Source organism: Ensifer sp. ENS11 (assembly GCF_014851895.1).
Taxonomy (GTDB): domain Bacteria; phylum Pseudomonadota; class Alphaproteobacteria; order Rhizobiales; family Rhizobiaceae; genus Ensifer; species Ensifer canadensis.
Genome location: NZ_JACVAN010000014.1, coordinates 1 through 56,626 on the forward strand (window position 1 = coordinate 1; position 56,626 = coordinate 56,626).

Sequence of the window (56,626 nt, forward strand, 5' to 3'; positions counted from 1 at the left end):
CCGACCGCCGGCGTCGATTTCCACGTGCCCTTCGGTGGCCGCAAGGGCTCCTCCCATGGCTCGCGCGAGCAGGGTCGCTACGCCGCCGAATTCTACACAACCGTCAAGACCGCATACACCCTGGCTTAATGGGCGCCGCCGCAGGCCCGCGTTACGGCGCGGGCCGCTCAAGGAAGGATAAGATGAAGAAGAAAGCTGAGTGGCCGCGCAAGCTGCGTTCGCAGGAATGGTTCGGTGGCACGGGGAAGAATGCCATCATGCATCGCTCCTGGATGAAGAACCAGGGTCTGCCCGCCGATACGTTCGACGGCCGGCCGATCATTGGCATCTGCAACACCTGGTCGGAACTGACGCCGTGCAACGCGCATCTGCGCGATCTCGCCGAGCGAGTGAAGCGCGGGGTCTACGAGGCGGGTGGTTTCCCGGTCGAATTCCCGGTGTTTTCCGTGGGCGAGAGCACGCTACGGCCGACGGCGATGATGTTCCGTAACCTCGCGGCCATGGATGTCGAAGAGGCGATCCGCGGCAATCCGGTCGATGGCGTCGTGCTGCTCGGCGGCTGTGACAAGACCACGCCGAGCCTGCTCATGGGGGCGGCGAGCGTCGACATCCCGGTCATTCTGGTCTCCGGCGGCCCGATGCTGAACGGCAAGTGGCGCGGCAAGGACGTCGGGTCCGGTACCGCCATCTGGCAGTTTTCCGAAATGGTGAAGTCCGGCGAGATGTCTCTGGCCGAATTCATGGATGCGGAGCAGGGCATGGCCCGTTCGGCCGGCAGTTGCATGACCATGGGCACGGCCTCGACCATGGCGTCGATGGCCGAAGCGCTCGGCATGACGCTGCCCGGCAATGCGGCAATTCCCGCTGTCGACGCCCGCCGGCGGGTGATCTCCCAGCTTTCCGGCCGCCGCATCGTCGACATGGTCAAGGAAGATCTGAAGCCGTCCGATGTCCTGACCAGGCAAGCCTTCGAAAACGCCATCCGCGTCAACGGTGCCGTCGGGGGCTCGACCAATGCCGTGCTGCATCTTCTGGCGCTCGCCGGTCGTATCGGCGTTGACCTGACGCTGGACGACTGGGACCGGCTTGGCCGCGACGTGCCGACGATCGTCAACCTGCAGCCGTCGGGCAAGCACCTGATGGAAGAGTTCTACTATGCAGGCGGTCTGCCGGTGGTCATTAAGGCGGTCGGCGAGATGGGCCTCCTCCACAAGGACGCCTTGACGGTTACCGGCGATACGATCTGGAACGGCGTCAAGGATGTCACCAACTACAATGACGATGTCATCGTGCCGCGCGAAAAGGCGTTGACGCAGTCGGGCGGCATCGCCGTGTTGCGCGGCAATCTGGCGCCCAAGGGCTGCGTACTGAAACCTTCGGCTGCGTCGCCGCACCTGATGCAGCACACGGGCCGCGCCGTCGTCTTCGAAAGCATCGAGGACTACCACGCCCGCATCAACCGCGACGATCTCGACATCGACGAGACCTGCGTCATGGTGCTGAAATACTGCGGCCCGAAGGGCTATCCCGGGATGGCCGAGGTCGGCAATATGGGGCTGCCGCCGAAGGTGCTGAAGAAGGGCATTACCGACATGATCCGCATTTCCGATGCGCGCATGTCGGGCACCGCCTATGGCACCGTCATCCTACACACCGCACCGGAAGCGGCGGACGGCGGCCCGCTGGCGCTGGTCGAGAACGGCGACATGATTGCGGTGGATGTTCCCGCCCGCACCATCCGGCTCGATGTTTCCGATGACGAACTGGCTCGGCGTCGGGCGGCGTGGGTTTCTCCGGTGAAGCCGCAAAAGGGCGGTTATGGCGGCCTTTACGTCAACACGGTGATGCAGGCCGACACCGGCGCCGACCTCGACTTCCTTGTCGGCACGCGCGGTTCTGTCGTCGAACGCGACAGCCACTAGCAGTTTGAGCCGCCACGGCCCGCCGATGCCGATTTATCCCGGCTTCGGCGGGCCGTGGTGGCTTTATTTTAGCGCATTCTTAAGATTGTCGAGTTCGCGAGTTTCACGCCGCCGGTATCCGGTGTAATGATGCAAGCGGAGTAGAATTTTGGGGACCGTGACGCTTTGCTCTCTTCCTGTCCGCAGGAGGCAGACGAGCGTCGCAGCATTGCATCTCAGACTATTGATTTAAGCTTCGTCTGTATTCGCGGGAGGTGTGTGTTGCTCTGCCGTGGTGCCGGTCGTTCACTTGCAGCAAAGCGGGTGATGCATGATCCTACGTGAACGGATCGATATTCCTGCCGACAAAACGTTCGACATTTGCATCGTCGGGGCCGGTGCGAGTGGATTGACGATCGCGTCGGATTTCGCCGGTGGACGCGTTTCCGTCTGCGTGCTCGAAAGCGGAGGGGCCGATGCGATCCCGACGGCCAGTGATCTCTCGGCGGGCGAAAGCACCGGGCTCACCTATGCCGAACTCGATACATGCAGGCTGCGCGGCTTGGGCGGCAGCACCCAGGCCCTGGGCTGGGGTGGTCTCTGCAAGCCGCTCGACGAGCAGGATTTCGCGGTACGCCCCTGGGTCCGGCACAGCGGCTGGCCCTTCGGCCGCGAGCATCTCCTTCCCTATTACCGACGCGCGCAGAAAACGCTAGGGATTGCGGATGTCGAGGCGCTTGGCCAGCGGCAGCCGCTGTTTCCGGGGAGGTCCGACATCATCTCCGTCGATCATCTCGAGCTCTGTCGGCACAATCGGCCCGGCAAACGCCTGCGTCATGCCCTCGAAAACGCTGACAATATCAGCATCCTTCTGCATTCCACGCTGCTCTATCTTTCGTTTGATGAAGAAAAGCGCACGGTCGGATCGGCTGTCGTCAAAAACGGGGCTGACGAAACCATTCACATCCGAGCGCGGACGTTCGTGCTTGCCGCCGGTGGCATCGAGAACGCGCGTCTCTTGTTGCTGAGCGGCGGACCGGGGAGCGACGACAGAACCACTGGGCGGTTTTTCATGGATCATCCGCGATTTTCCATCGGCACGCTGGTGCCGGCCAATGGCAGTGTTCTGAGAACTCTCAACGCTCTTGATCGAATCCGGATCGCGCGCGGCCAGCGGATCCGCGATGCGTTGAGTTACACGCGACAGCGCCCGTATCTCGTCAACGGGCTGACGCTGCCGGCGGAATTGCAGCAGCGCGAGGAGCTTCTCAATTATCGAGCATGGCTCGAGCCATGCTTCATCGGCCAGGACACAGCCAAGCTGCAGGCGATGAAAGAGAAACTGCTCGCTTACAGGGAGCAGCGGCTGCATGGCGTGGAGGCGAAGTCGGCGGTCCGCGCGGCGGGCAAGGAGGGTCTGGTCAGTTGGACCTGGCTCATGCATCTCGTGCGGCCCTCAAGCCTTCTGCGTTCCTTTCGCCTGCTTCACATCGTGGAGCCGGAACCGGAACCGGAAAGCCGCGTCATGCTGTCGAACAAGAAGGACCGTTTCGGATTGCCGATGGTCAATCTGCGCTGGCAGCTTTCGGCCAAAACGGTCGATTCCGTCATGCGTACGATCACAATTTTAGGCAGCGAGTTGACGAAGACCGGCCTGGGCAAGCTGATCGTGAAACCAGAGGAATTGACCGGGCTCGAAAAGCCGATGTGGACCTGGCACCACATGGGCACGACACGGATGCACGTGGACCCCGGTCAAGGGGTCGTGGATACGCAATGCAAGGTCCACGGAACGGATAACCTTTTCATCGCTGGCAGTTCAGTTTTTCCGACGGCTGGAAATGATACGCCAACCCTTACCGTCGTGGCGCTCGCCCACCGCCTCGCCGACCATCTGCTGCAGGTGGTTGGCGGATAGCTTGTCGGTGACTGGGGCGGTCGACGCACCAGCCAGCGCAATCCTTCTCAAAGTTTCATCCGACCCCAGGAAAAACAGCTGCGCCGCGATCGTACGGCTTCATTTTTCCGTCGGCGCGCTGGCGCCGGCCAAATCCGGAAAGCCGCGTCATGCGGACGACCCTAAGCTGAATTTACGGCGTTTCAGGAGATGGTTCTGGGGGACCTTTAGGCACAGGCACGAGATGGAATTGCTCAGCCCAATGGCATAACCCCACCGCTCCAGCGTTGAGCGCTGTCCCGCTTTCCGTCAGTGAATAGACGACCTTGGTCGGGGAACCCGGATAGACTTTTCGGTTCACAAGCCCGTCGGCCTCCAGTTCACGCAATTGCTGCGTCAGCATCTTTTCACTGACCGCAGGGATAGACTGCCGCAGCCGGCCAAATCGACGGGGCGCTGTGCCGAGCTCGCAAAGGATAGTTATCTTCCACTTGCCGGCGACCATCTTCATCGCTGTCGAAAAACCATTGTCCATAGGCCAGTCCGTCCCATTCGCCTTACCTGCGGGTAACCACTTACGCTTCTGTGCGTATTGGCACAGTACTCTTCACATCGTAGCTCTCTCAACGGCAAGCGTACCGAGCGTTGTGCCGACCAATATGGGGTGTCGGAATGAGGCCTGCAATCAGTGTTTTGGGGACCGGACGCATGGGATCGAGGGACCGAACAGCATCTTGCGGCCAGCCAGCCGACCCCATGACGGCCAGCTGGTTCCGGCAAAAGAAGGAGGACGCGCTCGGGTCTTGTTGCCTGCGCAGCAATTCAAAGTGCTACAGCGACCTTTGGGCGTCAAATAAGACGCGCGGCGCTGTAGTCAGACCAATGATCCATAGGAGTAGAATAAAATGCCTTTAGCGCATCTCATCGATTCGTACTGCGCTGCATGGTCGAACGAGGACGGCGAGCAGCGGCGGGCGTTGCTGCTGCCGATCTGGGCCGACGGCGCAACGTATACGGATCCAACAGTTCATGCTGCTGGCGCAGAAGAACTGCTCGCGCACATCGCAGGAATACAGGCCAAGCATCCTGGTGCACGCATTGCACGGACAAGCGACGTGGATGTTCATCATGGGATCGCACGCTTCGCGTGGAGGTTTGTGATGCCGGACGGATCATCCTTCCCTGAGGGGCTGGACATCATCTTCCTCCACCCTGGGCAGGAGCGGATAACACGGGTCGTGGGCTTTTTCGGGCCGTTGGTAAGGTCTTCAGGGGCATAGGCCCCCAATGGCGTGCTGTGGAAGCCGATCTGCAAAGAGGGTGTCGGCCCGATGCACCGGCGTTTTCGGCATTCGATATCGTCGAACGAGATCGAGAATTGATGCCGGACGGAGTTCGATGGGGCGCACTGCGGTGCGCCCCATCGCCAACCTTATTGGCTTTGCGTCTGGCTCTGGCTTTGCGCCTGCTGCTCGACGGTCACCGATACCTTCAGCGTCTCGTTGGCCTCACCATGGATCAGACCCGATATCGGGGCCGCATCGCGGTAGCAGAGGCCGGAGGCGATGCGCACATAGCGGTCATCCGGGCAGATCTTGTTGGCGGCATCGAAGCCGACCCAGCCGAGGCCCGGCAGATGGATCTCGGCCCAGGCGTGGCTTGCTGTCTGCTCCGTTTGCCCTTCCATCATCAGGTAGCCTGAGATGTAGCGCGCCGGCATGTCGAGCGAACGTGCCGCCGAGATCAGGATATGGGCATGGTCCTGGCAGACGCCGTGGCCGGCCTCGAGCGCATCCTCGGCCGCCGTCTCGGCGTGGGTTTCGCCGGCCTTGTACTCCACCGCCTCATGGATCATCGCCATCAATGCATGCATGCGGGCAAGATCGGTGTCGCCCTCGGCCGATTTCGCCAGGTCGCGGATCAGCTTGCCCCCCTTGGTCAAAGGCGTTTCGCGGGCATAAAGCCAAAGCGGGACGTAGGACTGATGCGGGCCCAAGACGCCGTGGCGGTCCTCGGTGTGGACTTCGCCGCTGGCGGTAATGCGGATCGCCTCGCGGTCGCCATCGACGCTGACGAGATGGACGCGATTGCCGAAGTGATCGTCGTAGCTCACCTCCATCACAGCACCGTCGACGAGCGTCTGCCAGCCGAGCACGGTCTGGCCGACCCCGGTGATCGGCGTCAGGCGCAGCCGCTGCAGCGCATACTGCACCGGCTCGTCGTAGTGGTATTCGGTCGTATGGCTGATTTTCAGGTGCATGCTGTCCTCCCGAAATTCAGTTGAAACGATAGCCGTCGGAGATTTCCTGTCCCAGAAGATTGTTCTGGCTGATGAAATCCTCGAGATATTCGTGCAGGCCCTGGTCCATGATGTCGGTGATCGAGCGGCTGCGCAGCGCGGCCAGCGTACGTTCCGCCGTTTCGTGCGCCTCGTGGCGCTCGCCATATTCGCGCTCGAGATAGCCGAGGTTGCTGGCGATCTTTTCATAGCAATAGGCAAGCGAACGCGGCATGCGACCGTTGGAGATCAGGAAATGGGCGATATTCGCCGGCTTCAGTTCGGCATCATAGACCCAGCCGTAGGCGCGGTGGGCCGAGACCGAGCGCAGGATCGATTCCCACTGCACATTGTCCATCGACGAGCCGACGGCGGCGACCGCCGGCAGCAGTACGTAGTATTTGACGTCGAGGATGCGCGCGGTGTTGTCGGCCCGCTCGATGAAAGTGCCGATGCGTGAGAAATTGAAGATCTCGTTCCTGAGCATCGTGCCGTGGAAGGCGCCGCGGATGAGGCCGGCGCGACGCTTGATCGTGTCGATGATCTCCGGCATGTCGGTCGGACGCGCTTTCCTGGAGAGCATCGCCTTCATCTCGAGGTAGCATTCGTTGGTCGCTTCCCACGTCTCGCGCGTCAGCGCCGTGCGCACCATGCGGGCGTTGTGGCGGCCCGCCTCGATGCAGGACATCACGCTCGATGGATTGCTGCGGTCGCGCAGCAGGAAGTCGATGGCATCGATGCTCGTCAGCGCCTCGTGCACTTCGTCGTAGAGTTCGCGCACACCAGCGCTTTGCAGCACGCCGTCCCAATCGCCTTCCGTTGCGCCGCTGCGCGTCAGCGCCATGCGCAGGCCGGCATCGATTAGCCGGGCGCTGTTTTCGGCGCGTTCGATGTAGCGGAACATCCAGTAGAGACCGTTTGCAGTTCTTCCCAACATGGTCTCAGTCCTCCAGCACCCAGGTGTCCTTGGTCCCGCCGCCCTGGCTGGAATTCACGACAAGCGAACCAGCCTTGAGGGCGACGCGCGTCAGGCCGCCGGGAATGATCTGCACCTTGTCGGAGACAAGGACATAGGGACGAAGATCCACATGCCGGGGCGCGATGCCCTTGTTGACGAGGATCGGAACGGTCGACAGCGACAGTGTCGGCTGGGCGATGTAGTTGGTCGGGCGTGCCTTCAGCTTTTCGGCGAAGAGCGCGCGCTCCTTCTTGCTGGCTGTCGGGCCGACCAGCATGCCGTAGCCGCCGGAGCCGTGCACCTCCTTGACGACAAGTTCTTCCAGGTGTTCGAGCACGTATTTCAGGCTTTGCGGCTCGGAACAGCGCCAGGTCGGCACGTTTTCTAAGAGCGGCTTGCGGCCGGTATAGAACTCGACGATCTCGGGCATGTAGGAATAGATCGCCTTGTCGTCGGAGATGCCGGTGCCGGGCGCGTTGGCAATGGTGATGTTGCCGGCGCGGTAGACATCCATGATGCCGGGAACGCCGAGCGCGGACTCCGGGCGAAATGTAAGAGGATCGAGGAAGTCGTCGTCGACGCGGCGATAGAGGACGTCGATCGCCTCGTAACCGCGGGTCGTGCGCATCTTCACCTTGCCGTCGATCACGCGCAGGTCCGATCCCTCGACCAGCTCGACGCCCATCATGTCCGCTAGGAAGGCATGTTCGTAATAGGCGGAATTGTAGATGCCGGGGGTGAGAACGGCGACGCGCGGCTTGCCGCTGCAGCCGGGGGGCGCCAGCGACGCCAGGCTCTGGCGCAGCAGGTTGGGATAGTTCTCGACCGGGCGCACGCGGTTCTGATGGAAGAGTTCGGGGAACATCTGCATCATCGTTTCGCGGTTTTCCAGCATGTAGCTGACACCGGACGGCGTGCGGGCATTGTCCTCCAGCACGTAGAACTGATCCTCGCCGGTGCGCACGATGTCGGTGCCGACGATATGGGTGTAGACGCCGCCCGGCGGCCGGAAGCCGATCATCTGCGGCAGGAACGCCACGTTCTTCTCGATCAACTCGCGCGGCACCCGTCCGGCGCGGATGATCTCCTGCTTGTGGTAGATGTCGTCGAGGAAGGCGTTGAGGGCGATGACCCGCTGTTCGATGCCCTGGGCGAGCTTGCGCCATTCTCGACCTGAAATGATGCGGGGGATGAGGTCGAAGGGGATGAGCTTTTCGGAGCTGTCTGCGTGTCCGTAGACCGCGAAGGTGATGCCGGTTTTCCGGAAGATGTTCTCGGCGTCCTTTGATTTCGCTATGAGCCGATTTCTGTCCTGGCTGGCATACCATTCATGATAGGTCGAATATGGCTGGCGCGGACTGCTGTCCGCATTCATCATTTCGTCAAATGCCAAAGGCGTGATCCCCTTATTTTTGACCATTTGAGTACAACGCTGGATGCAATGCAAGAAGCGTGCACAGTCGCGGGACAAGAAAGTTTTGGCGCGTTATCCCGCCGCTTCCGGGCAAGGCGATGCTCAACAATGGGGCGGGGACGGCCAGTCACCCGATCGGCCCCGACTTTGGCGTCTTAGAAAATAAGCAAATGCTTGAAATTTGGGCGTGTCTGGGAAGCTAGCCCAGGCCGAACACGGTGATTGCGGCGGCTGCCAGACCGGCCAGAACCAGCAGCGACAGCATGGCGGCGGCGCTGGCGCGCGGCCCGGCATCGGCGAGCTTGCGGATGTCGACCTCCAGCCCGAGTGCCGCCATGGCGATGACGGTGAGCCATGTGGCGAGGTGAGCAGCACCGGCGGCGGCCGCGTCGGGGATCATCCCGCTGTTGCGGGCGACCGCCACGGCGAGGAAGCCGAGAATGAACCAGGGCACGAAATACGCAAACGTGGCAAGGCGCACGCGGCGATTGCCGGCAGGCAGGTTAGGCGCCAGGGGATGCGCCTCGCTCTCGCGGTTGATGATCGAGAAGCACAAGACGACCGGGCCGAGCATCAGCACGCGCACGAGCTTGACCAGCGTGCCGACCTGGACGGACAGGGCGCTGAACGGAGCGGCAGCGGCCAGTACCTGCGGTACGGCGTAGACGGTCATGCCGGCCAGAACGCCGAAACCATAGGGCGACATGTCGAACCAGCCGCCGATCAGCGGCAGGGATAGAACGACGGCAATGCCGAGAATTGCGGTGAACGAGATGGCGGCGGCGACGTCATCGCCCTCAGCACCGATGGCCGGCGCGACGGCGGCGATCGCCGAATTGCCGCAGATGGCATTGCCGCAGGCGATCAGGGTCGCCATCCGCTTTGGCAAGCCGAGCAGCCGCGCTATCAGATAACCGGAGACGATCGACAGAAAGACGATGCCGACGATGGTTGCGAGCAGCACCGGGCCGCTTGCCAGGATCGCCTTGAAGCTGAGGGTCGCGCCGATGAGGACGATCGCCGCCTCCAGCAGCAGCCTGGAGGAAAAGCGGATGCCGGCCATCCAGCGATCGCCCGGTGTCCAGAAGGTGCGCAGCAGGGCACCGAGAAGGATGGCGATAACAAGCGCTTCCAGCCATGGCCGGCCGGTCCAGCTTGCCTCGAGGCGCTCAAGGCCGAAGGCGGCGAGTGCTACGAGACAACAGAGGATCAAACCCGGCGCGATGCGCGCTATGCGGGAAGAGAGCGTGGGTGCGGGGGCGGCCGATGGGGAATGCGATCTGGACATGGCCGCAACCTAGTCCGATTGATGAATCAGTCTAACGGATTGTTCTTGTCAATTCGATCGCTTTTTGCGATTGATTTTCCATGACCCTTGATCAACTTCGCATTTTCGTGGCTGTCGCCGAGCGTCTGCATATGACACGCGCGGCCGAGGCAATGAACGTCACGCAGTCTGCCGCCAGCGCGGCGATCGCGGCGCTTGAAACGCAACACAACGTCAGGGTGTTCGATCGCATCGGCCGCGGGCTGGCGCTGACGGAGGCGGGGAAGGCGTTTCTGCCGGAGGCGAAAGCCGTGCTTGCGCGCGCGACGGCTGCGACCGCTTGCCTCAACGACCTCTCGCATCTGCGCCGCGGCACGCTCGCGATCGCCGCAAGCCAGACGGTGGCAAGCTACTGGCTGCCGGCACGTCTCGCCCGCTTCACCCATGATTATCCGCATATCGACGTGAAGCTGACCGTGCGCAACACGGCGGTGGTCGCCGAGGCGGTCGAGGAGGGAACGGCGCAGCTCGGCTTCGTCGAGGGCAGGGTCGATGCGGAAAAGCTGGACCATCGCAGCGTGGCGGTCGACCGCATCGCGATCTATGCGCCACCCCGCCACCCGCTTGCCGGAAGGCCGGTCGATCTCGAAGCGCTGCTTGCCGCACGGTGGGTGTTGCGCGAGGAAGGATCGGGGACGCGGGCAATGTTCCTGCAATCGATGCGGGCACATGGTGCGGATATCGATCAGCTGAAGGTCGAACTCGAATTGCCGTCGAACGAGGCGGTACTGACGGCCGTCGAGAGCGGTCCCTTCATCACCGCCGTTTCCAGGCTCGCCGCCCAGCCTTTCGCCGATAGCGGCCGGTTGGTGGAATTGCCGTTCGAACTTGCCGAGCGCAGCTTCGAATTGTTGACGCATCGCGACCGCCAGTTCAGCCGCGCGGCCCGCGCTTTCGTCGATCTGCTCTAGGCGAACGCGAAGGCGATTGCCATCCGGTTCGGCTGCCCTAACAATAGTCGCGCCGGTCCCGGGCGGGCCGGTTCTGGTCTTGCCAGGAGGTGCACCGTGTTCGAAATCGTCGAAAGGCCGGCGCAGCGGATTGCCGGCTCCTTCTGGGAGGGGACCTTCGTCGAGGCGGCCGACGGGGCCGTTCGCCGGCTGATCGCTGAGATGCAGGAGCATCACCTGCGTGTCCATCCGAAGGACCATCCGACGCTCGTCGGTCTGTCGTGGAACGACCGTCCTGATGGCTTCCGCTATCTCGTCGGCTTTGTTTCCCAGACGGCGGAAACGACGCGTCACCCTGGCCATGTGGACCTACCGGCCATGCGTTTCGTCAGCGCCATGCACCACCCTGATGATGGCGACGTCTTCGCGCATTATCAGCACATGTTTGACTGGATCGGGTCTGAAGGGCTCGTGGTCGATACCGGCAGGCTGCACTATCGCGAAGAGTACGAGCCGGGCTTCGTCTCTCTCTCGCTGTCGTCGCTCAGGTTGATGGTTCCGATTACAGCGCCGCGCGTCAAACATGACGCGCAAAGGACGCTGTAACACTTTGAACTTGCTGCATAAGTTTGCCATTAAATCGATTCCGATTTAAGGAACTATGCAGTAGCTGATCGTCAGTATCAGAAAAATTGCTTTGACCATCAACGCCCCCGCGTCTATCGCGGCTGACCTCCCTTTGCCCATTCGGATAGGTCAATGACACTCGCCCGCCTGGCTCCGGCCATCTTCGTACTGCTCTGGTCGACCGGTTGGGTCGTCGCCAAATATGCGGCCGTCTATGCCGATCCGCTGACGTTTCTGGTGCTGCGCTACACCCTGGCGATCCTGCTGTTCATCGGCTTCTGCCTGGTGACCGGGGCGAAATGGCCGAAGTCGTGGTCGGCCGCGGCCCATGCGGTCGTCTCCGGCATGTTTCTGCACGGGCTTTATCTCGGCGCCGTCTGGTGGGCGATCGGGCAGGGCGTGCCGGCTGCGATCTCGGGCATCATCGCCGGGTTGCAGCCGTTGATGACGGCCGTCGCCGCCTCCGTCGTCATCGACGAGAAGCTCAGCGTTCAGCAGAAACTCGGACTGGTGCTCGGCTTCTTCGGCATCGCGCTTGCCGTGCTGCCCAAGGTGTTTTCGATCGACACCGGCGCAACGCCGATCCACCTTTTCCCTGTCATCATCAACGTGCTCGGCATGGCCGCCGTGACCTACGGCACGCTCTACCAGAAGCGGCACCTCCAGAGCGGCGACATCCGTACGATCGCAGCGCTTCAATATCTCGGCGCCCTGATCGTCACGGTCCCGCTGGCCCTGGTGCTGGAGGATCTGCACGTCACCTGGAACCTGCAGATCTTTGCGGCACTCGCCTGGTCGGTGCTGGGGCTTTCCATGGGCGCGATCGCGCTGCTGCTTTATCTGATCCGCCGCGGCCAGGTATCGCGCGCAGCCTCGCTCATCTATCTCGTGCCGCCGCTTGCGGCCGTGCAGGCATGGCTGTTCTTCGGCGAGGCGCTGACGCTGCCGATGATCATCGGCACGGTCATTGCCGTTGCCGGCGTCTATCTCACCAACCGCAAACAGCAGGCATAAAAAACGGCGGGCCGAAGCGACCCGCCGTTCTTATCACTTTGTTTTTACGCATTTCCTGATGGAAAACCTGCTTCGCAGGCTTTCTGAAAATGCGCTAGGCAATGTCTTGCCGATCAGCCCTGCTGGCCGCGGTTGCCGCCACCGGCGCCACGACGCATGCCGCCCTGGCCGCCTTCGCGGCGGTCGCCGGCCTGGCCTTCAGGGCGCGGGCCCTTGTTGCGCCATTCGCCCGGCTTCTGGCCGGGACGACCGTGGTGCTTCTTGGGTTCGTGGTTGCGGTTGCCTTCCGAACGGCCGTCGGCGTGGGGCTGGCCAGCCGGACGCTGATCGCGGCGGTCCTGCTTCGGGCGGTCGTCGCGCAGAAGATCGTCACCGGCAAAGCTGCTTGGAGCCAGTGCCGACTGGCGAGCCGGGCGTTCGCGGCGCGGGCGGGCGTCCTGACGCTGGCCGCCGCCGCCATTGCCGCGGTGCTGGCCGTTGCCATTGCCGTTGCCGCGACCGCCGCGTCCCTTGGACGGACGGGCCTGGTCGGCAGGCGCTTCGCCGCTGGCAACCGCGATGTTGATGCCCATCAGCTTCTCGATGTCGCGAAGCAGGCGGATTTCGTCCGGTGCGCAGAAAGCGATCGCGATGCCGTCGCGGCCGGCGCGGGCAGTACGGCCGATGCGGTGAACGTAGGCATCGGGAACTTCCGGCAGGTCGTAGTTGTAGACGTGGGTGACGCCGGGGATGTCGATGCCGCGGGCAGCGACGTCGGTTGCCACGAGCACGCGGATCTCACCGTCACGGAAGGACTTGAGCGCACGCTCACGCTGGCCCTGGCTCTTGTTGCCATGGATCGAGGCGGCCTTGAAGCCGACGTGGTCGAGATGCTTCATCAGCTTCTCGGCGCCATGCTTGGTACGGCTGAAGATCAGCGACAGGCCATCCGGATTGTCGGTCAGGGTCTTCTTGAGGATGGTCGTCTTCAGGTCCTTGCCGGGGACGAAATGAACATACTGTTCGACCTTGTCGGCGGCCTTGCCCGGAGGCGTCACCTGAACCTTGACCGGGTCGGTCAGATATTCGCCGGCGAGTTCAGCGATCAGCTTCGGCATCGTCGCCGAGAACAGCAGCGTCTGGCGGTTCTTCGGCACGAGCTTCGAAATCTTGCGCAGGTCATGGATGAAGCCGAGATCGAGCATCTGGTCGGCTTCGTCGAGCACGAGGTAGCGACCCTGGGTCAGCGTCACGGCCTTGCGGTTGATGAGGTCGAGCAGGCGGCCCGGCGTTGCGACCAGGATGTCGACGCCGCGGGCGAGCTGTTCGGTCTGCTTGTTGATCGAGACGCCGCCGACGACAACGCCGATCTTCAGCGGGGACTTCTTGACGAACAGCTTGAGGTTGGCTGCGATCTGGTTGACCAGTTCGCGGGTCGGCGCCAGCACCAGGGCGCGGATGTTGCGCGGGTCGGGGCGCTTGCCGTCGGCAACGAGCTTTTCGATCATCGGCAGGCCGAAGGCGGCCGTCTTGCCGGTTCCGGTCTGGGCGAGACCGATGAGGTCGTGGCCCTTCAACACCAGCGGAATGGCCTGCGCCTGGATCGGCGTCGGCTTTTCGAAGCCGTTGGCGGACAGGGTCTCCAGAATGTGTTCGGAAAGACCAAGATCTTTGAAGGTGGACAAATGTATATACCTTTTGGGGGCGCCAAACGCATTCGCCGGAACCGCTATCTGCTGTTCCGGTGTCGTTTGGCGTCAAGAACCCCGCGTGAATTGGGAACTTGTGGGTTAAGAAAAAAGTCGTCAAGCGCCTGTGCTGTCGCCGGTTACGGCGTATGGTTGCGCTTTTCCTTCTTCACGGCTTTCTGTGTTGCCGAGGGCGCGCTCACGCGGCGGCCTGAAGGTGACGCTGCGTCCATGTCGTCGTTTTGGCCCCAAAAGTCAAGGTCCATCTTTTCGCAGGTGCGAAATGAGGTGGGGGCTATTCGGCGACCGACAGCTCGAAATCGGCGTCGGCAGCCTCCTGGCCGTTGACGAGGATCACCACGCGATGGGTGCCGGAATAGTAACGACGGGTTGTGATTGGCCGAATCGCGTGACGCTTTTCGATCCTGATCGTCGCGCCCGGCTCCAGCGTCGCCGATGTCCACTTGAACACCTTGGGCGAGGTCGTGCCATTCGCTTTGCGGTGGTGTACGGCGTAGTCGATCATGATCTTCTGGGTGGTCTTCGCGGTGTGCCTGACCGAAAGCTTGAAGACGAGGCTTTCGCCGAGCGCGATGTCCGACCGGTCGAGCGAGAAGGCTGCGTCTATGCCGGCGGGTGCGGCAAAGCCGAAGTTCGAAAGAGCTGCCTCATGTCCCTGTTTCAGAAGCGTTCGCGAGGCATGGCGCAGCAATTGCTGCCGCTCCGGCGAGGCACCCACCATGTGTTCGGCCACGAAACCGGCCACCAGATCCGGGTGATCCTTGGCAATGTCGTTGAGGCTGTTGGCAACCGAGCGGCGCACATAGTCCTCGGGGTCGTCGAGGAGGGCCGTCAGGATCGGCAGGATCGGCAGGATCGGCTGGGGATCGCGGATGAGCTTCGGCAGCCGCATTGCCCAGGGCAGGCGCGGGCGGGTGCCTTCGCTCGCCAGACGCCTGACATGGTGATTGGCGTCCGTTACCCATGAGCCGATGATCGTGAGCGCCCGCTCCTGGTCCGTGTCGATGAACACGCGGATACCGAACTCGGAGGTGAAGTGCGGCGTCAAAGCGCGCAGCAGCCACAGCGATAGCTCGAAATCGCCAAGCCCGCGTGCGGCGACATATTGGCTGACGGGCAACAGGGTCCAGCCGCTGAGGCCGGGCCTCTCGTCGGTGTGCAGACAATCGCCAAGCTTTGCCGCGGCTTGCGGGAAGGACTGCGGTAGGGTTTCGATGAGCGCATCGCGGATCTGCAGCGATCGTTGCATCAGTTCCAGTGCCTCGAGATTGTCGCTGGCAAGCGCCTCGAACCTTTTGCGGTCGAATGTCGGGCAGCCGCGCTCAGGCGGTCTGCGATGGCGGTGACGACGCCCGGATGCAACAGGTTTTTCAGTGGCTCCGCCATCTCTCGGTACTCTCCCGGCTCAGATCTGCTGTTCGACAGCAAAATGCTGCATCAGCATTACCGCGCTGATTGCCGCCATGTAAGGGGCGAAATCCGGGTCGCGACGCACGCGTTCGCCTGCCGATCTGGCATCATCGAGCGTTTCCCACTCGACCAGATCCGCGAGCATGTCGGGCTTTTCGCACGAGCCGACGGCGCGCCAGGAAATGAAGCCCGGATAGTTTGAAACGGCCTGCATCGCCCGATGGCGCGCGGCTGCGGCCGCGGGCTTGTCCACAACGATGCAGACGGCGAGTTCGAGGATGCTCTTGGTGGTCATGTCATGCTCCATGTTGATTGCCGCTTGACTAAAGCACAGTGCAACTGACAGCCTTATGGCCATAGCCTTACATCGACATGCGATGGGAATACGCGAATGAGACCTGCCGACCGGCTGTTTCGAATCATCCAGCTCATGCGGGCGACCGGCCGGGCGATGACGGCGCAGGAAATCGCCGACAAGATGGAGGTGGCGCGGCGGACCATCTACCGCGACATGGAACACCTGATGGCTTCGGGTGCGCCGATCGACGGCGAGCGCGGTGTCGGATACCTCCTGCGCGAGAGCTTTGACGCGCCGCCGCTCGCTTTCACCTTCGAGCAGCTCGAAGCGCTGGCCTTCGGCGCGCGGGCCGTGCAGATGCTTGGCGACCACCGGCTGGCGCAGGCCGCGCGCGAGGCCATGGAAAAGATCGAACACGGACTTCCGCCCGAGCACGTGGCGCGGCTGCGCAGCGCCCCGATCCGCGCCTTCCGTTCGGCGCTGCAGCCGAAGCCGCCGCCGATGCTGGGTGACCTGCGCCGGGCGATCGCCGAGGAGCGCAAGGTGCGCATGGCCTATGAAAGCCTCGCCGATCAGAGCTCGGAGCGCACCGTCTGGCCGCTCGGCCTCAGCGTCTTCGGCCATCACTGGCTGCTGACCACCTGGTGCGAGCTGCGCCAGGACTTTCGCGACTTCCGGGTGGATCGCATCCGGGAGATGAAACTCGAGCGCGATCATTTCCAGTCGTCACCAGAGCGCAGCTTCGACGCCTATCTCTCGCGCATGTAGGATGACACCGTAAAAGTGCGCGCGATCGAGGAAAAGATGGAACCGGATCGGGCTTCATCCGTTTCTATTAAGGGCTTATTCTGGCCTGCCCACGAGCAACATCATTGCATGGGAGACAATCGTGCAGAACCGGACTTGGATACTGGCCGCGGATGGCAATACGGCGCGCTTCGTCAAGGGCGTCAACCTGCGGAAGGACGAACGTCAGCACCCGGAAGAAGAGGTTATTCACACCGACCCGAAACGCGCCCAGGATATCATGGCCGACAAGCCGGGACGCAGCCATTCGTCCGTCGGTCATGGCCGGTCGGCGATGGAATACAGCAGTGATCCGGTACGCGAGGAAAAGCATCGCTTTGCCGTCGATGTGGCCAGCAGGCTCGAAGGCTATCTGAACGACAACGCCTTCGACAGCCTGGTGATCTGCGCGGCGCCAAGGACGCTCGGAGATTTGCGCAAGCTGCTTTCTGCCAATGTAAGGCAGAAGACGGTGGCCGAAATCGACCGCAACTGCGTCACTGTGCCGATCGAGCAACTGATCGCCACCGCCCGCTCGGCCGTTTATCCCTGAAGCTTTTGCAGGGAAAGTGCTTAGCGGTTTCCCGTCTGGGCATGCGTAAGGCAGAGGGCGGAAATGCTCTCATACGCATGCCGCATCTTGATGTAACAAGGCGTCCCGTCAGAAATCCGTCGGGACGCCGCCTTCCTCCTTGCGTTTTGCAACGAAGGCGTCGAGTTCGTCTTCGATCACCGGGTCCAGCGGCGGCCGTTCGTATTCGTTGAGCTTCTGCTTGAAGACACGGTTGGCGTGGTCATAGGTCGTCGGCCGGCCCGCCTCCGTCCAGGTTTCGAAGTTGCGCCAGTCGGAAAGGATCGGCGAATAGAACGCTGTCTCATAGCGTTGCAACGTGTGCAGCGTGCCGAAGTAGTGCCCGCCGGGGCCGACGTCGCGCACCGCGTCGAGCCCGAGTGCATCCTCGCTGACATCGAGCGGCGTCAGGAATTCCGCCACCATCTGCAGCATGTCGACGTCGAGGATGAATTTTTCGAACGAGGCGGTCAGTCCGCCCTCGGTCCAGCCGGCCGCATGCATGACGAAGTTGCCGCCGCCTTGCGTCAGTGCCCAGAGCGATAGCGCGGACTCGTAGGCTGCCTGCGCATCGAGCGTATTGGCGGCGTTGGTGTTGGACGTGCGGTAGGGAATGTTGTAGCGGCGGGCGAGCTGGCCGCCGGCAATGACCGCCTTCATGTATTCCGGCGTGCCGAAGGCGGGTGCGCCCGTCTTCATGTCGACATTCGAGGTAAAGCCGCCATACATGACCGGCGCGCCGCGCCGGACCATCTGGGTGAAGGCGATGCCGCACAGCGCCTCGGCATTCTGCTGCACCAGGGCACCGGCGATCGTGACCGGCGCCATGGCGCCTGCGAGCGTAAATGGCGTGACCACCACCACCTGATTGCGCGACGACATTTCGATGATGCCCTGCAGCATCGGCCCGTCGAGGCGCAGCGGCGAGGAGGTGTTGATGATGGTGAACAGCGACGGTTCGCGCTCCATCTGCTCCATGGATATGCCGCGACCGATGCGGGCGATCTCGATGCCGTCGGTGTTCCGCTCGCGGCCGAGCGAATAGACGTGGAAGACCTTGTCGGTGAGCTTCACCATGTCGGAGAGGCAGTCGAGATGACGCACGGATGCGTGCAGGTCGACCGGCTCGACGGGATAGCCGCCGGTGGTGTGGATGATGTCGTAGGACTGGGCGAGCTTCACCAGCTTGCGGAAATCCTCCTGATTGCCGGTGCGCCTGCCGCCTTCGCGGTCGGCCACGAAGGGGGCGCTGGCGATCTGGGCGAAGACCAGATTGTTGCCGCCGATCGCGACGTTGCGGGCCGGATTGCGCGCATGCATGGTGAAGGAGGAGGGAACCGAAGCGATCATCTCCATGATCAGCCCGCGATCGAAGCGCACGCGGTCGGTGCCGGGGGTGATATCGGCGCCCGCTGCCTTCATGCGCTGGCGCGCCTCGGGCAGGATGACATCCATGCCGATCTCTTCCAGGATCGTCAGCGACGCCTGATGGATCGCCTCGAGCGCGTCTTCTGACAGTACCGAGGATTTGCTCTGGGTGTTGACGAGATTGAGATATTTACCGCCTGAGGATTTTCGTGTGCGCTCGCCACTGCGGCCGCCGGGCCGGCGTCGCCGCTCGAGCGGGGCTGAGGAAGTTTCACCTGTGGCAGCATCCGGAAACTGATCGTCGTTCATGAAAAACCCACCGCGTTGCCGATGGATTTCTGTCGCAGATTTTTCGCGGTCATGCCCCTGCCATTTGCGACAGTTCAGTTCTCTGGTGGAGTAAAGGCCGTCAAAATGCCCGCGGACGCCGACTGCTCGCCTCGCTCAGCGCTTGTCTCCGCGCAGCATCTCGCGCTTCCCGGCGAAGCCCTTGCGCTTCTCGACGGCAAAGCCGGCCGCCTGCAGATTGCGGCGAACGAAGCCGGCGGCGGCATAGGTGGAGAAGCTGCCGCCGGCCGCGGTCTTGTCGAACACCAGCCGCATCAGCTCCTCCGACCACATGTCGGGATTGCGGGACGGTGCAAAACCATCGAGGAACCAGGCATCGAAGCGCTCCTTCGCTTGGGCGAGCCCCTCCAGTGCTGTGCCGCAAACGACGGTCAGGCGAACGCCATCGCCAAGATCGATCTCGATCCTGCCGTCGTTGGTTGCCGGCCAGCGATCGGTGAGGGCCAGCCGTTCGGCGTCGATCTCCGGCCAATGGGACAAGGCGCGGGAGATTTCCTCCGCCTGCATGGGAAAGCGCTCGAAACTGACGAAATGCAGCGTGCCGTCCGTGGTCGCCGTAGCTTTCCATTGCCGCCAGGTTTCACAGAAATTGAGGCCGGTGCCGAAGCCCAGTTCGCCGATGGTGAATGCCCCGCCGGAGGCCCAGCGTTCGGGCAGGCCGTTGCCGGCGAGGAACACATGTCCGCATTCGAGCCGACCGTCGGTGCGGCAATAAAAATGATCGCCAAACTCCCTGGAATAGGGCATATCGCCCTCGTGCCAATCGAGGCTTTGATGGGCCGGGGGCTGGTTCGGTTCTGCGGCGGATCCTGTCATGCGATGGCGATAATCCCGCCACCGGAGAAGGTCAATCGATGAGCGAACTTTTGATCGTCGGCGGCGGCATCATGGGGCTCTGGGCAGCCCTTACGGCAGCACGGACCGGCATGGACGTGCAACTGGTCGACGAGCATCGCATCGGGGCCGGCGCCAGTGGCGGCATACTCGGCGCGCTGATGCCGCACATGCCGGACAAATGGAACGCCAAGAAACAATTCCAGTTCGACGCCCTGGTGTCGCTCGAAAGCGAGATCGAAACGCTCGAGGCCGAAACCGGACTTTCGGCAGGTTACCGCCGCAGCGGGCGGATCATGCCGCTTGCGAAGCCGCATCTGCGCGAGATCGCTCTTCGCCACGAGCAGGATGCGACGCGCAACTGGCGGGCAGGCGACCGCCAGTTCTTCTGGCACGTGCGCGACGAGCTGCCGTCCGGATGGCTCAGTGCCGAGGCGGCGGCTTGCGGATTGGTGTTCGATACGCTTGGCGGTCGGCTTTCTCCACGCCAGATGCTGGCGGTTCTGCGTGCGGCACTGGCGCAATCGCCGAACGTGCGGATCGTCGAGGGGACGGGCGTTCGAGCAATCCATCCGGGCCAGGGCCGCGCCGAACTCGATGACGCCACGGAAATCGCCTTCGGCCATTGCATAGTTGCTGCCGGCGTCGACAGCTTTCCGCTCGTCGATGCGCTGTCGGGACCTCTCCGTGGACCGAGCGGCACGGGGGTCAAGGGCCAGGCGGCGCTGCTTCTGGCCGATGTCGATCCGCAATTGCCCGTCATCTTCACCGACGGCGTCTATATCGTCGCCCATGACGACGGGCATATCGCGGTCGGCAGCACCAGCGAGAACAAATATGCCGATCCGCAGTCGACGGATGAACTGCTGAATGAGCTGCTGGTGCGCGCCGAGGCGCTGGTCCCGTCCTTGCGCGGGGCGGAGGTGGTCGAGCGCTGGGCCGGCATCCGGCCGAAATCGACCGGCCGGGAGCCGATCGCCGGGCGCCATCCGGATCACGAAAACCTGTCGGTCCTGACAGGCGGCTTCAAGGTGAGCTTCGGCATCGCCCACCGCCTCGCGCGCTTCGTCGTCGACGAGATCACCGGCCAGCCGTTGATCGACATTCCGGGATCCTTCTTGTGCCAGAATCACATAGCGGCACTTCGCGAGAAACATCTTTAAGCTGGCGGCATAAGAACGGCCCCGCCATCGGCGGAGCCATGTCGGGACGATCGTAAACCCGATCCTTACATCCAGTAAGGCGGCACGCCGTAATAGTCATAGACCCGGCGTCCGTTCTCGCTGTTCCAGTCGTATTCCTCGTTGCCGTGATATTTCGGCGCCCGCTCGACCTGTTCGCGAGTCACATCAGTCCGATAGCCGCCGAGGTTCTCATCATAGGTCAGCTTGGCCCAAGGCAGTGGATAGTGATCTTCCCCGATGCCGAGAAAACCGCCGAACCCGAGCACGGCATAGGCCACGCGACCGCTGCGCTTTTCCAGGATAACGCGCTCGATCGAGCCGATGTGCTTGTTGTCGGCGCCATAAACCTTCGTGCCTTCAACCTTGTCGCTGGCGATCAGGTCATGGGTTTCCTTGATCCCGGCGTCCTGAAGGTTCGCATTGTGATAGGTCACGCTTCTTCTCCATCGTTGTTTGCTACCTCAGGGGAACGGCTGGTCGGTGGGATGGTTCCGAAAAAGCTGCGGGCGCGATCCGGACGGTAATCGCGTGGTATTGCCCCTTCCACTTCGTCAAGCTGTCACGCAAATCACCTAAGACGCGGGCAATAGAGCGTCGCGTCTTCCCGGGGAGGGTATTGTTGAAGCTCTAAGATTTTGAACCTGCGCACCCTGGCGACGATCGAGATCGATTGTCGCGGGTCTGTGCCAGAACGGATTTCCGGAGCATGCGCATGCGTTACGCCATTTGTTTCACGCCGCCGATGGCCGACCCGCTTTCAACGGTTGCCGCCAGTTGGCTCGGCCGCAATGTCTATTCCGGCGAGCCCACCGAGTTACCATCGATCTCCGGATTGACCGCATCCGAGATCGCCTTCCATACGGCTGTCCCGCGTCGCTTCGGCTTTCAGGCGGTGGTGATGTCGCCCTTCCGGCTTCACCCCGATATGGACGAGGCGCAGCTACTCAAGGCGCTGATGCATTTTGCCGGCGCCCAGACGCCGTTCGAGATCGAGCGCCTGGAAGTGGCCCGGCTCGGCCACTGCTGGGGACTGATGCCGCAGATCCCGAGCACGGCGATGCATCTGCTGGCCGCCAGCATCATCCAGGAATTCGACGCGTTCCGCGCGCCGCTCAGCGAAGACGACATCGAGCGCTCCGACCCCGACAGGCTGACGGCGCCGCAATTTTCCAACCTGCATCGCTGGGGCGATCCTCATGTGATGGATGAATATCGCTTTCACATGATGCTGACCGGGCCGCTCAATCTGGACGCGATGCGCAGCATCGAGGCACCGCTTCGCGACCTGTTCGAACCATGCCTGGCGCCGCCGCTGACGATCGGCAGCCTGGCGCTGTTCGTGGAGCAGGAATCGGGCGCGCCGATGCGCGTCCACTCGCAACACCCGCTCGGCAAGATTTCGGCGGCCAAGCGGGCCGAACGGATCAAGCGGCCGGCAGCCGAGGCGACGCTTGCGCCAGGCCCTATCCCGCCACTGTCGCGGATGGTCGCCTCGCTGATGGCCGGCCGCTAACCGTCTGCACCGACGTCATTTTGTCTCGACAATCCGGTCGGCGGTGATACCGTTCCGGAAAATTCGAAGGGTGATTTGATGTCTGAGACTTCCTATCCGCGTGACCTCGTCGGCTATGGCCGCAACCCGCCCAAGGCAAACTGGCCGGGCGATGCGCGTATCGCCGTGCAGTTCGTGCTCAACTATGAAGAGGGCGGCGAAAGCTGCATCCTCGATGGCGACCTGGCCTCCGAGAGCCTGCTCTCGGAGATCGTTGGTGCACAGCCTTGGCAGGGCCAGCGCAACCTCAACATGGAATCGATTTATGAGTACGGTTCGCGCTCCGGTTTCTGGCGGCTCTGGCGCATGTTCACCAGCCGCGACGTGCCGTTGACGGTCTACGGCGTGACGTTGGCGATGGCTCGCAATCCCGAAGCGGTCGCCGCCATGAAGGAAGCGGGCTGGGAGATCGCCAGCCACGGCCTGCGCTGGCTCGAATACAAGGATTTCCCCGAAGAGGTGGAGCGCGAGCATATCCGCGAAGTCGTTCGGCTGCATACCGAACTGACCGGCGAGCGCCCGCTTGGCCTTTACCAGGGCAAGCCTTCAAGCAACACGCTGAAGCTCGTTCTCGAAGAGGGCGGGTTCCTCTATTCCTCCGATTCCTATGCGGATGAGTTGCCCTATTGGGTGGCGGGGCTGACGGCCGACAAGCCGCATCTGATCATCCCCTACACACTCGACGCCAACGACATGCGCTTTGCGACGAACCAGGGTTTCAACTCCGGCGACCAGTTCTTCACCTATCTCAAAGACACGTTCGACGTGCTCTATGAGGAGGGCAAGGAAGGCAACGCCAAGATGATGAACATCGGCCTGCACTGCCGCCTCGTTGGGCGTCCAGGCCGCGCCGCGGCGCTGGCGCGGTTCATCGACTATGTCATGTCGCACGACAAGGTCTGGGTGCCGCGGCGCATCGACATCGCCCGTCACTGGTATGAACACCACAAGCCGGAAGGGGCTCTCTGATGTCCGATCGCGACGCCTTCGTCAGCCGCTTCGGCGGCGTGTTCGAGCATTCTCCATGGGTTGCCGAACGGGCCTACGACCGGGCGGCCGCAACGGGACTTTCGGCCGGCAACGTGCACTCGGCACTTTGCCAGGCCTTTCGCGCCGGTCTGCCGCGCGAAAGGCTGGCGGTGCTGCGCGCCCACCCGGATCTTGCCGGCAAGCTGGCGATCGCCGGCAAGCTGACGGCGGACTCGACGGCGGAGCAGGCGTCGGCCGGCCTCGACCGCCTTTCGGCCGACGAGCATGCCCGGTTCACGGCGCTGAACGAGGCCTATACGCAGAAATTCGGCTTTCCCTTCATCATCGCGGTCAAGGGCCTGACGAAGAACGACATTCTCGCCTCGTTCGAAAGGCGCATTGACAATTCGACCGAAGAGGAATTTGAAACCGCCTGTGCGCAGGTGGAGAAGATCGCCCGCCTGCGGCTGCAATCCATGCTTCCAGGAGACGAAAATGCCTGACATACCCGTTCGCTATCTGCGCTCATCTTTACCGAGGGCAGTCGAACCGGACCATGCCGACGCCGCCGGCAATGAGCACCGCGGGGCGATGGCCTGATGTCGCGTATTCTTTCGATCGAACCCCTGACGCAGGATGCTTTCGCGCCGTTCGGCACGGTCATCGAGGCTGATCCGGCTTCGATGCGGTACATCAATGGCGGGACCACCGAACGCTTCCATGGCCTGGCGCGTGCCGATGTTGTCGGCGAGGGTGCCGATGTCATCATCAATATCTTTCGCGGCCAGCCGCGCGCCTTTCCTTACGCGGTGGCGATGATGGAGCGACACCCCTTCGGCAGCCAGAGCTTTTCGCCGCTCGAGGACCGGCCCTGGCTCGTCGTCGTTGCCGAAGACGAGGGGGGCCGACCGGGAATGCCGCGGGTGTTCCGGGCGAACGGGCGGCAGGGCGTCAACTACGGGCGCAATGTCTGGCACCATCCGCTGATGTCGGTGGGCGCGGTCAGCGACTTCATCGTCGTCGATCGGGATGGGCCGGGAAACAATCTCGAAGAATATGTCTACGACGAGCCCTTCGTCATCGAGAGCGCAATATGAAGGAAGAGCAGCGATGAGCAGCACCGGCCGCCTGACCACCCATGTCCTCGACACTGCGCTCGGCACGCCGGCCGAAGGCTTGCGCATCGACCTCTTTTGGCTCGAAGGCGACGAGCGGCAACTGATCCGCACCGTTCATACCAACAGCGACGGACGCGTCGATGGGCCCATGGTCGAAGGCATCGGCTTCATGGCGGGCAGCTACGAGTTGGTCTTCCACGCCGGCGACTATCTTCGTCGTGTCGGTGCGGACCTGCCGGAGCCTGCCTTCCTCGACCTGATCCCGCTGCGCTTCGGCATTGCCGATCCGGCCAGCCATTATCACGTGCCGCTGCTTCTTTCGCCCTACGGCTACTCGACCTATCGCGGCAGCTGAGCGTGGGTGGATGAGTGTTCGCGGCGTAAAATTCAGTCGAAAACCGTCGCCTTGATCGGGATTGTGTGAGACGATTTTGAGACTCACGAGGGGAATTCGATGCGTTTCATCAATCCGATCCCTTTCGTCCGCGACATCGATCGATCCAGGGACTTTTACCGGGAGACACTCGGTCTGACGGTGTTGAAGGACTTCGGAAACTTCGTTCTCTTCGAGACCGGTTTTGCGATCCACGAGGGTCGTTCGCTGGAACAAACAGTCTGGCGGGAAGTCGGTCCCGCGGAAGAACCCTATGGGCGAGGGAACCTGCTGCTCTACTTCGAGCATGAGAATATCGAAGCGGCCTTCGAAAGCATTGCGCCGCAGGTGGAGCTGATCCACCCGATTGAGCGGCAAGCCTGGGGACAGCGGGTGTTCCGTTTTTATGATCCCGACGGGCACGCAATAGAGATCGGAGAGCCGCAAACTCTTGGATCTACTGCATAATTCCTCAAATCTGATCCGATTTGAGGATAGAATTATGCAACAAGTTTGAAGCGATACAGCGTCCTTTGCGCGTCATATTTGACGCGCGGCGCTGTAAAGGCGACCTGCATCAATCCTGAAGCTTACGACTGAACCGCCCGTCTCAAAGGACGGTTCGCCGCAAGAAACGATCGCATACGTTTAGTTTATGCGACCAATTTGGAACTGCAGGCATTCCACACACGTGTTGGAGGCCGGCCGCGAAGCCGCCCTTTTCAGGCAATCCGGCTTCGCCGGTTGGCGCGCTCGATCAATCCGCGAGAATGTCGCGGTTGACGTCGTTGATATCGCGCTTGCCGCAGAGCGCCATGGTGATGTCCATCTCCTTGCGGATGATTTCCAGCGCCTTGGTCACGCCTTCCTTCCCCATGGCGCCGAGGCCGTAGAGGAAGGGGCGGCCGATATAGGTGCCCTTGGCGCCCATGGCGACGGCCTTCAGCACGTCCTGGCCGGAGCGGATGCCGCCATCGAGATGCACCTCGATCTGGTGGCCGACCGCATCGACGATGCGCGGCAGCATGCTGATCGAGGAATGGGCGCCATCGAGCTGGCGGCCGCCGTGGTTGGAGACGATGATCGCGTCGGCGCCGGTCGCCGCCGCCATCTTGGCGTCTTCCGGATCGAGAATGCCCTTCAGGATCAGCGGACCGCCCCAGCGCTCCTTGATCCATTCGACGTCCTTCCACGAGAGTTGCGGGTCGAACTGTTCTGCCGTCCAGGCGCCGAGCGAGGACAGGTCGGTGACGCTCTTGGCGTGGCCGACGATATTGCGGAAGGTGCGGCGGTTGGTGCCGAGCATCTTCATGCACCAGCCGGGACGTGTCGCCATCTGCCAGAGATGCTTGGGGGTCAGCTTCGGCGGGGCCGACAGGCTGTTGCGCAGGTCCTTGTGGCGCTGGCCGAGGATCTGCAGGTCGAGCGTCAGCACCAGTGCCGAGCACTTGGCGGCCTTGGCCCGGTCGATGAGGTTCAGCACGAACTCGCGCTCGCGCATGACGTAGAGCTGGAACCAGAAGGGCTTGGTTGTGACCGACGCGACATCCTCGATTGAGCAGATGCTCATGGTCGACAACGTGAAGGGAACGCCAAAGGCTTCGGCCGCCTGGGCTGCCAGCATCTCGCCATCGGCGTGCTGCATGCCGGTCAGCCCCGTCGGCGCCAGCGCCACCGGCATCGACACTTTCTGGCCGATCATGGTCGTTTCCAGCGAGCGGTTGGTCATGTCGACCAGCACCCGCTGGCGCAGCTTCACCTTGGCGAAGTCTTCCTCGTTGGCGCGATAGGTGCCCTCGGTCCAGGCGCCGCTGTCGGCGTAATCGAAGAAGAGCTTCGGTACGCGGCGCTTGGCAAGGGCCTTGAGGTCGCTGATTTCGAGGATTTGCGTCATGGAAACGGCCTTCATCTGAAACACAGGTTAGAGCGGGATGCGGGCGGAAAGCCGCGGACACTTTTCCGCACCCAACTCTTGGGATGACTACCGAGGCCTTACCATGTTTGCCGGAGGCTTGTTAATAGCGCGGACGCAAAGAGGTCAATTTTTTTGACCTCTTTGCCAATGACGGTGAAGTCAGGCAGCAGCGAGTGCCGCCTTGGCCGGTTTTCCCGCCACATAGGTCTCGACGATCGCGCGGTCGTCGCCCATGGTCTGGAGCAGGAAAAGTTCATCGGCGAGTGAGTTGACCACTTCGGCGCGCAGCGCCATCGCCGGTGTTGCCGCCATGTTGAGCACGATGAAGTCGGCGTCGGTGCCGGCCTCGAGCGTGCCGATGCGATCGACCAGCGACAGCGCCTCGGCGTTGCCGCGGGTCATCATGAAGAAGCTGTCGAACGGGTTCAGCCGCTCGCCCTGCAGTTGCAGGATCTTGTAGGCCTCGTCGAGCGTCTTCAGCATCGAATAGCTGGTGCCGCCGCCGATATCCGAGGCGACCGAGGTGCGTACCGGCTTTTCGCGCCGGTTGAGCGCCCGCAACGGGAAAAGGCCCGAGCCGAGGAAGAGGTTGGATGTCGGGCAGAAGACCGCGACCGATCCCGTCTCGCACATCACGTCCGCCTCGCGGTCTGAGAGGTGGATGCAGTGGCCGAACAGGCTCTTCGGCCCAAGCAGCCCATAACGGGCGTAGACGTCGGTATAATCGGTGGCTTCCGGATAGAGTTCGCAGGTAAAGGCGATCTCGTCGCGGTTTTCCGACAGATGTGTCTGGACATGCAGGTCGGGAAACTCATGCACCAGCGATTTTGCGACGTCCATCTGCTCCGGCGTCGAGGTGATGGCAAAGCGCGGAGTGATGGCGACATGGTTGCGGCCCTTGCCGTGCCAGTCGCGGATTACCGCGCGGGTCTCGTCGTAGCCCATCTGCGGCGTATCGAGCAACCCCTGCGGGGCATTGCGGTCCATCATCACCTTGCCGGCGATCATGCGCATGTCGCGGCGTAGCGCCTCGGCGAAGAAGGCGTCGGCGGATGCCTTATGCACGGTGCAATAGGCGGCCGCCGTCGTCGTGCCGTGGCGGACCATTTCGTCGAAGAAACGGCTGGCGATGCGCTCGGCATGGGCGGTCTCGACGAAGCGGCACTCTTCCGGGAAGGTATAGGTGTTGAGCCATTCCAGCAGGTTGGCGGCGTAGGAGGCCATCACCTGCATCTGCGGGAAATGCAGATGCGTGTCGATGAAGCCCGGCACGATCAGGTGCGGGCGGTGATCGATCTCGACGATATCATCCGCTGCCTCGGCCTTCACAGTCGCGTAGGTGCCAGACGTTTTGATCCGGCCGTCTGCGACCAGCAGCGCGCCATCGCTTTCATAGGTGTAGGCGGCGCTGTCCTCGATTGCCATTGGCGCGCGGTGAAAGCTCAAGAGGCGGCCGCGGATGAGCGTCGTTGTCATTGTGTCTTGCCTTCCTCGACGGCGCTTTCGAACCAGGCTGCCAGCAACTGGCGCTCGTCCGTCGTCATGTCGGTTATGTTGCCGGGCGGCATGGCATGGCTGCGCCCCGCCTGGATATAGATTTCGCGGGCGTGGGCGGCAATCTCCTGATCGCTCTCTAACACCACACCCTTCGGCGGCCGGGCGATGCCCTCATAGACCGGTTCGGCTGCGTGGCACATGGAACAGCGGGTCGAGATCGCGTCCTTGACGGCGGGGAAATGCGCATTCTCCGCAAACCGGGCAAAGACCGGCGCGACCTCGGCTTTTTCTTCGCCGGTCAGCACCTTCGGCACGGTCGACAGCCACATGATCAGGATGAAGAGGAGGACGGTGACGAGCCACGTCCAGGTAGGCCTACCCTTGCGGGCATGGGTCGTATTGAACCAGTGCCGGATGGTGACACCCATCAGGAACACCAGCGCCGCGATGATCCAGTTGAAGGCGGTGGCAAAAGCCAGCGGATAGTGGTTCGACAGCATGAAGAAGATGACCGGCAGGGTCAGGTAGTTGTTGTGCAGCGAGCGCTGCTTGGCCTGGGCGCCGAGCTTCGGGTCGGGCGTGCGCCCGGCGATCAGGTCGGCAACGACGATCTTCTGGTTGGGAATGATGAGGAAGAAGACGTTGGCCGACATGATGGTGGCGGTGAAAGCGCCCAGATGCAGGAAGGCGGCGCGGCCTGTAAACACCTGGGTATAGCCCCAGGCCATGATCACCAGCGCCACATAAAGAAGCGCCATCAGGCCCCAGGTGTTGTTGCCGAGCGGCGACTTGCAGAGCAGGTCATAGAAGACCCATCCGATGCCGAGCGAGGCGAGCGAGATCAGGATCGCGGACGTTGCCGAGATATCGAGCACGTGGCGATCGATCAGGAAAAGATCGGCACCGCCGTAATAGACCAGACAGAGCATGGCGAAGCCCGAAAGCCACGTCACGTAAGATTCCCATTTGAACCAGGTCAGGTGCTCGGGCATCGAGGCGGGGGCGACCAGATATTTCTGGATGTGGTAGAAGCCACCGCCATGCACCTGCCATTCCTCGCCGTAGGCTCCAACAGGCAGGTGGTCGCGCTTCACGAGACCGAGGTCGAGCGCGATGAAATAGAAGGATGAGCCGATCCAGGCGATGGCGGTAATGACATGCAGCCAGCGCACAGCAAAGGCCAGCCATTCCCAGGCGATGGCGAACTCGTACATTCAGGTCCCCTTTATTCTCTCCGTCAGCGCACCTTGCGCAAAAACCGGGAGTTGGGGAAGGGGGCGAATGCGCCTCCAAGCGTAAATTGCCGCGATCGGGACGATTTCGGGGTGAATTCACCCGGAATGATAAACCTGATGGATTCTAATGGGTTACCCTAGCTCGCGGAAGCCGCCTTGCGCTCTTCTACCCAATCGGCCCCGAACTGAACCGACGGGCAGAGTTCGCTGAGGATCCAGTCGCGGAAGATGCGGATCTTCGGGGTGTTGCGGCGCGCATGCGGGTAGGCCAGCCAGTAGTCGCAGCCGTCGCTGCAGCGCAGGTCGAAAGGCTGGTAGAGCCGGCCAAGCGCTACGTCGTCACCGTAGAATTCCGGTGTCAGGATCGCCACGCCCTGGCCGGCAACGGCGGCGCGCGCCTCGAAGGATTGCGCGCCGAGCCGGCTTGTCGGGCGGCCCTCGAGATCCGGATCGTCGACGCCGGCGGCCGAAAACCAGATCCGCCACCAGGGGTCGCCGGCATCGATGATCCTGAGCTTCAGGAGATCACGCGGCTCGCGGATGCCGCCAACGGTTTCGGCGAGTGCCGGGCTCAGCATCGGGCTGAACTCGACGCGCATCAGCGGATGTGTGTCGAGGCCCGGCCAGACGCCGGCGCCGGAGCGGATGGCGAGATCCGTGGGTTCCTTGGCAAAATCGACGAGGTTGTCGTTGGTGTCCAGGCGCACGGCGATGGTGGGGTGGGCGAACTGAAACGAGCCGATGTTGCGGGCGAGCCATTGCGAGGCGAAGGTCGGGGTCGAGCTGATCAACAGTGTGCTGTCGATATCGCCGCGCGCTGAGGAGACGGCCTCCTGCAGCATCTCGAAGGCTTCGGTGACCCGTGGCGCCAGCCGCTGGCCGACATCGGTCAACGCGATCTGGCGTGGGCGGCGCAGGAACAAGGGCTCGCCGACGCTCTCCTCGATCAGCTTGACCTGGTAGCTGACGGCGGTCTGGGTCATGCCCAGCTCCTCGCCGGCCTTGGTAAAACTGCCGAGCCGGGCGACGGCTTCGAAGACCCTCAACGCATTCAGCGGAAACTGCTTGGACATCTTCATGGATAAGTTCTCTTGATGCATGCAGACGGATGTTCGATTGGAACTCAATCCTCTTCCACGGCATCCTGCAAGTCAACTTCCCAAGACGAACAGGTGCTCAAAATGACTTGCGACGTTATCGAACATACTGAAAGAAAACCGCTTCTTTCGCTGGATGCGGTCGTGCGGCTCACGTCCACCCTGTTTGGCCGTGCCGTTGTCGCCAAGCCGGTGCTCGACGTCAATGCGCTGTCCGACCATATCAAAAGAGACATGGGTTTCATGGATGGCCGTGGCCCCTATGGGGACGATGTCGAGGCGCAGGCCGACGCGCACCGCCTCGTCAACATCGACGAGCTGCCCCGGATCTGACCGGAGCTCTCACACGCCGCGCGTCGAACGGGATGCGCGGCGATGTCATCAATCAAGACGATTGTCGAAGGCGTTCGACGGCCATCAGCACGCGCTCCGGCGTCGCCGGCGCATCAAGGCGCGGGCATTCGCGATAATCGGCAACGCTCGCCACCGCCATCGACAGCGCCTCGAGCACGGAGATCGGCAGCATGAAGGGCGGTTCGCCCACGGCCTTTGACCGCCCGATGGTCTTTTCCGCATTTTCCGACCACTCGGCCAGTTTGACGTTGAAGATCTTCGGCCGGTCCGAGGCGAGCGGGATCTTGTAGGTCGAGGGTGCGTGCGTGCGCAGTCGGCCCTTGTCGTCCCACCACAGCTCCTCCGTTGTCAGCCATCCCATGCCCTGGACGAAACCGCCTTCGATCTGGCCAAGGTCGATCGCCGGATTGAGCGAGCGGCCGACATCGTGCAGCACGTCGACGCGATCGACCATGTATTCGCCGGTCAGCGTATCAACAGATACTTCCGACACCGAGGCGCCATAGGCGAAGTAGTAGAAGGGCGTTCCCCGTCCGGTCGCGCGGTCCCAATGGATTTTCGGCGTCTTGTAGAAGCCGGCGGCCGAAAGCTGCACGCGCGCCGTATAGGCAAGCTTGATGAATTCCGGGAAGGGTACCAGTTCTTCGCCGATCTTCACGTGATCGGGAACGAAAGTGACGTTTTCCGCCGTCGTCTGCCAGCGCTCGGCTGCAAAGGCGACGAGCCGTTCCTTGATCTGGCGCGCCGCATCGAAGGCGGCCATGCCATTGAGGTCGGAGCCGGACGATGCAGCGGTCGCCGAGGTGTTGGGGACCTTGCCGGTCGTGGTCGCGGTGACGCGCACGCGGTCGAGATCGACCTGGAAGCTGTCGGCGATGACCTGCGCGACCTTCACATAAAGGCCCTGGCCCATTTCCGTGCCGCCGTGGTTCAGGTGGATCGAGCCATCCTGATAGATGTGCACGAGGGCGCCGGCCTGGTTAAATGCGGTCATGGTGAAGGAGATGCCGAACTTCACCGGCGTCAGCGCGATGCCCTTGCGAATGACACGGCTCGCACGGTTGAACTCGATAATGGCCATGCGGCGCGCCTGGTAATCGGCGTCGACTTCAAGCTCGGCGACGATCCGGGCGATGATGTTGTCTTCGACCTGCTGGTGGTAAGGGGTGATATCCCGGCCGGAACCCTTCTCGCCGTAGAAATTGAGCTTGCGGATCTCGAGCGGATCCTTGCCGAGAGCGTAGGCGATCTCTTCGATCATGCGCTCGCCGCCGACCATGCCTTGCGGGCCACCGAAGCCGCGATAGGCGGTGTTGGAGACGGTGTTCGTCTTCAGCGGCTGCGACGTCAGTTTTACATGCGGGTAGAAGTAGGAGCTGTCTGCGTGGAACAGCGCGCGGTCGGTCACCGGTCCGGAGAGATCGGAGGAGTAGCCGCAGCGCGCAGCGTAATTGGCGTGAACGGCGTGGATGCGGCCTTCCTCGTCGAAGCCGACATCGTAGTCGACGAGGAAGTCGTGACGCTTGCCGGTGGCGGTCATGTCCTCGTCGCGGTCGGGGCGAAACTTGACCGCACGGCCGAGCTTTTTCGCCGCCACGGCTGCAAGGGCTGCGAACTGGTTGCCCTGCGTTTCCTTGCCGCCGAAGCCGCCGCCCATGCGGCGCACATTGACCGTGACCGCATTGGAGGGAACGCCGAGCACGTGCGAGACCATGTGCTGGATTTCGCTTGGGTGCTGGGTCGACGACCAGACGGTGACCTCGTCGTCCTCGCCGGGAATGGCAAGGGCGATATGGCCTTCGAGGTAGAAGTGCTCCTGGCCGCCGATGCGCATCCGGCCCTTCAGCCGGCGCGGCGCCTTTTCCAGTTCAGCGTCGGCATCGCCCCGCTGCAAGGTCAGGGGCTGGGTGACGAGCTCGCCGCCATGGGCTACCGCATCGGTGATATCGGTGAAATGCGCCAGGTCGCGATAGCTGATCTTCGCCAGCCGGGCAGCACGACGGGCGATGTCGCGCGTCTCGGCGATGACGGCAAAGGCCGGCTGGCCGTGGAACTGCACGATGCCGTCGGCAAGCACCGGCTCGTCATGCAGGTGGCTGGGGCTGATATCGTTGGAATGCGGCATGTCGCTCGCCGTCAGCACGCAGACGACGCCGGCCGCCGCGGCGACGGCCGAGAGGTCCATGGCGGTGATTTCGGCGTGGGCGCGGTCGGTCATCCCCAGCGCACCGTGCAGCGTGCCCGCCGGTTCCGGCATGTCGTCGATGTAATCGGCGGTGCCGGTCACGTGCTTGTGGGCGCTGTCATGGCGCTGGTGCGAATGCATCTGCCCCTTGATCGCCTTGCGTTCTTCGAAGGTCGACTTGTCCATGATTACCTCTCTCCCGCCGCGTAGCGCACGAGCTCCGCCGGCTGGCCGCCACTTTCCAGGAAAAAGCGCATCAGCAGGTTCTTCGCCGCCAGCATGCGATAGGTGCTGGTGGCGCGCCAATCGCTCAAGGGCTGATAGTCGGCCTCGAAGGCTGCCTGAGCGGCGCGCACCATTTCCTCGGTCCAGGGCTTGCCGATGAGCGCGGCCTCGACGGTTGCAGCGCGTTTCGGCGTGCCGGCCATGCCGCCAAAGGCGATGCGGGCGGTCTCTACCCGGTTGCCGTCAAGCGAAATGCGGAAGGCGCCGAGTAATGCGGAAATGTCCTCGTCGCGGCGCTTGGAGAGCTTGTAGGCCGCAAACAGCTCACCCGCCGGCAGCGCGGGCACGAAGACGCTCTCGACGAATTCGCCGGCTTTGCGGTCCTGCTTGCCGTAGGCGATGAAGAAATCTTCAAGCGGCAGCGTGCGCGTCCCTTCCGTCGAGCGCAGCGTGACAGTTGCCCCCAGCACGATCAGGGGCGGTGGACTGTCGCCGATCGGCGAACCGTTGGCGATGTTCCCGCCGATCGTGCCCATGTTGCGCACCTGTTCGCCGCCGATACGGTCGATCAACCGGCCGAAGGCTGGATAGGCTTTGCTGAGCGCTGCAAAGGCGGCTGAATAGCTGACGCCGGCACCAATGGTCAGGCCGCCGTCGCTTTCCTCGATGCGCTGCAGTTCGGCGATGCCGTTGATGAAGACGACGGGATCGATCGGACGCATCTGCTTGGTGACCCAGAGGCCGACATCGGTGGCGCCGGCAACCACCGTCGCGCCTTTGTGCTCGGCAAGAGCGGTCGCGAGGCCGGTGGCATCCGCCGGCACGATCAGACAGCTTTCACCGTGGCGGACGGTGATCGTTTTCTCGGGTTGAAGCGCCTTGAGGCGGGCGATGGTGGCCTCGCGCGCAGCCGTGATCGGATCGAAGATAGCAGAAGGCCGCGCGCTTGCGGCGGCCTCGGCCGCCTTGACGATCGGCTCGTAGCCGGTGCAGCGACAAAGGTTGCCTTGCAGCGCCTTTTCGATGTCGGCCCGGCTGGGATTGTCGTTCGAAAGCCAGAGGCCATAAAGCGACATGACGAAGCCGGGCGTGCAGAAGCCGCATTGTGAGCCATGGAAATCGACCATCGCCTGCTGCACGGGATGAAGCGTTCCATCCCTGGCGGCGAGATGCTCAACGGTGACCACATGGGTCGCATGCAACGATCCGACGAAGCGGATGCAGGCATTGACGCTTTCATAGACCAGCGTTTCGCCGGCGAGCCGGCCGACGAGCACGGTGCAGGCACCGCAATCGCCCTCCGCGCAGCCTTCCTTGGTTCCTGTCAGCCGGCGCTCAAGCCTGAGATAGTCGAGCAGGGTCGCGGTCGGCGCGACGTCGGAAAGCGCCACCTCGCTATCATTGAGGATGAAGCGAATGCTGTCGTCGTCCTTGCGTTCCCTAACCTTAGGCATGCCATTCATTCCTGCTGATGCATGGCCGCAAAAACCGGAAGCGTTCCCGGCGACGGACCATGCGCATTTTCATAGAGTTAGGGCGTCGTCCGCCTCGTCTCAATGGACGGGCGGCTCTCTATTGCGCCGTCCAGCCGCCGTCCATGGAAACATGCGTGCCGGTGATCTGCGCCGCATCATCGCTTGCGAGATAGACGGCGAGCGACGCTACCTGCTCGACGGTGATGAATTTCTTGGTCGGCTGGCCCTTGAGCATTACGTCGTTGATGACCTGCTCTTCGGTGATGCCGCGGGTGCGGGCCTGATCCGGGATCTGCTTTTCGACCAGCGGGGTCAGCACATAACCCGGGCAGATCGAATTGGCGGTGATGCCATTTTCCGCAACTTCGAGCGCGACGGTCTTTGTCAGCCCCATGATGCCGTGCTTGGCGGCGACATAGGCCGATTTGAACGGCGAGGCGACGAGCCCGTGGGCAGAGGCGATGTTGACGATGCGGCCCCAGCCCTTTGCCTTCATGCCGGGCAGGGCGGCGCGAATGGTATGGAAAGAGGAGGAGAGGTTGATGGCGATGATCCGGTCCCATTGCTCGACCGGGAAATCCTCGACCTTCTCGACATATTGAACGCCGGCATTGTTGACCAGAATGTCGACGCTGCCGAAGCGTTTTGCCGCCGTTGCCATCAGGTCGGCGATCTCGTCCGGCTTCGTCATGTCGGCCGGGTGATAGATGACCGTTCCCGTGGTGAGCGCCCCGACTTCGTCCGTCGCAGCCTTGATTTCGTCCGGCGTGCCGAAGCCGTTCAAGACGATGTTGGCGCCGCCCTTGGCAAAAGCCTTGGCAATGGCAAGGCCGATGCCGCTCGTCGAACCGGTGATGACCGCAGTTCTCGTCATTCCTGATCTCTCCCTTTGCAGCGCCGCTGATCTTGCCCGTTTTTTGCGGCGCAACAGCGTCAACCTACGCGTAAAACCGCTGAGGTGACAATTGTGTTTTTCAGGCCGCCGACGCAGAGTTGCGGCGGGAGGCCTTGTCACGATTTCTTGCGTTTTGTTTTCGTTTGACATTCGTTTTGCCATCGTATTGAAGTTTTTCGAAATGGACGCCACGCCCAAGAGGAAGGGCGTCGAGACACGTGATGTGAGGCCGGGGAGGGGCATATGGGCGGATATATTCTCGCGATCGATCAGGGCACGACATCGAGCCGGGCGATCGTCTTCGACGGCAAGCAGCAGGTAGCAGGCCTCGACCAGAAGGAATTCAGGCAGCACTTTCCGAAATCCGGCTGGGTCGAGCACGATCCGGAGGAAATCTGGGATAGCGTCGTCGTCACCGTCAACGAGGCGATCAGGAAGGCGGGGATCTCCCCAAGCGATATCGCCGGCATCGGCATCACCAACCAGCGCGAAACGGTGGTGGTCTGGGATCGCGAAACCGGCAAGCCGATCCACAACGCCATCGTCTGGCAGGACCGCCGCACATCAGCCTATTGCGACAAGCTGAAGAAACAGGGTCTCGAAAAGACCTTCACCAAGAAGACCGGTTTGCTGCTCGATCCCTATTTCTCCGGCACCAAACTCAACTGGCTGCTGTCGAATGTGAAGGGCGCCCAGGCCAGAGCTGCCAAGGGCGAGCTTTGCTTCGGCACGATCGATACTTTCCTGATCTGGCGGCTGACAGGCGGAAAGTCCTTCGTCACCGATGCGACCAACGCCTCGCGCACGCTGCTCTACAACATCGCCGACAATGCCTGGGACGACGAGTTGCTCGACATCCTGCGCGTTCCCCGCGCCATGTTGCCGGAGGTGAAGGACTGCGCCGCCGATTTCGGCGTCACCGACAAGGAGCGCTTCGGCACGGCGATCCCGATCCTCGGTGTTGCCGGCGACCAGCAGGCCGCCACCATCGGCCAGGCCTGCTTCAAGCCGGGCATGCTGAAATCGACCTACGGCACGGGCTGCTTCGCATTGCTCAACACCGGCAAGGACATGGTGCGCTCGAAGAACCGGCTGCTCACCACCATTGCCTACCGGCTGGATGGCGAAACCACCTATGCGCTCGAAGGCTCGATCTTCGTTGCCGGCGCGGCGGTGCAGTGGCTGCGCGACGGCCTGAAGGTCATCAAGGCGGCTCCGGACACCGGCACGCTTGCCGAAGGCGCCGACCCGTCGCAGGAGGTTTACCTCGTCCCGGCCTTCACCGGTCTCGGTGCGCCGCATTGGGATCCCGACGCTCGCGGCGCGATCTTCGGCATGACCCGCAACACCGGGCCCGCCGAGTTTGCGCGTGCCGCGCTCGAAGCGGTCTGCTACCAGACGCGCGATCTGCTCGAAGCCATGCACAAGGACTGGCGCAGCAACGGCAAGGAAACCGTGTTGCGCGTCGACGGCGGCATGGTCGTCTCGGACTGGACGATGCAGCGGCTTTCCGACCTCCTCGATGCGCCGGTCGACCGGCCGACCATCCTCGAGACGACGGCGCTCGGCGTTGCCTGGCTCGCCGGCAGCCGCGCCGGCGTCTGGCCGAAGCAGGAGGAGTTCGCCAAGTCCTGGGCGCGCGATCGCCGTTTCGAGCCGGCGATGGACGAAGCGACGCGCAAGACGAAGCTCAAGGGCTGGCGCAATGCGGTCAAGCGCACGCTGACCTAGAGCATTTCCAGGAAAAGTGCGAAGCGGTTTTCCGTCAGGAAATGCGTAAAAACAAGGAGATAGAGCGTTTCTGCGACTCCGCTTAAACCGGAAACGCTCTCGCCCCGGACCCTTGGCTTGATCCAAGCGCCGTTTGGCATCATCCGGGAAACACAGTGTTTCCCGGACGCGCATTTGCTGCTTTCGCCGGGGCCAACTATCTGTCGGTAGAACAACGATAGGATGGGCATCATGGAACTCGGGCTTTACACATTTGCGGATGTCGATCCGAACGCTGCCGACAAGGGCCGGGAAGGCCAGCGTCGGCTTGCCAATTTGCTGGAAGAGATCGAACTGGCAGATCAGGTCGGCCTCGATGTCTTTGGCCTTGGCGAACATCACCGCCCTGATTATGCAGCCTCGGCACCAGCCGTCATCCTTGCGGCAGCCGCCGCGAGGACGAAGACCATAAGGCTGACGAGTGCCGTGACGGTGCTGAGCTCGGACGACCCGGTGCGCGTGTTCCAGCAGTTTTCCACGCTCGACCTTCTCTCCAACGGCCGGGCCGAAATCATGGCCGGGCGCGGCTCGTTCATCGAGTCCTTCCCGCTCTTCGGTCAGTCGCTCGACGATTACGACCAGCTCTTTGCCGAAAAGCTCGACCTGTTGATGGCGCTGCGCGAAGCGGAAAAGGTCTCCTGGGCGGGCGAGATGCGCCCTGCGATCAGCGATCGCGGCGTCTATCCGCGTCCGCTGCAGGAGGTGCTGCCGCTGTGGATCGCCGTCGGCGGCACGCCGCAGTCGGTTGCCCGTGCCGGTGCCCTCGGGCTGCCGGTGGCACTTGCGATCATCGGCGGAGAGCCGCGCCGGTTCGCTCCGCTGTTCGATCTTTATCGCGAGGCCGCCCGTCGTGCCGGCCAGGATCCGGCAAAGCTGAAGACCAGCATCAATGTCCATGGCTTCATCGCCGATACGACCGATCTTGCCGCTGACCAGTTTTATCGCCCGCAGGCCGAGGTGATGAACCGCATCGGCCGGGAGCGCGGCTGGGGGCCGACGAACCGGGCGCATTTCGACCAGGCGCGCAGCCCTGCCGGCAATCTCTTCCTCGGCGACCCCGAAACCGTGGCGGAGAAGATCGTCGAGAACTGGAAGCTCTTCCGCAACGACCGCTTCCTGCTGCAGATGGCGATCGGCCCGATGCCGCATGCCCAGATCATGCGCGGCATCGAACTCTACGGCACCAAGGTCGCGCCGCTGGTGCGCAAGGCGCTTGCCGAGCAGGGGGCCGGACAGACCGTTTCGGCCTGAGCCGCCACAGGCCGTTCATGTCTCGCTTGTCGGCGCTGGAAAATCCGGCACCGACCGGTTACATGTGGGCACGAAAGCGAGACACGGATGACCCTCAACAACGAAGAAGATCTGCTGCGGCTGAAGGAAATCGGCCGCATCTGCGCCAATGCGCTGCAGGCTATGGGCGAAGCGCTCGAGCCGGGCATCACCACGGCGGAACTGGATGCCATCGGCCGCAAGGTGCTGGAAGAGGCAGGTGCGCGCTCTGCGCCGGAACTCTGCTACCAGTTTCCGGGCGCCACCTGCATCAGCGTCAACGAGGAAATCGCCCACGGCATCCCCGGCAGCCGCATCATCCGCGCCGGCGATCTCGTCAATATCGACGTTTCGGCTGAGAAAGACGGCATCTTCGCCGACACCGGCGCTTCCTTTCCGGTGCCGCCGGTCTCGGCAGCCATCGACCGCCTCTGCCGTGACGGCAAGCGGGCGATGTGGGTCGGCCTCAAGCAAGTGCGTCCGGACCAGTCGCTTGCAGCGATCGGCAATGCGATCGGCGATTTCGCCCGCAAGAACCGCTATTCGCTGGTCACCAACCTTGCCAGCCACGGCATCGGCCGCTCGCTGCACGAGGAGCCGAAGGAGATCGCGACCTGGCCGGATCCGAGCGAGCGGCGGCGCATGACCGACGGTATGGTCTTTACCGTCGAGCCGTTCCTCTCGATGGGCGCGGACTGGGCCGAGAGCGGCGACAAGGACGACTGGACGCTCTACAGCGAACCGCGGGCACCGACCGTGCAATATGAGCACACGGTCGTCGTCACGCGCGGCGGTCCGTTGGTGGTGACGCTGCCCGGCTGACGGGCCATCGTTCGATTCCTTCAATAGGACATTCAATTATAGTGATTTGTGGTGTTCGTTTTGCAGTGCAATAAAACTGCTTATGACCACGATCGACAGACCACATCACGCAAGCCTCGCCTCCACCGCTACCGCCGGCGCCATTGCCATGGCGGTCGCCATGGGCTTCGGCCGCTTCTCCTACACGCCGATCCTGCCGGCGATGATGACGGACCTCGGCCTATCGCCGGCGGATGCCGGCCTCATCGCCTCGGCCAATTTCGTCGGCTATCTCGCCGGCGCCGTGCTTGGCGCTTACGGCTGGGCGCATGGGCAGGAGCGAAGGATCGGGCTTGCTTCGCTCGCGGCAACCACACTGCTGCTGGCGGCGATGGGCCTGACGTCCTCGGTCTTGGTGCTCAGTCTCATCCGCTTTCTCGCCGGCCTTGCCAGCGCGTTTTCGATGATCTTCATCTCCGGCATCGTCCTTGGTCACGGGCTGTTGGCGCGGTCTGAACATGTGCCGGCCATGCATTTCGGCGGCGTCGGGCTCGGCATCGCCTTCTCCTCGCTCTGCGTCTGGTTGGCACCTCTCGCTGGCGCCGCCGGGCTTTCAGCGTCGCAAGCCGACTGGTTCACCGGCGCTCTTGTCGCGCTTGTCGGCACGGTCGTCGTCGCTCTGATGCTGCCGGCCGGTCCCGTCTCCGGCAACGGCGCCGCACGTGAAAAGCCGCTGACCTGGACCCGCCCCCTGACGGTGGTGACGCTGACCTATGGGTTGTTCGGCTTCGGTTACGTGATCACGGCCACGTTCCTGGTGGCCATGGCCCGCGACGCGAGCGGCGGCCACAGCATCGAGTTCCTTGCCTGGCTGTTGACGGGCCTAAGTGCAGCGCTGTCGGTCTATCTCTGGCGCTTCGCCGTGCCGCGCTTCGGGCTTGCCGGTGTTTACGCGATCGGTCTTCTGGCCGAGGCTGTCGGCCTTGTGCTCACCGTCAGCCTGCCGCTGCCCTATGCGCCGCTTGCCGGTGGCCTGATGCTGGGCGCCACCTTCATGATGATCACCGCCTACGGCCTGCAGATCGGCCGGCATCTGGCGCCGGAAAGTCCGCGCAAGGCACTGGCGCTGATGACGGCGGCCTTCGGTATCGGCCAGATCATCGGTCCGGTGGTTGCCGGCTGGTTGGCCCAGCGCACCGGCAGCTTTGCAGCGCCGACCTTGATCGCGGCCGCGGTGCTGTTCGTCTGCGGCGGGGTGATCGTTGCCGAACTCAGGCGGATCGCAGCGGCGCTGCCGCGCTGAGCGGCGGCGGGAAGGTTGCGCCGCTTGCCGTAACACATGATGAAATAACGGTAACGTTCATATTACCTGATTGTTGAAAAAGGTGCTTTGCCCTAGTTTCGGCGCTTCGAGAGGCGAGTTGTTCTCCTCCCCCGAAACGAGAGTGCCGTACTTTGTTCCTATCTTTCTTCCCGAAGCCGAAGCTCTTTTTCATTTCCTTTGTCGTCTGGTCGCTTGTCGCCATCGCCTTTTGGTATGGTGAAGGCGAGCAGTTGGGTGCAGTCTTCGGAATGCCGCCCTTGCCCTCGGATGCGCCGCCGATCACCGGGATTTCTGCCTTCTGGTCGCCCGCCTTCCTCTGGTTCTATCTCTACTTCGGGCTGGTCGTCGGGCTGTTCGCAGCATTCTGGTATGTCTATTCGCCACATCCCTGGCAGAACTGGTCGATCCTCGGCTCAGCCCTCATTCTTTTCGTCACCTATTTCCAGGTGCAGGTGAGCGTCGCGATCAACAATTGGTACGGGCCGTTCTGGGATCTGATTCAGGCGATCGTCTCGAAGACGAAGGTGGTGACCGCGGCAGAGTTCTACGGAGAAATCGCCGTCTTCCTCGGTATCGCCTTGGTCGCTGTCGCTGTCGCGGTCATGACCCGCTTCTTCGTCAGCCACTATATCTTCCGCTGGCGCACGGCGATGAACGAGTACTACATGGCCCACTGGGGCAAGCTGCGTCGTATCGAAGGTGCTTCGCAGCGTGTCCAGGAAGACACAATGCGCTTCTCCACGACGGTGGAGGGCCTCGGCGTCAGCCTGATCGACAGCGTGATGACGCTGATTGCGTTTACGCCGGTATTGATCCGGCTTTCGGCCAATGTCACCGAACTGCCGATCGTCGGTGACATTCCCTATCCGCTGGTTACGGCCGCTGTGCTTTGGTCGCTGTTCGGCACGGTGTTCCTGGCGCTCGTCGGCATTAAGCTGCCGGGCCTCGAGTTCCGCAACCAGCGTGTGGAAGCGGCCTACCGCAAGGAACTGGTCTATGGTGAGGACCACGCCGATCGCGCTCAGCCGCCGACGGTCGCCGATCTCTTCGAAAACGTTCGCCGGAACTATTTCCGGCTCTATTTCCACTATCTCTACTTCAACATCGCCCGCATTTTCTATTTGCAGATCAACGGCATCTTCTCGTTGCTGATCCTGGCGCCGTCGATCATCGCCGGCAAGATCACACTCGGCGCGTTGAACCAGATCTCGGGTGCCTTCGGGCAGGTGACGTCGTCGTTTCAGTACCTGGTTTCATCCTGGCCGACGATTGTCGAACTGCTTTCGATCTACAAGCGTCTGCGCGCCTTCGAAGCGGCAATCGACGATGAGCCCCTGCCGGAAATCGAGCAGAAGTTCATCGCGGTTGGTGGCGAGGAAGAACTGGCCTAAGCTGGGCCAGGAGAGGACCAATCAGAAGGCGGAGCGATCCGCCTTCTTTTTTGCCTGCTCGATCATCGGCAGCGCCTGGGCGTAGCTGACGCAGGCGACATCAGGCTTGCTGCAGACCTCGGTCAGCAGCCGGTCGAGCGCGCGCCAGTAGGCGCCGCCATTCATCTCGACGAAATGGAAGCCGAGCTGCAGCGGGATGCGGTTGCCGGCATATTCCTTGTCGAAGGCTTGTCTGTAGGCCTCGTAGGTGCGCGCTTCGAAGGTGGCGCTGTCCTTCTTGTTTTCGATACCCATGGAATGGCGCACGAACAGATTGTAGTCCATGCCGATCACCGGCCGCTTGGACGGCCCTTCCGGGATCAGCGGCAGGCCGAAGCGCGGCAGACCGTCCTTCTCCATCGGCCAGCCCGGCCCCTTGGTCACCAGGCTCGCGTCATAGGTAAAGACCGATGCCTTCAGGGCTGGCAGCAGGCCGTCGCTCAGCGACAGGTAGGGCGCACGGAAACCCTTGATGCCGGTGCGGGCAAATTCCGCCCAGCCTTGCGGCTCGGCATCCGGCCTGTCGGCCTTCTTCCAGGCATCGCGCAGGGCGATGTCGAATGTCGAGAATTCGCTTTGCCAATCGGCCTTCGTCCAGCCCTTGCCGTCGAAATGGCCGCAGGCGTGGCTGGCAATGTCGTGACCGTCGAGATGGGCCTGCCAGATGTGACCGGCGCGGGCCGCGATTTCCTCTCGGCTCTGGGCAAAGCCGACATTGGAACGACCCGGTTTCAGCCCCGGCGGTCTGTAGCTCTGCTTGCCGTCGGCGCGCGTCATCAGGAACGTGCAGGAGAGGAAATAGGTGAAATGCGCATTGGTGCGCTTGGCCATCGCCAGGCTTTTCTCCCACAGCGCGTTGTCATGCGCCCCATCGAAAGACACGATGACGAGCTGCTTGTCCTTGGCAGGAACGGTCGGTGCGGCCATATCGGGCGTGGGTTCGGCAGCCGCGACGAGGGCAGGGCAAAGGGCGAGGGAAAGGGCAATAAATGTTCGGATCATGATATCTGCGACGATTTGCGTATGCCGTCCCTTTATCCAGGAATGCGGCAATCCTTTGATCTGTCTGGAAATTTCTGTGCACTCCGGCTATGTCGATAGCCGACAGAACAATAATGAAGGACGGGTGACGACATGGCGCTACTGATATTGGGTATCGTGATCTTCTTGGGCATCCATCTCGTTCGCAGCTTTGCACCCGGCCTGCGCGCATCGGTGATATCGAGCAGCGGCACCGGCGCCTGGCATGCGATCCACGGTATCTGTGCGCTTGTTGGCCTCGGTCTGATTGCCTATGGCTTCGATCAGGCGCGCGCCACCACCGGCATGCTCTATACGCCCCCGGTCTTTCTTGCACACATCGCGCTGACCCTGATGCTGATCGCCAGCATCTGTCTTGTGGCCGCCTATCTGCCCCCGGGCAAGATCCGCGCGGCCACAAAACATCCGGCGATCCTCGCAATCAAGATCTGGGCACTTGCCCACCTGCTTGCCAATGGCGAGGCGTCGTCGGTGCTGCTCTTCGGCACCTTCCTCGTCTGGGCGGTGATCCTGCGCATTTCGATGAAAAAGCGCTGGCGCGCCGGCGAAATCACCTATCCGGCGTTCGTTTCCTATCGCTACGACCTCATCGCCATCGTGCTTGGTGCGGCCCTTTATGGCGTGATTGTGTGGAAGTTGCACGAACTGGTGATCGGTGTTTCGCCTATGGTTGTCGGCTAAATAACGCGCGCCCCCTTACAACAGCCGCAAAATCGGGTAGAAGGCGCAAAATCCTAATAGCGTGCAGGGAAGGCCGAGAGGCCGGGGCAATCGATGGCGAACCAAGACGACAGCTTTATCCGCGAGGTGAATGAAGAACTGCGTTCGGACCAGATGAAGAACATCTGGGCCCGTTTCGGCAGCGTCATCGTGGCGATTGCCGTGCTCATCGTTCTCGGAACCATCGGCAAGGTCGGCTACGACTACTGGCGTGACAACGCGTCGTCGAAGTCCGGCGACGAGTTCCTCCAGGCGCTGAACCTCGCCAAGGAAAACAAGGCCGACGAGGCGCTGGCCGCCCTCAACAACTTGCAGAAGGACGGCTATGGCGCCTATCCGGTGCTGGCTCGCCTTCGTGCGGCGACGCTGCAGGCCGAGAAGGGCGAGACCGATGCCGCCATCAAGGCGTTCTCGGAGATCGGCAAAGACACCGGCCTGCCTGAGGCGCTTCGCGACGCCGCCCGCCTGCGCGCCGCCTATCTGCTGGTCGATACCGGCACCTATGACCAGGTTTCGGCCGAAGTCGAACAACTGGCCGTGCCGCAGAACAATATGCGCCACTCGGCCCGTGAGGCGCTTGGCCTTGCTGCCTACAAGGCCGGCGATACCGCCAAGGCGAAGAGCTGGTTCCAACAGATCGTCGATGATCCCCAGAGCCCGCGCAATGTTGCAGGCCGGGCGCAGATGCTGCTCGACGTGATTGCCGCGAGCGGCAAAGCCTAAGCGCATATCCCTGAAGGCCGGCACCGGCCTTTGGAAAGGATATGTTGATTTTCAAAGTGTTGGAGCGCTGTATGTCTTGACGACGTGCAGCGCTTCAGGACGGAAACGGATACGTTCATGAGTTTCACCGTCGCCATCATCGGGCGCCCCAATGTCGGCAAGTCCACCTTGTTCAATCGTCTGGTTGGCAAGAAGCTGGCGCTCGTCGACGATACGCCGGGTGTCACCCGTGACCGCCGTCCGGGCGATGCCAAGCTCATCGACTTGCGCTTCCGCATCATCGATACCGCCGGCCTGGAACAGTCCGCACCCGACAGCCTTCAGGGCCGCATGTGGGCGCAGACCGAAGCCGCGATCGACGAGGCCGACCTGTCGCTGTTCGTGGTCGACGCCAAAGGGGGCCTGACGCCGGCCGACAACACACTTGCCGAGATGCTGCGTCGGCGCGGCAAGCCGGTCGTGCTCGTCGCCAACAAGTCCGAGGCCCGCGGTTCCGACGGCGGCTTCTATGACGCCTTCACGCTCGGTCTTGGCGATCCTTGCCCGATCTCGGCCGAACATGGCCAGGGCATGCTCGATCTGCGCGACGCGATCGTCGCTGCGATCGGCGAAGACCGTGCCTATCCTCAGGAAGACGACGTTGCCGAGACCGATATCGACCTGCGCCCGACCACCGGCGAAGCGGCGGAAGAGGACGACGAGGCCGAGCCTGCCTATGACGAGACCAAGCCGCTGCGCGTGGCGATCGTCGGCCGGCCGAATGCCGGCAAGTCGACACTGATCAACCGCTTCCTCGGTGAAGACCGGCTTTTGACCGGGCCGGAAGCCGGCATCACCCGTGATTCGATTTCGGTCGAATGGGACTGGCGCGGCCGCACCATCAAGATGTTCGACACCGCGGGCATGCGTCGCAAGGCCAGGGTGCAGGAGAAGCTGGAGAAGCTTTCGGTCGCCGATGCGCTGCGCGCCATCCGCTTTGCCGAAACGGTGGTCATCGTCTTCGACGCGACCATTCCGTTCGAAAAGCAGGACCTGCAGATCGTCGATCTCATCATTCGCGAAGGCCGGGCCGCCGTGCTTGCCTTCAACAAATGGGATCTGGTCGAGGACTGGCAGGCCGTGCTTGCCGATCTTCGCGAAAAGACCGAGCGGCTGTTGCCGCAGGCGCGCGGCATTCGCGCCATACCGATCTCCGGCCATACCGGCTACGGCCTCGACCGCCTGATGCAGGCGATCATCGACACCGACAAGACCTGGAACCGCCGTATCTCGACGGCGCGTCTCAACCGCTGGCTCGATTCCCAGCAGGTGCAGCATCCGCCACCGGCTGTCTCCGGCCGCCGCCTGAAGCTGAAATACATGACGCAGGTGAAGGCCCGCCCGCCGGGCTTCATGATCTCGTGCACGCGGCCCGACGCGCTGCCGGAATCCTATACCCGCTACTTGATCAATGGCTTGCGCAACGATTTCGACCTGCCGGGCGTGCCGATCCGCATCCACTATCGCGCGTCGGAAAATCCCTTCGAGAATAAGCGCAAGAAGCGCTGAGCCATCGGCGGCAGCGTCTGTGTCTTTGCAGCCCCTCGCGTCGATTTTGACGCGCAAGGGATGCTATCATGCCCAAAATCCGCAAGCGGCGGTCGGCTGCGGCGATGCCTCAGTCGACGAGCTTGTTCTTGTCGACCAGCGCGCCGTGATGGCCGATGACGCCGGCAGCGATGCGGGCGGCAAAGGCTGCAGATTCACTCGGCGTGTCGCCCGTGACGAGACGCGAGAGGAAGGCACCGTTGAAGCTGTCGCCGGCGCTGGTGGTGTCGACCACGCGCTCGACCGGCGTTGCCGGGACGTGGCTTGCTTCTGATCCCTCGAACGCCAGCGTCACACCCTTTTCCCCGTCCTTGACGACCACGTCGGCGACACCCAGCGCCTTGTAGCGCTCGATCGTCGCCTTGATCGAGCCGTCACCGAAATGCGTGACCTCGTCGTCGAAGCTCGGCATCACCAGGCTGGCGGCACGGGCGCCATCCGTCAGTGTCTGGCGCATGCGCTCGGCGTCGTCCCAAAGGCGAGGACGGATATTGGGGTCGAAGACGACGCGTTTACCCGCGGCCTTGGCGCGGCGCAGTTCGGCAAGCAGCGTTTCCACCGCCTCGGGCGCCAGGATCGCAAGGGTAATGCCGGAAAACAGGATGAGATCGGCGCCCTCGATGGCGCGGCGCAGATGCTCTGGGTCATCGGCGAGAAGTCTCGCTGCTGAAGCCGAGCGCCAATAGGAGAAGCTACGCTCGCCGTCCTTCAGATGGATCATGTAGAGGCCCGGCGTGCGACCCTTGATTTTGCGGACGGCCGCCGTGTCGATGCCCTTCTCGGCCATGAAGGCGAGCATTTCGTCGGAAACCGTGTCGGTGCCGACGGCAGAGCAATAGGCGACGGACCAGTCGATCGGCAGGAACAGGTGTGCATAATAGGCGGCGTTGAAGGTGTCGCCGGCATAGCTTTTGCGCAACAGGCCGCCCTCGGCCTGCATCAGTTCGACCATGCACTCCCCGATCGAAAGCATCGTTCCCGCCAACGTCTTCTCTCCCTTTGGTTTTTGCCGTGCTGACGGGATAAGGTTCAAGACCGGTCTCGGCAAGAGTTGTTTTTAGGGCGCTTGAGATTTGAGCGATGACTTGGCTGCCCTCCGGCGTTTACTCCCGCGCCGGGCGCGGTTACATCTTGGCGCACAGATCGGTTTCACGGGGGCAGGGCATGGCGTCTCAGCAGGTTTCGGGTGACGATTGGTGGCGCGGCGCTGTGATCTATCAGGTCTATCCGCGCTCGTTTCAGGATACCGATGATGATGGCATCGGCGACTTGAAGGGCGTCACGCGGCGGCTCGGCCACATCGCCTCGCTCGGCGTCGACGCCATCTGGCTGTCGCCCTTCTTCACCTCGCCGCAAGCCGACATGGGCTACGACGTCTCGGATTATTGCGACGTCGACCCGATGTTCGGCACGCTTGCCGATTTCGACGCGATGCTGGCGGAGGCGCACCGCCTCGGCCTCAGGGTGATCATCGATCAGGTGATTTCGCATTCATCCGACCGCCATCCCTGGTTCGTCGAAAGCCGGACCAGCCGCGAGAATCCGAAGGCAGACTGGTATGTCTGGGCCGATCCGAAGCCTGATGGCACCGCGCCCAACAACTGGCTTTCGATCTTCGGCGGACCGGCCTGGGAGTGGGACGGGGTGCGCAAGCAATATTACATGCACAACTTCCTTGCCTCGCAGCCGGACCTCAATTTCCACAATTCTGATGTTCAGGATGCAGTGCTGGATGCAGCGCGCTTCTGGCTCGACCGTGGCGTCGACGGTTTCCGGCTCGATACCGTGAACTTCTATTTCCACGACCGCCATCTCAGGGACAATCCGCCGCTGGTGCCGGATCCGGATGCGACGAGCAATGATGCGCCCGACGTCAATCCCTACGGCATGCAGGATCACCTCTACGACAAGAGCCAACCGGAAAACGTCGCCTTTCTCCAGCGGTTCCGGGCCTTGCTCGATGGTTATGGCGGCCGAACGACGGTCGGCGAAGTGGGGGACGGCGCGCGATCGTTGAAGACCGTGGCCGCCTATACCAGCGGCGGCGACAAGCTGCACATGTGTTATACCTTCGATCTGCTCGGCCCGGATTTCACTGCAGGTCATATCCGCCGCTGCGTCGACAATTTCCAGAAGGCTGTCACCGACGGCTGGGTGTGCTGGGCTTTTTCCAACCACGACGTCATGCGCCATGTCAGCCGCTTTGCGCGAAGCGATGCGGAACGGGAAGTGGTCGCAAAGCTGGCAATCACGCTTCTGGCGACCTTGCGTGGCTCGATCTGCCTCTACCAGGGCGAAGAGTTGGGTTTGACGGAAGCGGATCTTGCCTTCGAGGATTTACGCGATCCCTATGGCATCCGCTTCTGGCCGTCGTTCAAGGGGAGGGATGGCTGCCGCACGCCGATGGTGTGGGAGGCGGCCGCCAGGCATGCCGGGTTCTCCGTCGGAAAACCGTGGCTGCCGGTGCCGACAGAGCAGGCCCGCCTGGCGGTCGATACGCAGGAGGCTGGCGCTGGCACGGTGCTCAACCATTATCGCGCCATGCTGGCTTTTCGCCGGTCGCATGCGGCCCTGCACGATGGTGACATGTCGTTCATCGAGAGCAACCGCGACCTGCTGGCATTCATCCGCGAGAAGGATGGCGAGCGGCTGCTCTTCGTCTTCAACCTGACGCGCGTGCCGCAGGAATTTCTCGTTTCCGACGCGGCGATGGAAGGCGTGCCGTTGCCGGGTCAATCGGTGCGGGTCGCCGGCGGCGTGCTGAAACTCGATGCTCTGAGTGCCTATTGCGGGAAGCTCTGATGCGTGTGTTGCTAATGGACGGGGAGATGGTCGGCCGCTGGCTGGAGATGCGGCTTGCGCTCTGGTCCGACACGCCGGCCGCCGTGCACCGCGACGAGATCGATAGCAGTCTGGCTGCAGCCGAGCGACAGGCCGCGTTTCTTTGCGAGGACGATGCCGGTGTCGCGGTAGGCTTCGCCGAAGTGTCGCTACGCACCGACTACGTCAACGGCTGCGAGACATCGCCTGTTGCCTTCCTCGAAGGCATCTATGTGCTTCCGGGCTATCGCCGCCATGTCGTTGCGCGGGCGCTGATTACCGCGGCGGAACGCTGGGCGATCAGTCGCGGCTGCCGCGAGCTTGCATCCGACACCGATATCGACAATCTGGAAAGCCATGGCCTGCATATGGCGCTCGGCTTCGAGGAAACCGAACGCGTCGTCTATTTCCGCAAAGAGCTGTCGGTCGCCGCGGATAACTGAGCGAGCCGCGCTTCAGCCGATCAGCATGAACTTGTCGACGTCGACGAGGCCGCGGTCTGATATCTTCAGGTGCGGGATTACCGGTAGCGGCAGGAAGGCAAGTTGCAGGAATGGCTCTTCCAGCGTGGCGCCCAGCGCAAATGCCGCCTGGCGCAGATGGTGCAGGGTGTCGCGCACGGATTCGTGCGGTTCCAGGCTCATCAGGCCCGCGACCGGAAGCGCGATCTCGCCGGTGAGCTTGCCATCCTCGACGACGACGAAGCCGCCCTTGATCTCGCCAAGGCGATTGGCGGCGGTCGCCATGTCCTCGACGTTGACGCCGACGACGCAGATGTTGTGGCTGTCATGGCCGACCGTCGAGGCGATCGCGCCCTTCTTCAGGCCAAACCCCTGTACGAAGCCGTTGGCGTGGTTGCCGTTGACGCCGTGGCGCTCGATCACCGCCACCTTGATGATGTCGCGACCGAGGTCGACGCCGGTCTCGTTGCCATCCGCGGGCAGCCGGTAGCGGCGGTGCTCGGTGATGATCTTGCCCGGCAGGACGCCGATGACGGATGTCTCGCTGTCGGAGTAGGGCACGCCGAAGTCGCTGGCATTGACATGGCCGGCCTTGACGCTGTCGAGGCCGACGGGGGCGACCGGCTTGCGGGTGGCAAACAGTGCGTCGGTGACGCGGCGGCCGCCGGAAAAGACCATCTGCGCCCGGCAGCTTTCGAGACTGTCGACGACGACGAGGTCGGCGCGCCAGCCGGGGGCCACAAGGCCGCGGTCGCGAAGGCCGAAGGCGCGCGCGGCCGAGATCGAGGCGGCGCGATAGATCGCCAGCGGCTCGACGCCGGCGGCGATCGCGGTGCGGATCATGTGGTCGAGGTGGCCCTGCTCGGCGATATCGAGCGGATTGCGATCGTCGGTGCAGAGCGCCAGATAGGGCGAAAGCCGCTCGGTAATGATTGGCATCAGCGCGTGCAGGTCCTTGGAGACGGAACCTTCGCGCACCAGGATATGCATGCCCTTGCGGATCTTCTCCATCGCCTCGTCCGCGGTGGTGCACTCATGTTCCGTGCGGATGCCGGCCGAGAGATAGCCGTTGAGGTCCTTGCCGCGCAGCAGCGGCGCGTGCCCGTCGATGTGCCCACCCTGGAACGCCTCGAGCTTGGCGAGGCATACCGGATCCTTGTGGATGACGCCGGGGAAATTCATGAACTCGGCAAGGCCGATCACCTTCGGATGATCCCGGAAGGGCAGCAATCTTTCGATCGGCAGGTCGGCGCCCGCGGTCTCCAGATGCGTCGCCGGCACGCAGGACGACAGTTGCACGCGGATATCCATGATGGTTTCGAGAGCGGAATCGAGAAAGAACTGGATGCCCTCGGTGCCGAGCACGTTGGCGATCTCGTGTGGGTCGCAGATAACTGTGGTGATGCCGAGCGGCAGCACGCAGCGATCGAACTCATGCGGGGTGACGAGCGAGGATTCGATGTGCAGATGCGTATCGATGAAGCCGGGAACGACGATGCGGCCGGAGATATCGATCTCCTCGCGTCCCTCATAATCGCCATAGGTGCCAACGATGCGGCCGGCCGATATGGCGATATCGGAGGCGATCAGTTCACCCGTCACCAGATCGAAGAAGCGCCCGCCCTTGAGCACGATGTCGGCCGGCTCGCGGCCGACGCCCTGGTCGATCATTCGTTCCAAAGCCCTAGACATCTCTGCACCCCTCACTTCAGACCCGTAGATAAGATTAACCCTCTCCCCGTTGCCGGGGAAAGGGCCCTATTCGCAGATGGACGACGCAATCAGATATTGTTGACGAGAACGTCGCGAAGCTTGTCGAACAGCTCGTCGATCTCTGCCTTGGAGATGATCAGCGGCGGCGACAGCGCGATGATGTCGCCGGTGGTGCGGATCAAAAGGCCCTTTTCGTAGGCCTTCAGGAAGGCATTGAAGGCGCGCTTGGTCGGTTCGCCGGCGATCGGCTGCAGTTCGATCGCGCCGATCAGGCCGACATTGCGGATGTCGATGACATTAGGGCAATCCTTGAGGGAATGTAGGCCGTCTTCCCAATAGGAGGCAAGCTCGGCGGCGCGTGTCAACAGGCCCTCTTCCTTGTAGGTGTCGAGGGTGCCAAGCGCTGCAGCCGAGGCGATCGGGTTGCCGGAATAAGTGTAGCCGTGGAAAAACTCGATCAGGTGTTCCGGGCCGTTCATGAAGGCGTCATGGATTTCCGAGGTCACGAACACCGCGCCCATCGGGATCACGCCGTTGGTCAGCCCCTTCGCGGTGGTGATGATATCCGGCGTCACGTCGAAATACTGCGCGGCGAACGGCGTGCCGAGGCGGCCGAAGCCGGTGATGACCTCATCAAAGATCAGCAGGATGCCGTGCTTGGTGCAGATATCGCGCAGCTTCTTGAGATAGCCCTTCGGCGGGATCAGCACGCCGGTCGAACCTGCAACCGGCTCGACGATGACGGCAGCGATCGTCGAGGCATCGTGCAGGGTGACGATGCGCTCAAGCTCGGTCGCCAGATCTCCGCCATGCTCGGGCTCGCCACGGGTAAAGGCGTTCTGGGCCGGCAGGTGCGTGTGCGGCATGTGGTCGACGCCGGTCAGGAGCGTGCCGAACATCTTGCGGTTGGAGACGATGCCGCCGACCGAGATGCCGCCGAAATTGACGCCGTGATAGCCGCGCTCGCGGCCGATCAGGCGGAAGCGCGAGCCGTCGCCCTTGGCACGGTGATAGGCGAGCGCCACTTTCAGCGCGGTCTCGACCGATTCAGAGCCGGAATTGGTGTAGAGAACGTGGTTCATGCCCTCAGGCGCGATATCGACCAGGCGGTTCGCCAGTTCGAAGGCTTTTGGATGTCCGAGCTGGAAGGCCGGCGCATAGTCGAGTTCGCCTGCCTGTTCGCGGATCGCCTCGGTGATCTTCGGGCGACAATGGCCGGCATTGACGCACCAGAGACCCGCCGTGCCGTCGAGGACCGTGCGACCGTCATGCGTCGTATAGTGCATGTCCTTCGCGCCGACGAAGAGGCGCGGTTCCTTCTTGAACTGCCGGTTGGCAGTGAACGGCATCCAGAAGGCGCGCAGGTCGTTCGGCGTGGTGTTGAGGCGGTTCGACATTCCAGTTCTCCTCGGCATGGTCCCGTGTCGGGCGATCGCGCCCGCTTGGATTCTTTTACCCTTTGGTCAAACTATCAGGGCGCCGGTTCGGGTCAAGTCTGGAGCGCCGGCGCGTTATCGCTCAGGGCGCGCCCCGGAATTCGAGTGCGGTATATTCCGCTGGTGGCAAATGCCCGCCTATCCGAGGCGTCCCAAGAGTGGGAATTTCCGTTATCGGCTCAGACGTTTTCTCAAGTTTAACCTGTTTGCGTCAACGCTACCGCGCCGTGTATCGCCGGATCCATGGCAGTGTTTCCCGCCGTCCCCCGACGGTGCGGTCCGGTGGCGAAAGATGCGGAGTGGCGAGACAGTGTCGAGGTTGGGGATAGCGCCGGCGGCCATTGCCGTCCTCTTTCTGCCAGGCATGGCCGCGGCCGCCGACCTGATCGTCGACGGACGCTTCGAGCAAGGCCGGGACACTTTTTGGGCCGGGGAAGGCGTGGCTCTGACCCGGAGCGGAAGGCAGCTTTGTGCCGACGTTTCGGCGGGCGGTGACACCTGGGACAGGCTCATTGGTGTCAACGGGTTGAAACTCGAGCCCGGCCTTCACTACAGGCTCTCGCTGTCGACCGCGGCTGATCCTGCCCGTGCCGTGTCCGCCCGCATCCAGCGTGGCGCCGAGCCCTGGACGGTGCAGAGCGAGTTCAGCATCGCAGGCGCGCCGGAGCGTGCGCCGTTTTCGGCAGATTTCATGGCCTCCGAAGAGGATGAGGCCCAACTGATTTTCCCGCTCGGCGGCGCTGAAAAATCCTGGCGCTTCTGCATCGATGACTTGTCCTTGGTGGAGATCGAGGCCTCTGCTGGTGCGGCCAGCCGAGCGAACCAGGGGCCGGCCATTCGGGTGAACCAGCTCGGCTATTTCACCGATGGTCCAAAGCGGGCAACGGTGATCTCCGATGCGCGCCGCGCCATTTCCTTCCAACTGATCGATGCAGGCGATGCCGTCGTCGGCGAGGGGACAACGCGACCGAGCGGGTTTGATCCGTCCGCCGGCGTCAGGACGCACGTGGCGGACTTTTCCGCCTATGCCGTTCCCGGCAACGGGTACCGACTGGTCTCCGGTGACTGGACTAGCGATCGCTTTTCGATCTCTGACGATCTCTATGGCCGCCTGCGCGTAGACGCGCTCTCCTGGTTCTACCCGCAGCGCAGCGGTATCCAGATCCGCGGCGATATCGCCGGCAAGGCCTATGCCAGGCCGGCTGGGCATATCGGCGTCGCGCCGAACGAGGGCGACCAATCAGTCGGCTGCTTGACTGGCGACGAGGCCAAGGCGCTCTATGGCGACTGGTCCTGCTCCTATCGTCTCGACGTTTCCGGCGGCTGGTACGATGCCGGCGATCACGGCAAATACGCGGTCAACGGTGCGGTCTCGGTCGCGCAGCTGCTGGCGACATTCGAGCGCGGCCGTGTCTTTGGCGGTGCTGCCTCGCCCGTCCTCGGCGATCGGCTTTCGCACATTCCCGAAAGCGGCAACGGCATTCCCGATCTGCTCGACGAGGCGCGATGGGAGCTGCAGTTCCTGCTTGCAATGATGGTGCCGGACGGTGAGCCGCTTGCCGGGATGGTGCACCACAAGATCCATGACACAGAGTGGTCGTCGCCGCCGATGCTGCCAAGCGAGGATCCGAAACCGCGGGCGCTGCACCGGCCCTCGACGGCGGCGACCTTCGATGTGGCGGCCGTTGCCGCGCAGGCCTCGCGGCTGTTCGCGAAGGACAACCCGACCTTTGCCGCAACGCTGCTTTCGGCAGCGCGCAAGGCATGGGTGGCGGCCAATGCCAATCCGGTCCTGCTCGCGCCGAAATCCGACGGCAATTCGGGCGGCGGCGATTACGATGACGACGACGCGTCGGACGAACTCTATTGGGCCGCGGCAGAACTGTTCCTGACAACCGGAGAGGCGACGTACCTCGATGCGCTGCGCGCTTCTCCGCACTGGTCCGGCGATGTGCTGCCGTCGACCGGCGCGTTCCACTGGCGCAATGTTGCCGGTTTCGCCCGGCTGCAGCTGGCGCTCTACGGCGTAGCCCTGCCCAAGGCCGAACTCGACATGGTGCGAAGTTCGGTTCTGACGGCCGCGCGGACATTCCTGTCGCTGCAGGCAGCGGAACCGTTCGGGCAGATCTACCGCCCGGCGAACCACCAGTACGACTGGGGATCGAACCAATTGATCCTGCAAAACATCATCGTCCTGTCGACGGCCTTCGACCTTTCGGGCGACAAGGCCTTCCTCAATGCCGCGCGCGAAAGCATGGATTACATTCTCGGCCGCAATGCCATGGCGATGTCCTACATTACAGGTTATGGCGCGCGCTCGCCCGAGAACCAGCACAGCCGCTGGTACGCGCACCAGGTGGACCCGACCCTGCCCAATCCGCCGGTTGGCTCGCTTGCCGGCGGGCCGAATTCGACGCCGGTGGATGCGATCGCCAAGCAGCGGCTGCAGGGCTGTGCGCCGCAGACCTGCTATGCCGACGATATCGAGGCTTATGGCTCCAATGAGATCACCATCAACTGGAATGCGCCGCTCGTCTATGTCGCGTCGTTCCTTGCCGACGCACGCTAGGGGGCTGCAGCAATGACCGGGATAGCCTTTGTCGGAACCGGCTTCGTTGCCGACTACTACATGACGACGCTTGCCAACCATCCGCAACTGCGCCTCGCCGGCGTCTGGGATCGCGATGAAGCCCGCCTGGCGGCGTTTGCCGGCTACTGGAAGGTCAACCGCTACGCTTCACTGGACGCGGCGCTGGCGGATCCCGCGGTCACGATCGTCGTCAATCTGACGACGCCGGAAAGCCACTACATGGTAAATCGCGCAGCACTTCTGGCCGGCAAGCATGTCTATTGCGAAAAGCCGCTGGCCATGGATGTCGAGCAGGCCAGCGAGCTGGTGGATCTGGCGCGAGTGCGGGGGATGGTGCTTGCCGGTGCGCCGGCCAATGCGCTCAGCGAAGCGCACGCGCTCTGCACCTCGCTTCTTGCGAGCGGCGCCATCGGCACGCCACGCCTCGTCTATGCGGAAATGGAAGATGGTCCGGTGTTCCAAGCCAACTGGCGCGAGTGGCGCAGCCGTTCCGGCGCCCGCTGGCCCGGCGTGCATGAGTTCGAAGTCGGCTGCACACTCGAACATGCAGGTTATGCCGCAAGCTGGCTCGTTTCGCTGTTCGGACCGGTTGCCGAAGTCAGCGCCATTTCCGCCCTGACCTTCCCGGACAAGGGGCCGGGCACGGAAAACTTAAGCCTTGGCCCGGATTTTTCGGTCGGTTGCCTTTCCTTCCGCTCCGGCGTGACGGCTCGTGTGACCTGCGGGCTTGCGGCTCCGCGCGACCGCTCGCTGACCATCATCGGCGACAAGGGCACCATCGTCGTGCGCGATCTCTGGGACAACCGCTCGCCCATACATCTGGAGGCCTTCGGGGCGAAGCGCCCGCTGCAACACCGTATCCTCGACTGGGTCGAGTGGAAGGTCGGCCGCAAGCTGCCGCTCCGGCTCTATGCCGGCCGGAAGGTACGCTATCCTGCCCGGGTCGTGGCGTCGCAATTGCCCGCCTATCCCTCGAAGATCGATTTCGTTGGCGGGATTGCCGCCCAGGCCGAGGCGATCGCTCGTGGGGAAACGCCGTACTTCTCCGGCGCGACCGCGCGCCATCTGACCGAGATCGTGCTTGCGCTCAACAGCGGTCGTCAGGGCTATCGCCCGCTCGATCTATGACGGCGGTAAAGCACGGATCGTCTCGATGATTTCGATCGCCTGGATGCTGCGCGATGTCGGCATCAGGATGTGCTCGTGCCAGCCCTCCAGGATCGCCGCACTTGCCGCCTCGATCTCGAATTGCAGTCCG

At 62.8% G+C, this 56,626-nt stretch carries 54 protein-coding genes (1 of these 54 cut by a window edge); 29 read left to right on the forward strand and 25 right to left on the reverse strand.

From position 1 onward, the window contains the following. The coding region (locus tag IB264_RS22965) for an aldehyde dehydrogenase family protein (protein WP_192341192.1) at window positions 1–129 on the forward strand (129 nt) is incomplete at its 5' end. 53 nt (window positions 130–182) lie between these two features. Then, on the forward strand, window positions 183–1,922 hold the full coding sequence (gene araD, locus IB264_RS22970; protein ID WP_025428040.1) for an L-arabinonate dehydratase: 1,740 nt from the start codon (window positions 183–185) through the stop codon (window positions 1,920–1,922). A gap of 316 nt (window positions 1,923–2,238) precedes the next feature. Here the strand turns inward: araD and IB264_RS34470 are convergent, their stop codons facing one another. Both IB264_RS34470 and IB264_RS34475 read right to left on the reverse strand, forming a co-directional pair. Next, window positions 2,239–2,580 (reverse strand): hypothetical protein, encoded by a 342-nt coding sequence (locus tag IB264_RS34470; protein ID WP_158071695.1) that lies wholly within the window; start codon window positions 2,578–2,580, stop codon window positions 2,239–2,241. Window positions 2,581–2,613: 33 nt separating this feature from the next. Continuing rightward, window positions 2,614–2,982 (reverse strand): hypothetical protein, encoded by a 369-nt coding sequence (locus IB264_RS34475; RefSeq protein ID WP_158071696.1) that lies wholly within the window; start codon window positions 2,980–2,982, stop codon window positions 2,614–2,616. A 24-nt stretch (window positions 2,983–3,006) separates the two neighbouring features. Here IB264_RS34475 and IB264_RS35425 point away from each other — a divergent pair, with 24 nt between their 5' ends. Beyond that, window positions 3,007–3,819 (forward strand): GMC family oxidoreductase, encoded by an 813-nt coding sequence (locus tag IB264_RS35425; RefSeq protein WP_158071697.1) that lies wholly within the window; start codon window positions 3,007–3,009, stop codon window positions 3,817–3,819. A 172-nt stretch (window positions 3,820–3,991) separates the two neighbouring features. On the opposite strand, the gene IB264_RS22980 is transcribed toward IB264_RS35425, so the two are convergent. Further along, a complete protein-coding gene (locus IB264_RS22980) occupies window positions 3,992–4,333 on the reverse strand; it encodes a helix-turn-helix domain-containing protein (RefSeq protein ID WP_025428038.1) in 342 nt (113 codons plus the stop codon). Between the two features lie 370 nt (window positions 4,334–4,703). Here IB264_RS22980 and IB264_RS22985 point away from each other — a divergent pair, with 370 nt between their 5' ends. Then, a complete protein-coding gene (locus IB264_RS22985; protein WP_025428037.1) occupies window positions 4,704–5,078 on the forward strand; it encodes a hypothetical protein in 375 nt (124 codons plus the stop codon). A gap of 152 nt (window positions 5,079–5,230) precedes the next feature. Here the strand turns inward: IB264_RS22985 and IB264_RS22990 are convergent, their stop codons facing one another. The 4 genes from IB264_RS22990 to IB264_RS23005 form a co-directional block, all read right to left on the reverse strand. Beyond that, entirely contained in the window at window positions 5,231–6,058 is an 828-nt protein-coding gene (locus IB264_RS22990; RefSeq protein WP_025428036.1) for a transglutaminase family protein, read from the reverse strand. 16 nt (window positions 6,059–6,074) lie between these two features. Beyond that, window positions 6,075–7,013 carry an alpha-E domain-containing protein gene (locus tag IB264_RS22995; protein WP_025428035.1) on the reverse strand — a complete coding sequence of 313 codons (939 nt, stop codon included), beginning with the start codon at window positions 7,011–7,013 and terminating at the stop codon, window positions 6,075–6,077. A 4-nt stretch (window positions 7,014–7,017) separates the two neighbouring features. After that, window positions 7,018–8,412, reverse strand: a complete 1,395-nt coding sequence (locus IB264_RS23000) for a circularly permuted type 2 ATP-grasp protein (protein WP_081788908.1) — start codon at window positions 8,410–8,412, stop codon at window positions 7,018–7,020. A gap of 235 nt (window positions 8,413–8,647) precedes the next feature. Next, on the reverse strand, window positions 8,648–9,736 hold the full coding sequence (locus tag IB264_RS23005; RefSeq protein WP_081788880.1) for a YeiH family protein: 1,089 nt from the start codon (window positions 9,734–9,736) through the stop codon (window positions 8,648–8,650). An 80-nt stretch (window positions 9,737–9,816) separates the two neighbouring features. Between IB264_RS23005 and IB264_RS23010 the strand changes: the two genes are divergently transcribed. The 3 genes from IB264_RS23010 (at window position 9,817) to IB264_RS23020 (ending at window position 12,306) form a co-directional block, all read left to right on the forward strand. Next, complete coding sequence (locus IB264_RS23010) at window positions 9,817–10,686, forward strand: LysR family transcriptional regulator (protein ID WP_025428032.1); 870 nt, start codon at window positions 9,817–9,819, stop codon at window positions 10,684–10,686. A 96-nt stretch (window positions 10,687–10,782) separates the two neighbouring features. Then, the gene (locus IB264_RS23015) at window positions 10,783–11,271 is read left to right on the forward strand and encodes a GyrI-like domain-containing protein (RefSeq protein WP_025428031.1); all 489 of its coding nucleotides are present in this window, start codon (window positions 10,783–10,785) and stop codon (window positions 11,269–11,271) included. Window positions 11,272–11,424: 153 nt separating this feature from the next. Next, on the forward strand, window positions 11,425–12,306 hold the full coding sequence (locus tag IB264_RS23020; RefSeq protein WP_038576343.1) for a DMT family transporter: 882 nt from the start codon (window positions 11,425–11,427) through the stop codon (window positions 12,304–12,306). Window positions 12,307–12,419: 113 nt separating this feature from the next. Here the strand turns inward: IB264_RS23020 and IB264_RS23025 are convergent, their stop codons facing one another. The 3 genes from IB264_RS23025 to IB264_RS23035 form a co-directional block, all read right to left on the reverse strand. Further along, window positions 12,420–13,970, reverse strand: coding sequence for a DEAD/DEAH box helicase (locus IB264_RS23025; RefSeq protein ID WP_025428030.1), 1,551 nt, complete (start codon window positions 13,968–13,970; stop codon window positions 12,420–12,422). 298 nt (window positions 13,971–14,268) lie between these two features. Beyond that, window positions 14,269–15,243, reverse strand: coding sequence for a DNA alkylation repair protein (locus IB264_RS23030; RefSeq protein ID WP_309141669.1), 975 nt, complete (start codon window positions 15,241–15,243; stop codon window positions 14,269–14,271). 156 nt (window positions 15,244–15,399) lie between these two features. Beyond that, window positions 15,400–15,699 carry a hypothetical protein gene (locus IB264_RS23035; protein WP_057212598.1) on the reverse strand — a complete coding sequence of 100 codons (300 nt, stop codon included), beginning with the start codon at window positions 15,697–15,699 and terminating at the stop codon, window positions 15,400–15,402. A 96-nt stretch (window positions 15,700–15,795) separates the two neighbouring features. Here IB264_RS23035 and IB264_RS23040 point away from each other — a divergent pair, with 96 nt between their 5' ends. Next, window positions 15,796–16,470: a YafY family protein gene (locus IB264_RS23040; RefSeq protein ID WP_025428028.1), complete on the forward strand. Its 675-nt coding sequence runs from the start codon at window positions 15,796–15,798 to the stop codon at window positions 16,468–16,470. A gap of 121 nt (window positions 16,471–16,591) precedes the next feature. After that, window positions 16,592–17,041, forward strand: coding sequence for a host attachment protein (locus IB264_RS23045; protein WP_025428027.1), 450 nt, complete (start codon window positions 16,592–16,594; stop codon window positions 17,039–17,041). 108 nt (window positions 17,042–17,149) lie between these two features. Here the strand turns inward: IB264_RS23045 and IB264_RS23050 are convergent, their stop codons facing one another. Both IB264_RS23050 and mnmD read right to left on the reverse strand, forming a co-directional pair. Further along, window positions 17,150–18,736: a trimethylamine methyltransferase family protein gene (locus tag IB264_RS23050; protein WP_025428026.1), complete on the reverse strand. Its 1,587-nt coding sequence runs from the start codon at window positions 18,734–18,736 to the stop codon at window positions 17,150–17,152. A 135-nt stretch (window positions 18,737–18,871) separates the two neighbouring features. Continuing rightward, window positions 18,872–19,591 carry a tRNA (5-methylaminomethyl-2-thiouridine)(34)-methyltransferase MnmD gene (mnmD, locus tag IB264_RS23055; protein ID WP_025428025.1) on the reverse strand — a complete coding sequence of 240 codons (720 nt, stop codon included), beginning with the start codon at window positions 19,589–19,591 and terminating at the stop codon, window positions 18,872–18,874. Between the two features lie 38 nt (window positions 19,592–19,629). Between mnmD and IB264_RS23060 the strand changes: the two genes are divergently transcribed. After that, window positions 19,630–20,772, forward strand: a complete 1,143-nt coding sequence (locus IB264_RS23060) for an FAD-binding oxidoreductase (RefSeq protein ID WP_025428024.1) — start codon at window positions 19,630–19,632, stop codon at window positions 20,770–20,772. 65 nt (window positions 20,773–20,837) lie between these two features. Here IB264_RS23060 and IB264_RS23065 read toward each other — a convergent pair whose 3' ends face one another. Next, window positions 20,838–21,227 carry a PRC-barrel domain-containing protein gene (locus tag IB264_RS23065; RefSeq protein ID WP_025428023.1) on the reverse strand — a complete coding sequence of 130 codons (390 nt, stop codon included), beginning with the start codon at window positions 21,225–21,227 and terminating at the stop codon, window positions 20,838–20,840. A gap of 278 nt (window positions 21,228–21,505) precedes the next feature. On the opposite strand from IB264_RS23065, the gene IB264_RS23070 reads away from it, so the two are divergent. From IB264_RS23070 to IB264_RS23095, 6 genes are all read left to right on the forward strand, one after another. After that, window positions 21,506–22,306 (forward strand): DUF1045 domain-containing protein, encoded by an 801-nt coding sequence (locus tag IB264_RS23070; protein WP_025428022.1) that lies wholly within the window; start codon window positions 21,506–21,508, stop codon window positions 22,304–22,306. A 78-nt stretch (window positions 22,307–22,384) separates the two neighbouring features. Then, window positions 22,385–23,314, forward strand: a complete 930-nt coding sequence (gene puuE / locus IB264_RS23075) for an allantoinase PuuE (protein WP_025428021.1) — start codon at window positions 22,385–22,387, stop codon at window positions 23,312–23,314. Continuing rightward, window positions 23,314–23,817, forward strand: coding sequence for a 2-oxo-4-hydroxy-4-carboxy-5-ureidoimidazoline decarboxylase (uraD, locus tag IB264_RS23080; protein ID WP_025428020.1), 504 nt, complete (start codon window positions 23,314–23,316; stop codon window positions 23,815–23,817). The genes puuE and uraD overlap by 1 nt, the downstream gene beginning before the upstream one ends. Before the next feature lie 96 nt (window positions 23,818–23,913). Next, window positions 23,914–24,411: an ureidoglycolate lyase gene (locus IB264_RS23085; RefSeq protein ID WP_025428019.1), complete on the forward strand. Its 498-nt coding sequence runs from the start codon at window positions 23,914–23,916 to the stop codon at window positions 24,409–24,411. A 13-nt stretch (window positions 24,412–24,424) separates the two neighbouring features. Beyond that, a complete protein-coding gene (gene uraH, locus IB264_RS23090) occupies window positions 24,425–24,787 on the forward strand; it encodes a hydroxyisourate hydrolase (protein WP_025428018.1) in 363 nt (120 codons plus the stop codon). Between the two features lie 99 nt (window positions 24,788–24,886). Next, complete coding sequence (locus tag IB264_RS23095) at window positions 24,887–25,273, forward strand: VOC family protein (RefSeq protein ID WP_025428017.1); 387 nt, start codon at window positions 24,887–24,889, stop codon at window positions 25,271–25,273. Between the two features lie 289 nt (window positions 25,274–25,562). Here the strand turns inward: IB264_RS23095 and IB264_RS23100 are convergent, their stop codons facing one another. The 4 genes from IB264_RS23100 to IB264_RS23115 form a co-directional block, all read right to left on the reverse strand. Next, window positions 25,563–26,699, reverse strand: coding sequence for an alpha-hydroxy acid oxidase (locus IB264_RS23100; RefSeq protein ID WP_025428016.1), 1,137 nt, complete (start codon window positions 26,697–26,699; stop codon window positions 25,563–25,565). A 180-nt stretch (window positions 26,700–26,879) separates the two neighbouring features. After that, entirely contained in the window at window positions 26,880–28,196 is a 1,317-nt protein-coding gene (gene guaD / locus IB264_RS23105; protein WP_025428015.1) for a guanine deaminase, read from the reverse strand. After that, window positions 28,193–29,431 (reverse strand): urate hydroxylase PuuD, encoded by a 1,239-nt coding sequence (puuD, locus tag IB264_RS23110; RefSeq protein WP_025428014.1) that lies wholly within the window; start codon window positions 29,429–29,431, stop codon window positions 28,193–28,195. Before puuD ends, guaD begins: the two co-directional genes overlap by 4 nt. Window positions 29,432–29,589: 158 nt before the next feature. Next, a complete protein-coding gene (locus IB264_RS23115; RefSeq protein WP_025428013.1) occupies window positions 29,590–30,531 on the reverse strand; it encodes a LysR substrate-binding domain-containing protein in 942 nt (313 codons plus the stop codon). Window positions 30,532–30,693: 162 nt separating this feature from the next. Here IB264_RS23115 and IB264_RS23120 point away from each other — a divergent pair, with 162 nt between their 5' ends. Then, complete coding sequence (locus tag IB264_RS23120; protein ID WP_128090423.1) at window positions 30,694–30,882, forward strand: hypothetical protein; 189 nt, start codon at window positions 30,694–30,696, stop codon at window positions 30,880–30,882. Window positions 30,883–30,934: 52 nt separating this feature from the next. Here the strand turns inward: IB264_RS23120 and xdhB are convergent, their stop codons facing one another. The 3 genes from xdhB to IB264_RS23135 form a co-directional block, all read right to left on the reverse strand. Next, complete coding sequence (gene xdhB / locus IB264_RS23125; RefSeq protein ID WP_025428011.1) at window positions 30,935–33,274, reverse strand: xanthine dehydrogenase molybdopterin binding subunit; 2,340 nt, start codon at window positions 33,272–33,274, stop codon at window positions 30,935–30,937. Between the two features lie 2 nt (window positions 33,275–33,276). Further along, entirely contained in the window at window positions 33,277–34,767 is a 1,491-nt protein-coding gene (gene xdhA / locus IB264_RS23130) for a xanthine dehydrogenase small subunit (RefSeq protein ID WP_038577341.1), read from the reverse strand. A gap of 118 nt (window positions 34,768–34,885) precedes the next feature. After that, on the reverse strand, window positions 34,886–35,662 hold the full coding sequence (locus IB264_RS23135) for a 3-hydroxybutyrate dehydrogenase (RefSeq protein ID WP_025428009.1): 777 nt from the start codon (window positions 35,660–35,662) through the stop codon (window positions 34,886–34,888). A gap of 264 nt (window positions 35,663–35,926) precedes the next feature. Between IB264_RS23135 and glpK the strand changes: the two genes are divergently transcribed. From glpK to sbmA, 5 genes are all read left to right on the forward strand, one after another. Beyond that, window positions 35,927–37,414 carry a glycerol kinase GlpK gene (glpK, locus tag IB264_RS23140; RefSeq protein WP_025428008.1) on the forward strand — a complete coding sequence of 496 codons (1,488 nt, stop codon included), beginning with the start codon at window positions 35,927–35,929 and terminating at the stop codon, window positions 37,412–37,414. Window positions 37,415–37,645: 231 nt separating this feature from the next. Further along, window positions 37,646–38,704: an LLM class flavin-dependent oxidoreductase gene (locus IB264_RS23145; RefSeq protein WP_025428007.1), complete on the forward strand. Its 1,059-nt coding sequence runs from the start codon at window positions 37,646–37,648 to the stop codon at window positions 38,702–38,704. Between the two features lie 87 nt (window positions 38,705–38,791). Then, window positions 38,792–39,544: a type I methionyl aminopeptidase gene (map, locus tag IB264_RS23150; protein ID WP_025428006.1), complete on the forward strand. Its 753-nt coding sequence runs from the start codon at window positions 38,792–38,794 to the stop codon at window positions 39,542–39,544. 82 nt (window positions 39,545–39,626) lie between these two features. Further along, entirely contained in the window at window positions 39,627–40,826 is a 1,200-nt protein-coding gene (locus IB264_RS23155; RefSeq protein ID WP_164474910.1) for an MFS transporter, read from the forward strand. Between the two features lie 152 nt (window positions 40,827–40,978). Then, the gene (gene sbmA / locus IB264_RS23160) at window positions 40,979–42,238 is read left to right on the forward strand and encodes a peptide antibiotic transporter SbmA (RefSeq protein ID WP_025428004.1); all 1,260 of its coding nucleotides are present in this window, start codon (window positions 40,979–40,981) and stop codon (window positions 42,236–42,238) included. A gap of 21 nt (window positions 42,239–42,259) precedes the next feature. Here sbmA and IB264_RS23165 read toward each other — a convergent pair whose 3' ends face one another. After that, a complete protein-coding gene (locus IB264_RS23165; RefSeq protein ID WP_025428003.1) occupies window positions 42,260–43,279 on the reverse strand; it encodes a polysaccharide deacetylase in 1,020 nt (339 codons plus the stop codon). A gap of 132 nt (window positions 43,280–43,411) precedes the next feature. Between IB264_RS23165 and IB264_RS23170 the strand changes: the two genes are divergently transcribed. From IB264_RS23170 to der, 3 genes are all read left to right on the forward strand, one after another. Beyond that, window positions 43,412–43,999, forward strand: a complete 588-nt coding sequence (locus tag IB264_RS23170; RefSeq protein WP_025428002.1) for an NnrU family protein — start codon at window positions 43,412–43,414, stop codon at window positions 43,997–43,999. 93 nt (window positions 44,000–44,092) lie between these two features. Next, window positions 44,093–44,761 carry a tetratricopeptide repeat protein gene (locus IB264_RS23175; protein WP_025428001.1) on the forward strand — a complete coding sequence of 223 codons (669 nt, stop codon included), beginning with the start codon at window positions 44,093–44,095 and terminating at the stop codon, window positions 44,759–44,761. Between the two features lie 117 nt (window positions 44,762–44,878). Beyond that, window positions 44,879–46,309, forward strand: a complete 1,431-nt coding sequence (gene der, locus IB264_RS23180) for a ribosome biogenesis GTPase Der (protein WP_025428000.1) — start codon at window positions 44,879–44,881, stop codon at window positions 46,307–46,309. Window positions 46,310–46,418: 109 nt separating this feature from the next. Here der and IB264_RS23185 read toward each other — a convergent pair whose 3' ends face one another. Further along, a complete protein-coding gene (locus tag IB264_RS23185) occupies window positions 46,419–47,333 on the reverse strand; it encodes a sugar kinase (RefSeq protein WP_025427999.1) in 915 nt (304 codons plus the stop codon). Window positions 47,334–47,512: 179 nt separating this feature from the next. On the opposite strand from IB264_RS23185, the gene IB264_RS23190 reads away from it, so the two are divergent. Both IB264_RS23190 and aac(6') read left to right on the forward strand, forming a co-directional pair. Further along, window positions 47,513–49,150: an alpha-glucosidase family protein gene (locus IB264_RS23190; protein WP_025427998.1), complete on the forward strand. Its 1,638-nt coding sequence runs from the start codon at window positions 47,513–47,515 to the stop codon at window positions 49,148–49,150. Then, the gene (gene aac(6') / locus IB264_RS23195) at window positions 49,150–49,611 is read left to right on the forward strand and encodes an aminoglycoside 6'-N-acetyltransferase (RefSeq protein WP_025427997.1); all 462 of its coding nucleotides are present in this window, start codon (window positions 49,150–49,152) and stop codon (window positions 49,609–49,611) included. Before IB264_RS23190 ends, aac(6') begins: the two co-directional genes overlap by 1 nt. A gap of 12 nt (window positions 49,612–49,623) precedes the next feature. On the opposite strand, the gene ade is transcribed toward aac(6'), so the two are convergent. Together ade and IB264_RS23205 are read right to left on the reverse strand one after the other, a co-directional pair. Continuing rightward, a complete protein-coding gene (gene ade / locus IB264_RS23200) occupies window positions 49,624–51,321 on the reverse strand; it encodes an adenine deaminase (protein WP_025427996.1) in 1,698 nt (565 codons plus the stop codon). A gap of 89 nt (window positions 51,322–51,410) precedes the next feature. Then, a complete protein-coding gene (locus IB264_RS23205) occupies window positions 51,411–52,739 on the reverse strand; it encodes an aspartate aminotransferase family protein (RefSeq protein WP_025427995.1) in 1,329 nt (442 codons plus the stop codon). 349 nt (window positions 52,740–53,088) lie between these two features. Between IB264_RS23205 and IB264_RS23210 the strand changes: the two genes are divergently transcribed. Together IB264_RS23210 and IB264_RS23215 are read left to right on the forward strand one after the other, a co-directional pair. After that, window positions 53,089–55,347 carry a glycoside hydrolase family 9 protein gene (locus tag IB264_RS23210; protein WP_239637558.1) on the forward strand — a complete coding sequence of 753 codons (2,259 nt, stop codon included), beginning with the start codon at window positions 53,089–53,091 and terminating at the stop codon, window positions 55,345–55,347. A gap of 12 nt (window positions 55,348–55,359) precedes the next feature. Then, window positions 55,360–56,496 (forward strand): Gfo/Idh/MocA family protein, encoded by a 1,137-nt coding sequence (locus IB264_RS23215; protein WP_025427993.1) that lies wholly within the window; start codon window positions 55,360–55,362, stop codon window positions 56,494–56,496. Here IB264_RS23215 and IB264_RS23220 read toward each other — a convergent pair. Then, window positions 56,491–56,626: the 3' end of a Gfo/Idh/MocA family protein gene (locus tag IB264_RS23220; RefSeq protein WP_025427992.1), read on the reverse strand. It continues 911 nt past the right edge of the window; 136 of the gene's 1,047 nt are visible here — the last part of the coding sequence; its start codon lies beyond the right edge, outside the window — the gene reads right to left on this strand; it ends in the stop codon at window positions 56,491–56,493. The genes IB264_RS23215 and IB264_RS23220 overlap by 6 nt on opposite strands.

Excerpts from the sequence above, each read along its gene's own strand:
- IB264_RS23095 (WP_025428017.1), top strand. The coding sequence starts at position 24,887 with ATGCGTTTCATCAATCCGATCCCTTTCGTCCGCGACATCGATCGATCC.
- IB264_RS23070 (WP_025428022.1), top strand. The coding sequence starts at position 21,506 with ATGCGTTACGCCATTTGTTTCACGCCGCCGATGGCCGACCCGCTTTCA.
- der (WP_025428000.1), top strand. The coding sequence starts at position 44,879 with ATGAGTTTCACCGTCGCCATCATCGGGCGCCCCAATGTCGGCAAGTCC.
- araD (WP_025428040.1), top strand. The coding sequence starts at position 183 with ATGAAGAAGAAAGCTGAGTGGCCGCGCAAGCTGCGTTCGCAGGAATGG.
- ade (WP_025427996.1), bottom strand. The coding sequence starts at position 51,321 with ATGTCTAGGGCTTTGGAACGAATGATCGACCAGGGCGTCGGCCGCGAG.
- IB264_RS23155 (WP_164474910.1), top strand. The coding sequence starts at position 39,627 with ATGACCACGATCGACAGACCACATCACGCAAGCCTCGCCTCCACCGCT.
- glpK (WP_025428008.1), top strand. The coding sequence starts at position 35,927 with ATGGGCGGATATATTCTCGCGATCGATCAGGGCACGACATCGAGCCGG.
- IB264_RS34470 (WP_158071695.1), bottom strand. The coding sequence starts at position 2,580 with ATGCTCGCGGCCGAAGGGCCAGCCGCTGTGCCGGACCCAGGGGCGTAC.
- IB264_RS23005 (WP_081788880.1), bottom strand. The coding sequence starts at position 9,736 with ATGTCCAGATCGCATTCCCCATCGGCCGCCCCCGCACCCACGCTCTCT.
- puuD (WP_025428014.1), bottom strand. The coding sequence starts at position 29,431 with ATGTACGAGTTCGCCATCGCCTGGGAATGGCTGGCCTTTGCTGTGCGC.
- IB264_RS23165 (WP_025428003.1), bottom strand. The coding sequence starts at position 43,279 with ATGATCCGAACATTTATTGCCCTTTCCCTCGCCCTTTGCCCTGCCCTC.
- IB264_RS22985 (WP_025428037.1), top strand. The coding sequence starts at position 4,704 with ATGCCTTTAGCGCATCTCATCGATTCGTACTGCGCTGCATGGTCGAAC.
- IB264_RS23035 (WP_057212598.1), bottom strand. The coding sequence starts at position 15,699 with ATGACCACCAAGAGCATCCTCGAACTCGCCGTCTGCATCGTTGTGGAC.
- IB264_RS23215 (WP_025427993.1), top strand. The coding sequence starts at position 55,360 with ATGACCGGGATAGCCTTTGTCGGAACCGGCTTCGTTGCCGACTACTAC.
- IB264_RS23170 (WP_025428002.1), top strand. The coding sequence starts at position 43,412 with ATGGCGCTACTGATATTGGGTATCGTGATCTTCTTGGGCATCCATCTC.
- IB264_RS23050 (WP_025428026.1), bottom strand. The coding sequence starts at position 18,736 with ATGAACGACGATCAGTTTCCGGATGCTGCCACAGGTGAAACTTCCTCA.
- IB264_RS23010 (WP_025428032.1), top strand. The coding sequence starts at position 9,817 with ATGACCCTTGATCAACTTCGCATTTTCGTGGCTGTCGCCGAGCGTCTG.
- IB264_RS23040 (WP_025428028.1), top strand. The coding sequence starts at position 15,796 with ATGAGACCTGCCGACCGGCTGTTTCGAATCATCCAGCTCATGCGGGCG.
- IB264_RS23030 (WP_309141669.1), bottom strand. The coding sequence starts at position 15,243 with ATGCAACGATCGCTGCAGATCCGCGATGCGCTCATCGAAACCCTACCG.
- IB264_RS23100 (WP_025428016.1), bottom strand. The coding sequence starts at position 26,699 with ATGACGCAAATCCTCGAAATCAGCGACCTCAAGGCCCTTGCCAAGCGC.
- IB264_RS23115 (WP_025428013.1), bottom strand. The coding sequence starts at position 30,531 with ATGAAGATGTCCAAGCAGTTTCCGCTGAATGCGTTGAGGGTCTTCGAA.
- IB264_RS23060 (WP_025428024.1), top strand. The coding sequence starts at position 19,630 with ATGAGCGAACTTTTGATCGTCGGCGGCGGCATCATGGGGCTCTGGGCA.
- IB264_RS23000 (WP_081788908.1), bottom strand. The coding sequence starts at position 8,412 with ATGATGAATGCGGACAGCAGTCCGCGCCAGCCATATTCGACCTATCAT.
- IB264_RS22980 (WP_025428038.1), bottom strand. The coding sequence starts at position 4,333 with ATGGACAATGGTTTTTCGACAGCGATGAAGATGGTCGCCGGCAAGTGG.
- IB264_RS23205 (WP_025427995.1), bottom strand. The coding sequence starts at position 52,739 with ATGTCGAACCGCCTCAACACCACGCCGAACGACCTGCGCGCCTTCTGG.
- puuE (WP_025428021.1), top strand. The coding sequence starts at position 22,385 with ATGTCTGAGACTTCCTATCCGCGTGACCTCGTCGGCTATGGCCGCAAC.
- IB264_RS23175 (WP_025428001.1), top strand. The coding sequence starts at position 44,093 with ATGGCGAACCAAGACGACAGCTTTATCCGCGAGGTGAATGAAGAACTG.
- IB264_RS23190 (WP_025427998.1), top strand. The coding sequence starts at position 47,513 with ATGGCGTCTCAGCAGGTTTCGGGTGACGATTGGTGGCGCGGCGCTGTG.
- map (WP_025428006.1), top strand. The coding sequence starts at position 38,792 with ATGACCCTCAACAACGAAGAAGATCTGCTGCGGCTGAAGGAAATCGGC.
- IB264_RS23020 (WP_038576343.1), top strand. The coding sequence starts at position 11,425 with ATGACACTCGCCCGCCTGGCTCCGGCCATCTTCGTACTGCTCTGGTCG.
- guaD (WP_025428015.1), bottom strand. The coding sequence starts at position 28,196 with ATGACAACGACGCTCATCCGCGGCCGCCTCTTGAGCTTTCACCGCGCG.
- IB264_RS23085 (WP_025428019.1), top strand. The coding sequence starts at position 23,914 with ATGTCGCGTATTCTTTCGATCGAACCCCTGACGCAGGATGCTTTCGCG.
- xdhB (WP_025428011.1), bottom strand. The coding sequence starts at position 33,274 with ATGGACAAGTCGACCTTCGAAGAACGCAAGGCGATCAAGGGGCAGATG.
- IB264_RS22995 (WP_025428035.1), bottom strand. The coding sequence starts at position 7,013 with ATGTTGGGAAGAACTGCAAACGGTCTCTACTGGATGTTCCGCTACATC.
- xdhA (WP_038577341.1), bottom strand. The coding sequence starts at position 34,767 with ATGCCTAAGGTTAGGGAACGCAAGGACGACGACAGCATTCGCTTCATC.
- mnmD (WP_025428025.1), bottom strand. The coding sequence starts at position 19,591 with ATGACAGGATCCGCCGCAGAACCGAACCAGCCCCCGGCCCATCAAAGC.
- uraD (WP_025428020.1), top strand. The coding sequence starts at position 23,314 with ATGTCCGATCGCGACGCCTTCGTCAGCCGCTTCGGCGGCGTGTTCGAG.
- IB264_RS34475 (WP_158071696.1), bottom strand. The coding sequence starts at position 2,982 with ATGATCCATGAAAAACCGCCCAGTGGTTCTGTCGTCGCTCCCCGGTCC.
- IB264_RS22990 (WP_025428036.1), bottom strand. The coding sequence starts at position 6,058 with ATGCACCTGAAAATCAGCCATACGACCGAATACCACTACGACGAGCCG.
- IB264_RS23135 (WP_025428009.1), bottom strand. The coding sequence starts at position 35,662 with ATGACGAGAACTGCGGTCATCACCGGTTCGACGAGCGGCATCGGCCTT.
- IB264_RS23145 (WP_025428007.1), top strand. The coding sequence starts at position 37,646 with ATGGAACTCGGGCTTTACACATTTGCGGATGTCGATCCGAACGCTGCC.
- uraH (WP_025428018.1), top strand. The coding sequence starts at position 24,425 with ATGAGCAGCACCGGCCGCCTGACCACCCATGTCCTCGACACTGCGCTC.